The sequence below is a fragment of the Pseudomonas sp. P1_C12 genome, assembly GCF_056406435.1.
This window is the reverse complement of sequence record NZ_JBFUAE010000017.1, coordinates 55987-113657: the sequence shown is the minus strand read 5'-3', so window position 1 is coordinate 113657 and position 57671 is coordinate 55987. Positions and strand designations below refer to the sequence as shown.

The window sequence follows — 57671 nt, the reverse complement described above, 5'->3', positions numbered from 1 at the left end:
ATAGCGCACACAATAAAGCGCGTATCCTGCAGATCGATGACCAGAAGATTCGCGGTGACCTGAAGGCGGGTCGTGTGGTGGTTGTCGCCGGTTTCCAGGGCGTCGACGAGCACGGCAACATCACCACCCTCGGTCGTGGCGGTTCCGACACCACCGGCGTGGCGCTGGCGGCAGCCCTGAAGGCTGACGAATGCCAGATCTACACCGACGTCGACGGTGTCTACACCACCGACCCGCGTGTGGTGTCCGTGGCTCAGCGCCTGGACAAGATCACCTTCGAAGAGATGCTGGAAATGGCCAGCCTCGGTTCCAAGGTGTTGCAGATCCGCGCGGTCGAATTCGCCGGCAAGTACAACGTTCCGCTGCGCGTACTGCACAGCTTCAAGGAGGGTCCGGGCACCCTCATTACTATTGATGAAGAGGAAACCATGGAACAGCCGATCATTTCCGGTATCGCTTTCAACCGCGATGAAGCCAAGCTGACCATCCGTGGCGTGCCAGACATCCCGGGCGTTGCCTTCAAGATTCTCGGCCCGATCAGTGCCGCGAACATTGAAGTCGACATGATCGTGCAGAACGTCGCGCACGATAACACCACCGACTTCACCTTCACCGTGCACCGCAACGACTACCAGGCGGCGCAGGCCGTGCTGGAAAAAACCGCTGGCGAGCTGGGTGCCCGTGAAGTCGTGGGCGACACCAAGATCGCCAAGGTGTCGATCGTCGGCGTTGGCATGCGTTCTCACGCAGGCGTGGCCAGCCGCATGTTCGAATCCCTGGCCAAGGAAAGCATCAACATCCAGATGATCTCGACCTCGGAAATCAAAGTCTCCGTAGTGATCGAAGAGAAGTACCTGGAACTGGCTGTGCGCGCTCTGCACACGGCTTTCGAACTGGACGCACCGGCCCGCCAGGGCGAGTGATGCGTTTGCCAAAAGGCGCGGTCTGACCGCGCCTTTTGTTTTTTTGAATGGAGTGACCCCCGAGCCTGTTCTTTTGCTCGCGCTAGTCAATACTCAGGCATGTAGGGCTGCGACCGCTCCGGTTGTGGGTCGAGTGCCTTTTTTTTGCAGACTGTTGTCCCTGAAATGTAATGCGTGAGGAGAAAGGTATGCTGATTCTGACTCGTCGGTGCGCAGAAAGCCTGATTATCGGTGATGGCGAAATCACCGTGACCGTGCTCGGCGTCAAAGGAAATCAAGTGCGCATCGGTGTTAATGCCCCCAAAGAGGTGGCTGTTCACCGGGAGGAAATTTACCTGCGTATCAAGAAAGAGAAGGACGAAGAACCAAGCCATTAATTTTTATCGTTTTTTATGTTTGCAAACGGGGAAGAAGCTGGTTAATATACGCCCCGTGTTGCGGAGAGCTGGCCGAGTGGCCGAAGGCGCTCCCCTGCTAAGGGAGTACACCTCAAAAGGGTGTCGGGGGTTCGAATCCCCCGTTCTCCGCCATTATTTGCGTAGTACGTTGTAATCTGGCTTTTTCGGTAAGTTGTTGAAATTACTAAAAAAAGTGTTTGACATAGAGATTAGACGGCCTATAATGCGCGGCAACAAATGCACTCGTAGCTCAGCTGGATAGAGTACTCGGCTACGAACCGAGCGGTCACAGGTTCGAATCCTGTCGAGTGCACCATTTAAGAGTTAGTTGCAGTAATGCAAGTAACTTGGTTTCAACCAGTTGTGGTCTGGTCTAAAAACACAAAATGCACTCGTAGCTCAGCTGGATAGAGTACTCGGCTACGAACCGAGCGGTCACAGGTTCGAATCCTGTCGAGTGCACCATACAACAGAAAGCCCGCATTTAATGCGGGCTTTTTGCCGTCCGGGATTTGGCTTTTCCTTTCGTGCATCCCCTCTCGTCGAACTCCACCTGTGCACTGCGACCTCGCAGGGTGTCGTAACGGTAGCTCGTGGCTGAATTGCGAATACTGATCTTGTCCGGCTTGCCGAGGGCGCTTTCGACGTCTTGCTGGCTCATGCCAGCGACCACTCGCTGATTGATGATTGCTTCACGGCGCTCCCTGGCACTGATCAGGTTTCCGCACTTGTCCTGCGCCTGACCGACCACGGTCGGGTCTTTCCTTTGGATTTTCATTCCTGATGTTTCACGGGGTTCGGCTGGTGGCATAAGCGCCATCGTGCTGCCGGGTGTAAAGGCACGTACGTCCTGAAGTGAAACGCTTTCTCCCGTGGCACAACTCAGTGTGGTGAAGGTAATGCGCCCATTGGCCGCCTCGCAGCGCTGAACGGTGGTGGCGAGCGCCAGGGGTAGGGGGCTGAGCAGGCCGAGCAGTAATAAGAATTGTGCAACTGATGGCATCAGGCATCCTCCATGACGTTCCTTTTCAAGGGTAGCGGCTACAATTTTCGAGGGGGGTGTGTTTTCTTTTCGGAATGCGTCGTCGCATTTTTGTGGATCAGGACGATGCTCAGGTTTGTTGTGCAAGCGCTTGTTTCAGCCAAGATTTTTTAACGTTTAAAACCGTCAGGCGGTGTATCATTGCGCCCGTCAGCCCCGCCGGGGCTTGTGGAATATCTCCATGGACTTACCCAGTAGTTACTCAGTACCCCGTTTTACCAATCATGAATTGACTGATTGATCCTTCCGGCGTGCCCCGCTGCTGGGAGTGGAGTTCGCCTATGTCCGATGTTGAAGTAAAGAAAACGCAGGAAAGCTTGCAGGATCGCCTGGCTCAGGTGGTTGAGTTGCTGCAGCGCCAGCGCGTGGTAGAAGACCTGACTCACCGCCAGGAAGGCCCGCATCATGACCGGGTCGAGAACCTGGTCCACCGGCAGAATCTTGTCGAGTTGCAACGCAAGCTCGATGACCTGCACTCCGCCGACGTCGCCTACATCCTTGAAGCCTTGCCGCTGGACGATCGTCTGACGCTCTGGCAACTGGTCAAGGCCGATCGCGACGGCGACATCCTTCTTGAAGTATCCGATTCGGTCCGTGAATCGCTGATCGCCGACATGGACGATCACGAGCTCCTGGCAGCGGCCAAGGACATGGATGCCGACGAACTCGCTGACCTGGCCTCCGAGCTGCCGCGAGACGTCGTCCATGAGCTCATGGAGACCCTCGACCAGCAACAACGCGAGCGTGTGCGTTCGGCTCTGTCCTACGACGAGGAGCAGGTCGGTGCGCTGATGGACTTCGAGATGGTGACCATCCGCGAGGATGTCAGCCTCGAAGTGGTCTTGCGTTATCTGCGCCGTCTCAAGGAGTTGCCGGGCCATACCGACAAGCTGTTCGTGGTCGACTACGGCGGCGTCCTCAAGGGCGTGTTGCCGATCAAGCGTTTGCTGGTCAACGATCCGGACAAACAGGTTTCCGAGGTGATGGCCAGCGATCCGGTGAGCTTCCACCCGGATGAAGACGCCTACGATGCGGCCCAGGCCTTCGAGCGTTACGACTTGATCTCCGCGCCTGTGGTCGACAAGAACGGCAAGCTGATCGGCCGTCTGACCATCGATGAAATGGTCGACCTGATCCGTGAAGAGAGCGAAAGCGAAGTTCTCAACATGGCGGGTCTGCGTGAAGAAGAAGACATTTTTGCGTCGGTCTGGAAGTCCCTGCGTAACCGTTGGGCCTGGCTGGCGATCAACCTGATTACCGCGTTCGTGGCTTCTCGGGTCATCGGTTTGTTTGAAGGTTCGATCGAGAAGCTCGTGGCGCTTGCGGCTTTGATGCCGATCGTGGCGGGGATCGGTGGTAACTCGGGTAACCAGACCATCACCATGATTGTTCGGGCCATGGCGCTGGACCAGGTGAGCACCGGCAATACCTCGCGCCTGATGCGCAAGGAATTGGCCGTCGCGTTGATCAACGGCGTGATCTGGGGCGGGGTGATTGGTGTGGTTGCCTACCTGCTCTATGGCAGTTGGTCATTGGGCGTGGTGATGACCGCCGCGATGACGCTCAACCTGTTGCTGGCGGCGTTGATGGGGGTCTTGATTCCGATGACCCTGGCGAAGATGGGGCGTGATCCTGCAATGGGCGCCAGTGTGATGATTACTGCCGTGACCGACAGCGGCGGCTTTTTCATCTTCCTGGGGCTTGCGACAATCTTCCTGCTCTAAAGTCCGTTTCACTAAAACCCGCCGTCAGGCGGGTTTTTTGTGCCCGGATTTCAGGCAAAAAAAAGCCAGCGATCAGGCTGGCTTGAGCTTTCTGGCTGAATCAGGACGCGTCGGCGGCCATTTCAGCGTCATGAGCGATCAGCGAAACCAGGGCGTTCTGCTGTCGGTGGGAAAGTTGGCGGAAGCGCTGCAGCAGCTCGCGTTCGTGCAAGGAAAGCTCCGGGCTGTCCAGGCGCATGCTCAGCTCTTCTCCCAGTGCACCTTCCTGAATAAGACTCTGCTCGAGGCGCGCAATGATTTCGGAGTTCATGCTGCGATGATGATTGCGAGCCACCTCGGCAATGCGTTCACGCATTCCGTCTGGCAGACGTACGACGAACTTGTCAGCCGTACGGCTGGAATAAATTGCCTGTTTCAATGGGCGCATATATTTAACCGGTTAGTTCAGGGGAGCGGTTTCGGGATTGGCCGCAGGATGTCTGGTAGGACAAGCGCTCTGACCAAATGTTCAACCTGAATTGATAGAGGCGCGCATCATGCCCCAAACAAGCCAGATCCTTGGCGTCAATTCTGTGACAAATATTGAACTGTATAAAGGCTTTATGCCAGCACCAATTATCAGAAATGCTGACTGGTTTGAAAAGTTCGACCGGTTCGTATCGCTTAACACATTCTCCACCCGACGAAAGGTTTCTGACGGGCAGCAAAAGCGGACTCGATCCCTGTTCCTTGCCTTTTACAGAATAGTGGCAAATGGCCGATTTACTAGGGAGAGTCGTATGGAGGGGGGGAATTCAGGATGGATGGCAGGCCTTTGCGCCGGATCTGCCATACCTGGATTAACGCAGGACCGGATCAAACTTGATCTTGCGTCCGGCAATCAGTGCGAGCACGAACAGAGCGCTGAATACACCACAGACAATCAGGGGGAGGGTGACGACCATGTCCTGGGTCAATGACAGATGAAAAATGCCGCTCAACAAGGCGAGGATGAAGAAACTCGCGGCTGGTTTGGACATGCTGTGCTCCTGGTGAGGGTCATTCAAAATACCAAGCGTTCGGCAGGCGGAGCCGGTACCAGGATGGTTTCCTGGCTGACCTCCTGACTGACAAAGCCGTGCTGGCTGCTCATCACGGCCAACTGCGGCGCTTTCTGCAGTTGAAGGTAATGTGGCATTCGCTGGGCAACCTGCGTAGCACCGCCCTCGTGGGTAAAATGAAAACCCGGCAAACCGTCAGAGCGATTGAACTCGAGAGTAAAAGGGCGCTGTTCATGAGGCGGCCTCCGTTGTTCTGTGAGAACAGCTGAAGTAGCTCGCATGCCAGAGTCTATCGACAATTAAATTCTTTAAAAACAACGAATTAAGATATTTTTGCGAAAGCCGGGTCTTGCATTTTGCAATGATGGCTTTTTGCAGTAATGCAATTTGTACGGTAAACAAGTCCGCGCCTGGCCGAGGCGTCTGCCTACACTTAAAAAGCCCAACGGACGACATGACAAAAGCCGGCCCGGCCGTTAACATGCACGCCGTCCATCGCGCTGCGTTTTCGTCGCGGCCGACTTGTGTCCCAGTAGCTCAATTGGATAGAGCATCCCCCTCCTAAGGGGAAGGCTGGCAGTTCGAACCTGCCCTGGGACACCATATTTCGCAGCTCCCCCCGCCTGTTTCAACGCTTCATTTTCACGACCTGTAGATAAAGTTCGACAAATTCAGGTGCTTGGGATTTATCGAATCCATCAACTCTACCTTCGCGACTTTCCGTCTCCTCTCCCACGTAGTCTGAATCTCCCATTCCGTCTGGGAGTATCAGCCGATGTGCAGCCTGCGGCGCATGTTCATAGTTGTGACCAATAGATCAGAAAATGGTCCACGGTCGACCCCCGATGACTGGACCCGCTCAGGAGAAAGTCATGACTATGCGCAAGAAAACCTCATCGCCAACGAATGACCTGACCAATAACGCCGGTGACCATCCTTCACCCGTCAACCACGACTGGACTTTTACCTACATTCCGACCGTCACCACCAACCTTAAAGACTACGCCCCCGGCAGCACTGCCATCATCACGGCGAGCGGTTTCGCCGCCGGCAGCACAGTGACGCTCGAAGTGGACCATGCCATCGGTGCCGGCGCGGATAACGTGTGGGGCACATCCGACGATGTGCTCGATACCAACACCGGCGCGGGGCACGAGCCCTGGTCCGTGACCGACGGCGGCGCCGGCGATCTCGATGGCCAAGTCAACGGCAGCGTCACCACTTCCTGGTACGTGAATCCCGACGACTCGGCAGGCGCGACGTTTCTGCTCACCGCGAGCTCTGCGGGCGCCGACGGTGTGGTCGGCACCGGTGACGACGCCGTGGCGACAGCGTCCTTTACGGATAGTGTTTTGAGCGTCGTGGCGACCGGCGAGGACGTTACGCTGGACGAAACGGCCGGGTTGCAGAACGGCACGGCCACTCCAGGCCCTGTGGGAGACGCTGACGACAACGACATTCTGGTGGCGTCCCTGCCCTCGATCTTCTCCACCCGTTTGGCCGGACTTGGGGCAGGTACCGCCACGGGTGCGGCCTTGAGCGGCTATACCGGTGCCGTGGGCAACACCGGCAGCAATGCATTCACCATCACCGCTGACCCCGGAGCAAGCATTACTGATATCAGCTTCGTCGGCATCTCCGGCGCACCGCTCAATGGCGTGGACAGCGGGCTGTTTACCCTCGACGGCACCAGCATCCTTCTCTATACGGATACGAACAACAACATCGTCGTGGGCCGAGCCGGTAGCTCAAGCGGCGCGATCGTGTTCGCTGCCTATATTGAAGAAACCGGATCGCCGGTCACGGGTGGCAAGATCTGGACCGTGGAGTACCAACCGCTCAGGCATCCAGATAGTACGAACGCCGATGATTCGCTCAATCTGCTGAACAAGGTTTTCATCGGAGCCAGTCAGGACATGGAATTCAGTCTGGCCAATGCGCCCTCCGGTCAGAACCTCTTCCTGATGTTCACGAAGGCGACCCCGAACGTTGTCAATGACGCTGGTGTGTTGCGGATCACGGATCCCACGATCATCGCCACCGGCAAGGACCCCGCTGACCAGTCAAGCGGCGTCAATATAACGACTGGCGACACGATCAATACCAGCCAGGCGGGGGGGCCGACCACCTTCGGCACCAACAATCAGATGATTGTGGAGCAAGAGGGCATCCGCTTTTCGTTCGTCACGGGTGCCAGGCAGAATGTGACCATTCCCAACCTGGACCAGAACGAAGCCGATGTTGAATCCAACGTCGATTTTACCGGCGTCTTCAATGCGAAATCGGCCAGTTTCGACGTTGTGCAGCTGCAAAGCGGCAAGAGTGCCGTGGTAAGGGTCAGCGCATTCAGCACCGCTGCTGAGCCAGGCGTGAATTTCATCAATGGGTATGCGAATGATGCGTCGGTGTCCATCACCAATGTTCGCGTCTTCAACAGTACCGGGCAGGTGATCGAGAACTCAAACGGCTCGGTGAATGATCCGACCATCACCATCAGCTTTGCAGCAGGGGTTGCGACAATCACCGGCGTTAAAGCCGGCTACCAGATTGAATACACCACTACGTCGGACCACAACCGCGTGCTCGTCGAGAACGGGGCGGCCGTCACTGCCAAGGGCAATGAGCACGCCGATTTTGATATCGGTGGTTTCACGCTGGTCCAGGCCTCTATTTCGAAAGCCGAAATCGGCTCCAAGATCATCTTCGACGACGACGGGCCGAGCATCACCACCACCGGCACGGAGCCGACGCTGACGGTGGACGAGACGGTACTGGCGACCGACGCCACCCAGAGCTTTGCCGTCAACTTCAACTCGGCGTTTGGCGCCGATGGGGCTGGCACCCTGACCTATGCGCTGGGCGTGGTGGCCGGGGTTTCCGGGCTGACGGACACGGCCTCGGGCGAGGCGGTGAACCTGTCGCTCAACGGTGCAGTGGTGGAAGGGCGTACGGCCCTGACCAACCTGCTGGTGTTCACGGTCAGCGTGGCCGCCAATGGCAGCGTCACGCTTGACCAGATTCGGGCCGTGGTGCATCCCGACGCAACCAATCCCGATGATTCGACGGGTTTGACCTCGGACAACCTGATAACACTGACCGCGATCAAGACCGACGGGGACGGCGACAGTGCTCAGGCGACCCTGAACATCGGGCAGAACCTGGTGTTCAAGGACGACGGACCGAGCATCACCCCCACCGGCACGGAGCCGTCGCTGACGGTGGACGAGACGGTACTGGCAACCAACGACACCCAGAGCTTCGCCGCCAACTTCAACTCGGCGTTTGGCGCCGATGGTGCCGGCACGCTGACCTATGCGCTGGGCGTGGTGGCGGGAGCTTCCGGGCTGACGGACACCGCCTCGGGCGAGGCGGTGAACCTGTCGCTCAATGGCACCGTGGTCGAAGGGCGTACAGCCCTCACCAACCTGCTGGTGTTCACGGTCAGTGTCGCCGCCAATGGTGGCGTCACGCTCGACCAGATCCGCGCCGTGGTGCATCCCGACGCAACCAACCCTGATGATTCGAAGTCGTTGACCTCGGACAACCTGGTGACACTGACGGCGAGCATTACCGACAAGGAGGGCGACAGCGCCCAGGCGACGCTGAACATCGGGCAGAACCTGGTGTTCAAGGACGACGGACCGAGCATCACCACCACCGGCACGGAACCGACGCTGACGGTGGACGAAACGGTGCTGGCGACCAACGATACCCAGAGCTTTGCCGCCAACTTCAATTCGGCGTTTGGCGCCGATGGGGCTGGCACCCTGACCTATGCGTTGGGCGTGGTGGCGGGAGCTTCGGGGCTGACGGACACGGCCTCGGCCCAGGCGGTGAACCTGTCGCTCAATGGCTCCGTGGTCGAAGGCCGCACGGCCACGGGCAACCTGCTGGTGTTCACGGTCGGCGTCGCCGCCAATGGCAGCGTCACGCTCGACCAACTCCGGGCCGTGGTGCATTCCGACCCAACCAATCCGGATGATTCGAGGACGTTGACCTCGGACAACCTGGTGACGCTGACGGCGATCAAGACCGACGGTGACGGCGACAGTGCCCAGGCGACGCTGAACATCGGGCAGAACCTCGTGTTCAAGGACGACGGCCCTGCACTCAGTTTCGGCAACCTGATCGGGACCGGTAGCGTCCTTGCGCAATCCGGGTTCTGGAATATGGCGACGGGAGCCGACGGGCTGGGTGCGGCCGGTCTGGATATTTCGTTGGTCAATGACCAGTTCACCCTCGTCAGGCCAGATAACACGACCATGACCGGGACCGGCACGTTCCACGAGCTGGCGCCATCACCGGATGTCAATGGTGCGTACCAGTTCGCAGGAACGTTGACCGGTGATTTCGACAACAATGCCGCAACGGCGAATACCACCGTCGACTACACGTTGACCGCCTATGCCGATGGTCGTTATGCACTGGATCTGGTGCAGGGCTTCAGTTCGACGATCGTGCTCAGCAGTGCCGACGGCTCGCTCGCTGCCGGCGGCCCGGATTCGGTGCGCACATTGTTGATTCCGCAGACGAGTAACCCGTCTATTCCTTCGACATCCGAGGAGATTGTGTTCTTTTCCGCGAAGGCGCTTGCGTCGACTGCGGACATCCTGAGCGGCATCGGGCTCGGAGCGCCCGACCCCACCGAGGCCACGCTACAGACCAACCCCTTGCCGTCGTACATCGACCCGGCATCCATGAACGTCAGCACGTCCGGCATCGGCGTCGGCAATAACGTTTTCCAGGGAGATAACCTGGCGGCAATCAGCGCCGCCGATGAAAGTTTCGTCATTAATCCAGAGAGCTTGCTGAAGGGCATGAAGGTCTTCATCGACAACTCCGTGGCCGGTTACAACACGGCGACCGAGGATCTGTACTACAGGATCTACTACGCGGATGGCACGCATTCGAACCAAGTCGAGGTGAACACCCTGACGCCGGAGGCTGGCGGGCAGGTGTCCTTCCTCATCGAGAAGGAGGGTGCGTCACTGATCGACGCTGTTCAGCTGACGATGGGCCGGGGTGATATCAAGATCCCGGTGATCCAGTTCATTCAGCAGAGCGAGAATCTGGCCAGCGATGTCCAGTTGGCATTCAGCGCGACGCTGACGGACAAGGATGGGGACTCGGCGACGAGTACGTTTGCCGCCAACCTGTTCGCCAACGACCCGGCCAACGCACCCTTCGACTTCTCGCTGGTTGGCACGATCGGTAAGCAGGATGCGTTCAACATCGATCTGTCAGTCAATGAAAACCGGTACCAGGTCACCGGCTTCGATGCGGGCTCAGGTGTGCAAGACAAGCTGGTGCTCAACGGCGACCCGAACGCCGTTGTCCAATCGATCAACAACACCGGTGCAGACGGCGTCGTGACGGTTGCCGAGTCTGGCGGACAAGCAACGACCATCACCGTGGTCGGGGCCCATGTTCAGAGTACCGACATCTTTTTTGGCAGCGCCTGAGGCTTTGCGCGCGTGAACGGATGCGAGGGTGGCCTAGGAAACCACCCTCGCATTCTTTTTGCAGTTCTAATACTGATCCGCATGATCGCATCTGCCGTTAACTATCGAGCAGCACAAGGCTTAAAGAGCGCGACGGGTAGATACAGGTTAACGCGGCGGGGGATACCAGGAACGACATCAGCATTCCAGGCACCCTGTTCTGGGTCTTCGACAAAGATGGCGACACGGTGACGGCCTACCTCCTGAGGGTGAGGGGCAGACCGTCTTGTATTGACTTGAAGTTCAATCCAGTTCCACCCAGGTGGACTTGGGCGGTGCTTCGTTGTTGGTGAGCCCGTGTTTCAGCGCATACATCAGCAAGTCGATGCGGTTGATGAGATTAAGCTTTTGATAGATGTTGCTGAGGTGGTTGTGCACGGTGTGCTCGCTGATCCCCAGGCGCCCGGCGATGCTCACATATTTGGCGGACGGTTCGCCCACGATGGCGCGAATCAGTTCTCTCTCGCGCAGCGTCAACCGCGCCTGTTTCGCCCGCTCCAGATTGCATTTCAAGGGTATGTGCCCGGTCGCGGCATAGCTGGAAAGGCCGCCTGCCCAGGCTCTATCCATTGCGAAGTCGCTATGGTGGACCTTGAGGATGGCCTGGATAATCGATTCCGTCGGGTCTTCTGCCAGCACGATGCCGCGAGCGCCAGCCTCTATCGCCTGGGCAACGGGGACGACTTCGTACAGGCCCTTGAGCAGCAGCACTTTCATTTCGGCGTTACGGGTGAGTCCCGCGACGACTTCCAGAGGATTCAGCGCATCCGGAAAGAAACTGAAAAAAATGACATTGGGCCGCAACTGATCGGCAAGATCCAGCGCACCGGTATAGGTGGTGGCCTGTGCTGTCACTTCCATCTGGGGCATTCTGGCATTGATCAAGTCGTGAAGGCCCTTAAGCACGAGGGGGCGACAATCGATCAACATCACGCGAATGGGTTCTTTTTGGTCAGTCATGATCTTCCTGACCCCCTTGAAAAACCAGCGATGGCCTCCACCCGCTGGCCTTCCCGGGTCAGCAACTTGCTCACTGGGTCGGCGCGATTGAAGGACAGATTTGAACGCCGAGATGCCGTGATAGTGCCCGCCCAAGCATTGGCAACCAGCAGCCCTGGGGCCATTTCCATCAACAGCACTGACAGGGAGGGCGAACGTTTCCAAAAGGCAGGCAAAGCCCGAGAGAGAAGATAAATACGAATAATTATCAGTGTTTTGCGCATGATGATGTGCTCCCTCCCGCCTCTGAACTGATTCTAGGTCAGCCCGGAGCGCTGCCAGCCTGCCCGTCCGTCAGTCCTCGATACAAGCCCAGTGCGAATAGGCCTGACCGGTGTTCTCAAGGGAGGGGGTAACCCTCGAAAATCAAGGTATTAGGCTCGTCACAGGTGACTAGCGACCAAAGTCTGATTCTGATCAAAATCGTCAATTAATCGACGAGTGGCGTGCAGTTAGGAGTGCCAATTTCGACTTAGTCAATTTATCGGCGAAGTCCGCCTGGCCAGCCACCGGCATTTGCTGGTGTTCATGTATTGCTGGTGTTCATTGATCAGCACTTTTTTGTGCGTGATGTCTCGTTTTCAGTAACGCCTTCACATTTTCAGAGTGAGTGTTGGGGCAGGTTCTCAAGGGAATGCCATGGCTGGCCGATAACCCGGGCAGTCAGGGACTTGTTCGTCTCTTCCGGTCGGCATGGGGGCTCATTGTCTATGCGAAGGTGTTTGATAGCCTAGTGCCACCCGTTATCATCTGCGCGCCAAAACAAGGGCTGCGAAGTTGAGTCCGTCCGTGTATTTGCCTTTGGGTTCTTCTTCTTACATTGCCTGGAAATCTTCGATGCTGTCGTATCACCAAAAGCGTTTTTTGATCGTCGATGATTTCTCGGACTTTCGCAGTTCGGTCAGGTCGATGCTGCGCGAACTGGGCGTCAAGGAAGTGGACACTGCCGATACCGGCGAGCAGGCGCTGAAAATGTGCTCGCAGAAGCAATACGACTTCATCCTGCAGGACTTTCACCTGGGTGACGGCAAGAAAAACGGCCAACAGGTGCTCGAAGACCTGATGGAAGAAAAGCTGATCAGCCATGAAGCGGTGTTCGTCATGGTCACCGCCGAAACCAGCCAGGCCATGGTGCTCAGTGCGCTGGAGCACGAGCCCGATGCCTACCTGACCAAGCCGTTCAACCGATCCAGCCTGGCCCAGCGCCTGGAGCGCCTGGAGCAGCGCAAGACCCTGCTCAAGCCGATCCTGCAGGCCCTTGATCGCGGCAAGCCGATGGAAGTGCTCAACGCCTGCATCGCCCTGTGCAAGCAAGACATCCGCTATTCGCCACTGTGCCTGCGCTATCGCGCCGATGCCCTGCGCGACCTCAATCAGAACGAAGCGCTGGAGCGCCTGTACGACGGCATCATCGCCGACCGCCCATTGCCATGGGCGTTTGCCGGGTTGGGCAAGTTGCTGTTCAAGCGCGGTCAGGTCGCGCAGGCCAAAGGCATTTACGAAAAAGCCCTGAAAGTCTTCCCGATGATGCCGTCGCTGTATGACGGCATGGCGGACGTGCTGGTCGCCGAAGGCGATACCAAGGGTGCACAGCGTGTTCTGGAGGAAGCGATTCGCCTGTCGCCGCTGGCGGTTCGCCGCCAGGCGTTGCTGGGCAAGCTGGCGATGACCAACGAGGATTTCGACACGGCGGCCAAGGCCTATCGCCAGGCTGTGAGCCAGGGTGCGCAGTCACGGTTCAAGGATGCCGAAAGCAACCTTGGCCTGGCCCACGCCTTGATCAGCAAGGGCAGCGAAAGGGGCCTGGACACGCGGACCCGTCTGGAAATCAACACCACGTTGAGCGCCGTGGCCAAGGAAAACCCTTCCGATCCGGGCCTGCAAATCCGCGCGCGCCTGATGAAGGCCACCAGCCTGTTGCTCAACGATGCCGAGACGGCTGACAAGCTCACCGAGCAAGCCTTGTTGCGTCTGGATGGCATGGAGCAATTCATGAGCGCCGAAGCGGCGTTGCTGGTGGCCAAGCAGCTGAAGATGCTCGGGCAGACCGAGGCCGGTACCGCGATGCTGAAAAACTGCGTGGAAATCTACGGCGATGATCCTGTGGTCATGAAGGACATCGCCAAGCAGACCGACGACCCGAGCATCCTCAACTCCGGCAACGCCGCGGCGGAACTCAACCGTCAGGGCGTGCGCGTGTACAAGACCGGCAATCTGGTGGAGGCGCGAGCGGTGTTCCGCAAAGCCCTGGCGATGCAGCCGAAGAACATCAGTATCGCCCTGAACCTGGCGCAGTCGTTGTTGCACGGCACCGATACCGGCGTTCCTTCAGCGGAGCTGGAAGAATGCCGGACCTGCCTGAAAATGGTCGGCCTGATGCCCGACTCCGACGCGCGTTATCCGCGTTACCAGAAGCTGAAAAGCAAGGCGTTTGGCCAATGAACGACAACCAACAGGCACTGGATTTTTCCACGGTGATCGCCTCTACCGTGCACGATATGAAGAACTCGCTGGCCATGCTGATGCAGGCCCACAGCCACTGGCTGGCGCGATTGCCGGAGTCGGCGCGGCAGACGCCTGAGCAGGGCGTGATCGACTTCGAGTTCGCCCACCTCAACGGCATGCTGGTGCAGTTGCTGGGGCTGTACAAGCTCGGCGTCAACCAGATGCCGTTGCAGCCGGCCTACCATGAACTGGACGACTTCATCGAAGCGCAACTGGCTTGCCATCAGGAAGTGTTCGCCAGCCGCGGCATCATGGCCACCTATGAAGTGGACCCGCTGAGCCCGTTGGGTTTCTTCGACCGTGAGTTGATCGCGTCGGTATTGGCCAACTGCATCAACAATGCCATCCGCTTTGCACGGCATGCCGTTTTGATCAGCGTCAGCGACGAAGCCGGGCAACTGGTGTTGACCATCAATGACGATGGCCAGGGGTATCCGGCGCAGATGATCGAGCACCAGGCCGATTACGTGCAGGGCATCAATCAAAGCACCGGAAGCACCGGGTTGGGCCTGTACTTTGCCGGACGAATTGCCGCGTTGCATCAGCGCAACGGTGTCGGCGGACGCACCGAAATCGGCAATGGTGGTCCGTTGGGCGGTGGGGTGTTCCGCCTTTACCTGCCCTGACTGGCAGCATATTTATCGACGCTGCTTGAAATTCCGAACACGCGGAGCCTATTTTGTACGGTCGCCGTTCGCGGCTCGCACAATAACAAGGATTGCGTCATGACCACCGTTGGCCTGAGTTCACTCGCGCAGCGATTGACGGGCATTGATGAAGTTGAGTGTGTCACGCCGGATTTGAATGGCGTTCCACGGGGCAAAGTGATGACCTGCGAGGGGTTTCTCGACGGTCGACGATTGCAGATGGCGCGGGGCGTGCTGTTGCAATGCATCATGGGCGGATACCCGCCGGCGCGTTTTTACGGCAGCGATGATGGCGACCTGGCGCTGATCCCGGACCCAGCACAAATCCACCGCTTGCCCTGGAGCCATCCACCGCGGGGCTTCGCCATTTGCGACGCGAATGAACTGGGCACCACCACCAGCTCCAGCCTGTCGACCCGTGGTCAGCTCAAGGCCGTGATTGCCCGTTACGCGGCCCGCGGCCTGGCGCCCGTGGTGGCGACCGAGCTTGAGTTCTTCGTTTTTGCGCCTAACACCGACCCGACTCAGTCGTTCCAGCCACCGCTGGGGCTGGATGGTCGTCGCGAGGATGGTCAGTCGGCGTTCAGCGTCAGCTCCAACAATGGGCTGCGCCCCTTCTTCAATGAAGTCTACGAATGTATGGCTGCGTTGGGGCTGCCCCGCGATACGTTCATGCACGAAATGGGCGTCAGCCAGTTCGAGATCAATCTGCTGCATGGCGATCCATTGCTGCTGGCCGACCAGACGTTCCTGTTCAAGCACTTGCTCAAGGAAGTTGCCCTCAAGCACGGCCTGAGCGTGGTGTGCATGGCCAAGCCGCTGGCGCATACGCCGGGCAGTTCGATGCATATTCACCAGAGTGTCGTCGAGATCGATTCGGGGCGAAACGTGTTCAGTGACAAGGCGGGGCGGGAGACGGCAACCTTCCGTCACTTCATTGCCGGACAGCAAGTGTGCATGGCCGACTTCACTGCGTTGTTTGCGCCGAACGTGAACTCCTATCAGCGCTTGTGCCACCCTTACGCCTCACCGAATAATGCCTGCTGGTCCTATGACAACCGGGCAGCCGGCTTGCGCATACCGGCCAGTTTGCCGGTGGCCCGCCGGGTCGAGAACCGCTTGCCGGGCGCTGATGCCAATCCGTATCTGGCGATTGCCGCAAGCCTGGCGGCGGGGTTGCATGGCATCGAGGACGCGTTAGAGCCGAGCGCGCCGATCCAGGGTGAGTTCGAAGTGCCAGACAATCTTTCGTTGCCCTGTACCTTGCATGCGGCACTGGAGCGTCTGAAACGTAGCCAGTTGGCCAAGGAACTGTTCGGCGTGGAATTCATCGAAGGCTACATCGCTTCGAAGACCCTGGAGCTGAGCAGTTTCCATAATGAAATTACTCCCTGGGAACGGCGTGTTTTAGCAGCCCAGGCCTGACGATCCGTCGACATCCGGCTATCGTTTAGCGATAGCCGATTATCACTGCAAGGAGCCGCTCGGAACGCCGATGCGCCAAATCTGGAAATCCTTTCGAGCACTGTATTTCGCCTCGCTGATGATGTTGATCGGTTCAGGCCTGTTGAGTACTTACCTGGGCCTGCGCCTGGCGGCCGACCATGTCGACAGCCTGTGGGTCGGTGCGTTGATGGCCGCCAACTACTTCGGCCTGGTGCTGGGGGGCAAGATCGGTCACCGGTTGATTGCCCGGGTCGGGCATATCCGGGCCTACTCGGCCTGTGCCGGAATCGTCGGCGCGGCGGTGTTGGGTCATGGCCTGATCGACTGGCTGCCGGCCTGGCTGTTCCTGCGGGTGATCGTCGGCCTCGGCATGATGTGCCAGTACATGGTGATCGAGAGCTGGCTGAACGAACAGGCCGAAGCCAAGCAGCGCGGGTTGGTGTTCAGCGGTTACATGATCGCCTCTTACCTGGGCCTGGTGATGGGGCAACTGATTCTGGTCATGCACCCGGCGCTGGGGCTGGAACTGCTGATGCTGGTCGCCCTGTGTTTCGCCCTGTGCCTGGTGCCCGTGGCGCTGACCCGGCGGATCCACCCTGCACCCTTGCATCCGGCGCCCATGGAGCCACGGTTCTTTATCAAGCGTGTGCCGCAATCATTGAGTACGGTGCTGGGGGCAGGGCTGATCGTCGGTTCGTTCTACGGTCTGGCGCCGCTGTATGCCTCGCAGCAAGGATTGTCCACGGAGCAGGTCGGCCTGTTCATGGGTAGCTGTATTTTTGCCGGGTTGCTGGTGCAGTGGCCGTTGGGCTGGTTGTCCGACCGCTACGATCGGGCCGTGTTGATCCGCAGTTTCGCATTCAGCCTGGCCCTGGCTGCACTGCCGCTGGCGATCATGCCGCAGGTGCCGTTGGAGGTTCTGTTTATCGCCGGTTTTGTCTGTTCGCTGGTGCAGTTCTGCCTGTATCCGTTGGCGGTGGCGTTCTCCAATGACCATGTCGAAGGCGATCGCCGGGTATCCCTGACGGCAATGTTGCTGGTGACCTACGGCGTTGGCGCGAGTATCGGGCCGCTGGTGGCAGGCGTGCTGATGAAGCTGTTCGGCAGCCAGATGCTCTATGCCTTCTTCAGTTTCTTTGCGTTGGTGCTGGTATGGCGGATTCGCCCGAAAGCTGTGACCAACCTGCATCAGGTGGAAGATGCGCCGCTGCATCACGTGGCCATGCCGGACAACATGACGAGTTCACCGCTGGTGGCCTGCCTCGACCCGCGTGTTGATGAGCAGGTGGTGCAGGATCAGATGCAAAATCCGGTGAGTACCGGGTCAGAGCCTGAATCAGAACCTGAGGCTGATGTAACCGAGGATGAAACCGATCAGCCACCGCAAGACCCTGATACAGGGCGAGACCCGAACTTCAGCGAGGCCAGGCCTTAAATCAGGGCATAAAAAAACGGGCAGTCACCGCAAGGGACTGCCCGTTTTTGTAGGAGCTGGCTTGCCAGCGAAGACGTCCGTTGTATCGATGCAAGGTTAAAGGACGCCTTCGCCGGCAAGCCGGCTCCTACAGGGGCCGTGCTACATCAGAGATCGTCTTTGTCGAAGCGACGCGCTTCGCGTTGCAACTGGTAGACGAAGCGTTCGACCTGACGCTGCACCAGCCCGCTCATGTTATGGAAGCGAACGCCGGCGAAGGTGGTGGAGATTTTTTCTTCGAAGTGCAGATAACGCAACTCGACCGGCGCGGTCATCTTGCCAAAGGGCAGTTCGGCGCTGAAGCGGTCGTAAACCTGACCCAGTTGCAGGCTGCCAGTGATGTCACCATCGAAACGCAGTTTGCAGCCGGTAGCGGAAATATCCAGCAGCTTGCCGCTGATGGAGGCCTTGAGCTTTTCGCCGTCGAGGTTGACGTTGACCAGTTGTGCCAGCTTCAGTGCCGCACGGAACGCATTACGGCGCTGGTGGTACACCACTTCATCGGGCAGGGTGCCACGATAGCAGCGGCTGCCACCGGATTCGTCGATGTTCAATTGGCCGTTGCTTTCCCAGGCTATGCGTACGCCTTCGTGAAAGCCTTCGACCCTGAACGGCTCGCCCGCCAGCAGGTAGCGCTCGCCGTCACGGGGAATCATTTCGTCCAGGGCAATCATATTGCTGTCACGGTCCAGGTCCACCAGGTAGCTCTGGAAGCGCTGGCTGCGCTCGTGGAACGTAATGATCAGCGGGTCATGGCTTTCGAGCAGCTGGCGCAGGTTGCTGGAGATTTCCAAGGGCGTGGAGAGCACCTTGGGTGGCTGCGGAGCATCATCCACGGATAAGGCATTGGACACGGTTAATCAATCTCCAGACAAAATTTGACTACGGCAGGCTAGCAGTTTGCCAGTATGTTGCGCGTCTTGATAGAGCGGGGGCATTGACCGGTTCATGCCTGACTGAGCGGGCGCGGCTTGGCAAGCTTGGAGAATGTTCCGCTGGCATCGTAAAGCGCCGGGGTTTCACCGCCGGTGAGGATTTTCAGCTGGGTGGCCGTAGCGGCCTGCTGAGTGAGGATCGACTGGCCGTTGTTGGCGTTGATGGCCTGACACTGGGCCAGGAGATCGGTCAGCACGTCACTTTGCGCCAGCAACTGCTCGCCAATGCTCGACTGGCTGGCCAGTTGCTCCAGACCGCCACGGTTGGTCGGCAGGTTGAGGCTGGCGAGGACTTCACTGCGCTTGCGGCCATGCTGTTCGAGCAAAACGACCAATGCCTGTTTCTGCGCCAGGATGTCCTCGAGCAATGGCATGTCGCGGCCATGCAATGCGAGGGATTCGGTCTGCAGCAGTTCCAGCAGGTGTTGCGCTGGAGCAAAGTCGTCGGTGATCAGTTGCAGTAAATGAGTGTCGTGCATGGCTGGCCTTGGGTTTTAAGCGTCCAAAAGCCTGGCGCTGGCGGTGGCCTAGCGCTGGGCTTCGAAGTTGAGCAGTTTGTTGGCTACACGGTTGCTGTCGACTTTATAGCTGCCATCGGCAATCGCTGCTTTCAACTCGGCCACGCGGGCGTTGTCGACGGCGGGTTGATCGCGCAGCTTGTCAGTGACCTTCTGCAACTGTTGAGCCTCATCGCTGAGATGTACCGATTCCCCGCTTTTGACGGTACCGGCCTGTTCGGCCGCGGACTCCAGCGGCAAGGATTTGCCGGCTTCGGCGCTTTCCTTGCTGGCGCTGGTACGTGTACTGCCCGTAAGGGACGAGGAGCTGTTCAAACGGCTGAAATCGATGACCATGATAAAAAACCTCTGGGAATTTGGACGCTTGCCATGGTTTCGGCCATTCCCTGGAAAACTTTAGGCCCATTTATCAATGAACCTTGCGCGCGCCAGCGCTTACCGTGCCTGGAACACAGTCTAGGGAACAGCCGCGGCAAGTGCCACATTCCGATGAACTGAGCGCCTTACATGGACACTTCCACCTGCCCCGGCGCCATGACCTGCGCCTTGATGACCCTTTGGGAATTGAGGTTCTTCACCCGAATCTGTTCGCTCAGGCTGCCGTTTGACAGGGCTTCGCCCGGCATGCGCACGCTGAGTGTGCCGCTGCGGGCGGTAATCACCACCTGATCACCCTTGCGGATGACCTCGGCCTGTTCGATATGCACCAGGGTAATCACCTGGTCGGCGACCATTGGTCGGGTCAGTCGCTGCCCGATCGCCTGATCGAGAGAGGTCAGGTAGCCCTGGCTGATGAGGCTGATATCGCGCTCGCGCAGGACCACATCCCCAGGTTCGACAATGGCTGCGCGGCGCAGTGGCCGGGCGCTGGTCACGACATCGCGAAACAGGCGGACTTGAGCGGGTACGAAGACTGTCCAGGGGGAAGCGCCCTCGCAGCGGACCTTGACCGTAACCCGTCCCAACGGCTTGGGACTCTCAAGGGTTGCTGTCAATTCCTTGTCGCACATGGGCATGTGCATACGCGGATCGAGCGGGTTGACCTGGATCTCGTAGCGACCTTCCGTTTGTCTGGTAGCCAGATAGTCTTCTACGGTGAATTCAAGAAAGCCCTGAGTGACGCCGATAAGCATGTCAGGCAAGGTAACCGCGTCAGCAAGGGCAGGGCTGCCAGCGTTGAACAGGCAAACAGCCGCCAGCACGCCGAGCAATTTTCGGCAGGGTGTGGTCAGGCGTCGGAAAAATGTCGGTTCTGTGTTCATAACGATTAAAAAAGCAAGCGCCGTGCCGTTTAGTGATGAAGGCGCGTCGCAACAACACTTGGCGTTGGTGTAGGAGTCTGGGCATGGCTGGTGTAATGGATTCGGTAAACCAGCGCACGCAACTGGTGGGGCAGAATCGCCTTGAGCTGTTGTTGTTCCGTCTCGACGGCCAGCAGCTGTACGGGATCAACGTGTTCAAGGTTCGGGAGGTGCTGCAATGCCCCAAACTGACGCTGATGCCCAAGTCCAGTCCTGTCGTGTGCGGCGTGGCGAACATCCGGGGGGCGACCATTCCGATCCTTGATCTGGCAATGGCGACTGGCTCCGGTGCGTTGAAGGACAAGAACAATCCGTTCGTGATCATCACAGAGTACAACACCAAGACCCAGGGTTTCCTGGTTCGCTCGGTGGAACGCATCGTCAACATGAACTGGGAGGAGATCCATCCGCCGCCCAAGGGCACCGGGCGCGATCACTACCTGACGGCGGTGACGCGAGTCGACAATCAGTTGGTCGAAATCATCGACGTCGAGAAGGTGCTGGCGGAAGTGGCACCGACGCCGGAAGCGATTTCCGTGGGTGTGGTGGATGTCGAAACCCGGCACAAGGCGCTTTCGTTGCGAGTGCTGACGGTCGATGACTCGTCGGTGGCGCGCAAGCAGGTCACGCGTTGCCTGCAAACGGTCGGCGTCGAAGTGGTGGCGTTGAACGATGGTCGGCAAGCGCTGGATTACCTGCGCAAACTGGTCGGCGAGGGCAAAAAACCGGAAGAAGAGTTCCTGATGATGATCTCCGACATCGAGATGCCGGAGATGGACGGGTACACCCTGACGGCGGAAATCCGCAACGACCCGCGCATGCAAAAGCTTCATATCATCCTGCATACTTCGTTGTCGGGGGTATTCAATCAGGCGATGGTCAAGAAGGTCGGTGCCGATGACTTCCTGGCCAAGTTCCGTCCTGATGACCTGGCATCCCGGGTAGTCGACCGGATCAAAGCAGCAGATATCAGCTAGGGGTTCGCACCCCAGGCAGTCAACACGATTTAAGAGGCGGCATCATTGTCTACGGGTAATTTGGATTTCGAACAGTTCCGGGTATTCCTGGAAAAAGCCTGTGGCATTTTGCTCGGTGAAAACAAGCAGTACCTGGTCTCCAGCCGTCTCAACAAACTGATGGAACAGCAAGGCATCAAGTCTTTGGGTGAGCTGGTTCAGCGCATGCAGACGCAACCGCGCAGCGGTTTGCGCGAGCAGGTGGTGGATGCCATGACCACCAATGAAACCCTGTGGTTTCGAGACACCTACCCGTTTGAAGTCTTGAAGAACAAGGTACTGCCCGAAGCGATCAAGGCCAGTCCCGGCCAGCGCCTGCGCATCTGGTCGGCGGCATGCTCGTCGGGCCAGGAACCCTATTCGCTGTCGATGTCCATCGACGAGTTCGAGCGGGTCAACATGGGTCAGTTGAGGATGGGTGTGCAGATCGTTGCCACCGACCTGTCCGGCACCATGCTGAACAACTGCAAGACCGGTGAGTACGACAGCCTGGCCATCGGCCGCGGTCTGTCGCCCGAGCGTCTGCAGCGTTATTTCGACCCGAAAGGACCGGGACGCTGGGTGATCAAGGCGCCGATCAAGAGCCGCGTGGAATTCCGTTCCTTCAACCTGCTGGACAGCTACGCGAGTCTGGGCAAGTTCGACATCGTGTTCTGCCGCAACGTGTTGATCTACTTCTCCGCCGAGGTGAAGAAGGACATCCTGTTGCGCATCCACAGCACGTTGAAGCGGGGCGGTTACCTGTTCCTCGGTGCTTCCGAAGCGCTGAACGGCTTGCCGGATCATTACCAGATGGTCCAGTGCAGCCCGGGGATCATTTACCAGGCGAAGTGATGCAAAAGCGCCAGGCATAAAAACGGGAGCCCTTCGGGGCTCCTTTTTTATGCCTGGCGCTTTTGCATCACGTAGGAGCTGCCGAACGCGGCCCGAGCCTTCGGCAGCTCCTACAGGGGGGACGTGTTGCGTAGGACAAGCGGCAGAAAAGCGGCATGCGGCGGAAAACCGTTGCCGCTTTTCTGGCATTGCCGCGTTGCCATGGCCGGCAAAGCCCCGGTTTCCGGGCTTTTTTGAATTGGCATGGGGCTTGCTAAGTTGATCCTACGAAAAATCAGGTCACCCGAAGGTTTCCCGACATGAGCATCAGCTTCGATAAAGCGCTCGGTATCCACGAACAAGCCCTGGGCTTCCGCGCCCAGCGTGCCGAAGTCCTGGCCAACAACATCGCCAACGCCGATACCCCGAACTACAAGGCTCGGGACCTGGACTTCTCGAAAGTGCTCGCCGAGCAGAACGAAAAAACCAAAAGCGGCACCTTCGCCCTGAACATGACCAACAGCCGTCACATCGAGGCTGAAGGCCTGGGCAATGGCGACGAGTCGTTGCTGTATCGCACTCCGATGCAACCGTCGATCGACCAGAACACCGTGGACGCCCAGCTGGAACAGTCGAACTACGCGCAAAACGCGATCGGCTTCCAGGCCAGCTTCACCCTGCTCAACAGCAAATTCAAAGGGCTGGTATCAGCCCTGCGCGGAGAGTAAGCCATGTCTCTATCCAGTGTTTTCAACATTGCCGGTAGCGGCATGAGTGCGCAGACCACGCGTTTGAACACCGTCGCTTCGAACATCGCCAACGCCGAGACGGTTTCGTCGAGCATCGACCAGACCTACCGCGCGCGTCATCCAGTGTTCGCCACCATGTTCCAGGGCGGCCAGAGCGGCGGCAGCGACTCGCTGTTCCAGAACCAGGATGCCGCCGGTCAGGGCGTGCAGGTGCTGGGTGTGGTCGAAGACCAGAGCAACCTCGAGGCGCGCTACGAGCCGAACCATCCGGCGGCCGATGCCAAGGGCTACGTCTACTACCCGAACGTCAACGTGGTTGAAGAAATGGCCGACATGATTTCTGCGAGCCGTTCGTTCCAGACCAACGCCGAAATGATGAACACCGCCAAAACCATGATGCAGAAGGTCCTGACCCTCGGTCAGTGATAAGGGACGACTCAGATGAGTGTTACCGATTCCACCAGCGGTTTGAGCCTCAACGATATCCTGGCCAATTCCTCGATCAAGACCAGCGCCACGACTGACGGCCTCGCGTCGGCAACCGGCAGCGCCACGGGCAACAAGGCCCTGGGCAAGGATGCGTTCCTGCAGTTGCTGGTGACCCAGCTGAAAAACCAGAACCCGCTGGAGCCCCAGGACAACGGCGCGTTCGTGGCCCAGTTGGCGCAGTTCAGCAGCCTGGAAGGCATCACCACGCTCAACAACACCGTGAGCGGCCTGGCCAGCAACTACAACTCGTCCCAGGCCTTGCAGGCGTCGTCGCTGGTGGGCCGTTCGGTCATCGCGCCGGGCGACAAGGCTGTGGTCGATACCACCAAGAGCCTCAGTGGCACGGTGGTGGTTCCGTCTTCGGTGGTGTCCGCCACCCTGAAGATCACCGACGCCGACGGTAAGACCGTGCGCACCATCGACCTCGGTTCGCAGAAGGCCGGCAACGCCAGCTTCATCTGGGACGGCAAGAACGATGCGGGTGAGACGGTACCTGCGGGCACCTACACCTTCGGCGCCACGAGCACGATCGATGGCCAGTCCGTCGCGTTGATCACCAACCTGCCGGCGACCGTCAACAGCGTGACCATCAGCCAGACCGGCGGTGAGTTGATGCTCAATCTGGCCGGGCTGGGCAGCGTTGCCCTGTCCAAAGTACAAACCATTGGTATGTAGAGCCGACTAACACGGCACAAAGGAGTGGATGATGTCTTTCAATATCGGCCTTAGCGGTCTCTATGCAGCCAACAAACAACTGGACGTGACCGGCAACAACATCGCCAACGTCGCGACCACCGGTTTCAAATCGTCCCGTGCAGAATTCGAAGACGTGTACTCGGCGACCCGCCTGGGCACCGGCAGCAAGACCGTCGGCAACGGCGTGCGCCTGGCCAACGTTTCCCAGCAGTTCGGCCAGGGTGACGTAAGCAACACGGGTAACGTGCTCGACATGGGTATCCAGGGCAACGGTTTCTTTGTCCTGAGCAACAACGGTTCGCTGACCTACACCCGTGCCGGTACATTCAAGACCGACAAGGAAGGCTACGTCACCAACAGCGACGGTACGGCCCGCCTGCAAGGTTACGGTGTGGATGCCAACGGCAAGATCGTCAATGGCGTGCTGACCGACCTGCGCATCGACACCTCCAACCTGGCACCGAAATCCACCAGCACCGTGTCGTCGACGATCAACCTGAACTCCACCTCGGCGGTGATCGACCAGACGGTTGCGGCGAACAAGTTCGACCCGTCCAAGACCGAGACCTTTACCAAGTCGTTCAGTACCCCGATCTTCGATACTCAGGGTAACCAGCACACCATGGATCAATACATGGTCAAGACTGGAGCGAACACGTGGGACACCTACACGCTGATCGATGGCCGTAATCCGGATGGCAGTGATCCTACCGTTACCGCGCCGGTTGCTTCGACCATGTCGTTCGATTCCACCGGCAAACTGACCTCGGTCAGCACACCGGTGACGCCGCCAACCACGCCGCCGACTTCGGTGATCAGCAGTGACCTGAAAATCACCAACTGGACTCCGGGCAGTGTCACCAATGGCGTCTGGACAGCCAACGGCGCCGCAGCCGATCCGGCTGGATTGACCATCGCCATGGCCAACACCACCCAGTTCAACGCCGACACCGCGCGTTCGATTCCGGCGCAGAACGGTTACGCCACTGGCCAGATCACCAACCTGACCATCGACGGCAGCGGTGTGTTGCTGGCCAACTTCAGCAACAACCAGACCAAGCCGATCGGCCAGATCTCCCTGGCCAGCTTCACCAACGAACAAGGCCTGCAGCCGGTCGGCGGCACCAGCTGGAAGGAAACCTACGCGTCGGGCATCCCGGGCTACGATGCGCCGGAGACTGGCACCCTGGGTTCGATCGTTTCCAACTCCCTGGAAGAGTCCAACGTCAACCTGACCAACGAACTGGTCGACCTGATCAAGGCGCAGAGCAACTACCAGGCGAACGCCAAGACCATCTCCACCCAGAGCACCATCATGCAGACCATCATTCAGATGGCTTGATGCTGGATTGTGCTGTATGAAAAGCCCCTCGGAAGAGGGGCTTTTTTGTGGGTGGCAGATAAAGATCTTAAGGCAGACAAAAGAAAACCCCCGACAAGCCAGAGGCTCATCGGGGGTTTCAGATAAGCGCCTTTCAGCGCTTACCGGCTCAGCTTATTGGCAAGCTTCGCAATCCGGCTCGTCGATGGCGCAAGCCTTCGGCACTGGAGCAGGACCGGCAGGCGCTGCCAGGACCGAGTCGTCACCGTGGTTGCCGCCGCTGGAAACAGCGTTCAGCTTGCCGGTGTTGATGGTCGACTTCTCGGTGCTGGTCGCGGCCAGGGCACGGAGGTAGTAAGTGGTTTTCAGGCCACGGTACCAGGCCATGCGGTAGGTCACGTCCAGCTTCTTGCCCGAAGCGCCAGCGATGTACAGGTTCAGCGACTGAGCCTGGTCGATCCACTTCTGACGACGGCTTGCCGCGTCGACGATCCACTTGGTGTCAACTTCGAAGGCGGTCGCATAGAGCTCTTTGAGTTCTTGCGGGATGCGCTCGATCTGCTGCACCGAACCGTCGTAGTACTTCAGGTCGTTGATCATGACCGAGTCCCACAGACCGCGAGCCTTCAGGTCGCGAACCAGGTACGGGTTGATCACGGTGAATTCGCCCGACAGGTTCGATTTCACATACAGGTTCTGGTAGGTCGGTTCGATCGACTGCGAAACGCCAGTGATGTTGGCGATGGTCGCGGTCGGTGCGATGGCCATGATGTTGGAGTTACGAATGCCTTTCTGTACACGGGCGCGAACCGGTGCCCAGTCCAGGGATTCGTTCAGGTCGACATCGATGTACTTCTGGCCACGGGCCTCGATCAGGATCTGTTGCGAATCCAGCGGCAGGATGCCTTTGGACCACAGCGAACCCTGGAAGGTGTCGTAGGCGCCACGCTCATCGGCCAGGTCGCAGGACGCCTGGATCGCGTAGTAGCTGACCGCTTCCATCGACTTGTCGGCGAACTCGACGGCAGCATCGGAACCGTAAGGGATGTGCTGCAGGTACAGCGCGTCCTGGAAGCCCATGATGCCCAGGCCGACCGGACGGTGCTTGAAGTTGGAGTTCTGCGCTTGCGGCACCGAGTAGTAGTTGATGTCGATCACGTTATCGAGCATGCGCACGGCGGTGTTCACGGTGCGTTGCAGCTTGGCGGTGTCCAGCTTGCCGCCCACGATGTGGTTCGGCAGGTTGATCGAGCCCAGGTTGCAAACGGCGATCTCGTCCTTGTTGGTGTTCAAGGTGATCTCGGTGCACAGGTTCGAGCTGTGGACCACGCCGACGTGCTGCTGCGGGCTGCGCAGGTTGCACGGGTCCTTGAAGGTCAGCCACGGGTGGCCGGTTTCGAACAGCATGGACAGCATCTTGCGCCACAGGTCTTTGGCCTGGATGGTCTTGAACAGCTTGACCTTGCCCGGGTACTCGGTCAGGGCTTCGTAGTACTCGTAGCGCTCTTCGAAGGCCTTGCCGGTCAGGTCGTGCAGGTCCGGTACTTCGGACGGCGAGAACAGGGTCCACTTGCCGTCATCGAAGACGCGCTTCATGAACAGGTCCGGGATCCAGTTGGCGGTGTTCATGTCGTGGGTACGACGACGGTCATCACCGGTGTTCTTGCGCAGCTCGATGAACTCTTCGATGTCCATGTGCCAGGTTTCCAGGTAGGCACATACAGCGCCTTTGCGCTTGCCGCCCTGGTTAACCGCTACGGCGGTGTCGTTCACTACTTTCAGGAACGGCACGACGCCCTGGGACTTGCCGTTGGTGCCCTTGATGTACGAACCCAGCGCACGCACCGGTGTCCAGTCGTTGCCCAGGCCGCCAGCGAATTTCGACAGCATGGCGTTGTCGTGGATCGCGTGGTAGATGCCCGACAGGTCATCCGGCACGGTGGTCAGGTAGCAGCTCGACAGCTGTGGACGCAGGGTACCGGCGTTGAACAGGGTCGGAGTCGAAGCCATGTAGTCGAAGGACGACAGCAGGTTGTAGAACTCGATCGCGCGGTCTTCTTTGTGCTTCTCTTCGATTGCCAGGCCCATGGCCACACGCATGAAGAAGATCTGCGGCAGTTCGAAACGCACGCCATCCTTGTGGATGAAGTAACGGTCGTACAGGGTCTGCAGGCCCAGGTAGGTGAATTGCTGGTCGCGCTCGTGATTGATCGCCTTGCCCAGTTTTTCCAGGTCGAAGGTGGCCAGCACAGGGTTCAGCAGTTCGAACTCGATACCTTTGGCGATGTAGGCCGGCAGCGCCTTGGCGTACAGGTCGACCATTTCGTGGTGGGTGGCGCTTTCGGCGACGCCGAGGAAACCCAGGCCTTCGCCGCGCAGGGTGTCCATCAGCAGGCGCGCGGTCACGAACGAGTAGTTCGGCTCGCGTTCAACCAGGGTACGGGCGGTCATCACCAGGGCGGTGTTGACGTCGTTCAGGGCCACGCCGTCGTACAGGTTCTTCAGGGTTTCGCGCTGGATCAGGTCGCCGTCGACTTCTTCCAGGCCTTCGCACGCTTCGGTGACGATGGTGTTCAGGCGGCCCATGTCCAGTGGCGCCAGGCTGCCGTCGGCACGGGTGATGCGGATCGACGGGTGAGCGTTGACCGCTTCCTCGGCCGGTGCGTGGGCAGCGCGTTCTTTCGAACGACCGTCACGGTAGATCACGTAGTCGCGAGCGACTTTCTGCTCGCCGGCACGCATCAGGGCCAGTTCGACCTGGTCCTGGATTTCTTCGATGTGGATGGTGCCGCCCGATGGCATGCGACGCTTGAAGGTCGCGGTGACCTGTTCGGTCAGGCGGGCAACAGTGTCGTGGATTCGCGACGAGGCAGCAGCGGTGCCGCCTTCAACTGCGAGGAACGCTTTGGTGATGGCGACGGTGATTTTGTCATCGGTGTAGGGAACGACAGTGCCGTTACGCTTGATCACGCGCAGTTGGCCAGGCGCGGTGGCGGACAGATCCGAATTCGAATCAGCGGCCTGCGGCAAGGTGCCCTGCGGGTTCTCGCGAGTTGTGTCGGTTTGCATGGGGGAGTGTCTCCACATTCTCTATGTTTGTTTGGGCACCATCACGGTGCCCACCGTTCCGTCCTGAAGCACTACAACCGGCGAGCGCCGGGCATAACGACTTCGGGACAGTAGGAAGGGGGCTTTATCGAGCGCCGCTTCCATGCCGAAGTCTTTGGTCTCACGCCTTGGGCCTGAAACCTTGGTCCATTGCAGGTGACAGTTGGGACTGCAACACCCGTACCGTTTTCACCACTCGGGGCCGAAATACAGTAGCCATCCGCATGCGCGGTTTGGTCTTTCGAAAATACGTTTGGTTCAACCGGACAGAGGCAGTAAAAGCGCTTGAAACTGGTGTCTGGTTTGTGTTTGGTTTTTCGCGCAAAACCCTATATCTAGGGTTTTTTTAGCGCCGGGCTACAAGATAATGCGTTTTAGGGGGGGATTGCAACGTACTACCTGTGGATAAACCTGTGCGTAAATTGTGTGTGAAAGAGGGAACCGGCGTGTAGGCCGCGACACTGCTGGACCGGACCTTTTTTCAGGGATTTTCTACGATCGAAAACGCTCGATCGGATTTTTAAGGGCGCGAACCCTATCACAAAAAACCGCTTCGTCCGAACGCATTTACCTGCTTGTGTTCTCGACGGGCGGCGTTTATACAATCGGCCCAGCGTGTATACATATTTGTCCCCCCGAATCATTACAAAAAAGACGGGCGGATCCTTCCTTATTGGTGTTTTTGGCAAGCAGAGGTCACCCGTGGAGCAAGAAGCCTGGCAGGTATTGATTGTGGAGGACGACCAGCGACTGGCTGAACTGACCCGCGATTACCTGGAAGCCAATGGCCTGCGTGTATCGATCGAAGGCGATGGTGCACTCGCTGCGAACCGCATCATCAAGGAACAACCGGACCTGGTGATCCTCGACCTGATGCTCCCCGGCGAAGATGGCCTGAGCATTTGCCGCAAGGTCCGCGCCCGCTATGACGGCCCGATCCTGATGCTCACCGCCCGCACCGATGACACTGACCAGATTCTCGGCCTGGACCTGGGGGCTGACGACTACGTGTGCAAACCGGTACGCCCGCGTCTGTTGCTGGCGCGCATCCAGGCCCTGCTGCGTCGCAGTGAAGCACCCGAAGCCGCCCCGGAAAAACAGCGGCGTCTACAGTTCGGCCCGCTGATCGTCGACAACGCCTTGCGCGAAGCCTGGTTGCAGGGCAACGGCATCGAGCTGACGAGCGCCGAATTCGACTTGCTCTGGCTGTTGGTGGCCAATGCCGGGCGCATCCTCTCCCGGGAGGAGATCTTCACTGCGCTGCGGGGCATCGGCTATGACGGTCAGGACCGCTCCATCGATGTGCGCATCTCGCGCATCCGCCCGAAGATCGGCGATGACCCGGAGCATCCACGGCTGATCAAGACCGTGCGCAGCAAAGGTTATCTGTTCGTTCCCGAGGCTTGCGTAGACCAGACCCTGTGAACTCGATCTTCCTGCGTATCTATGGCGGCATGTGCGCAGCGCTGATTCTGGTGGCGGTGCTCGGTGTGCTGGCGTTGCACCTGCTCAATCAGGTGCGCAGCGAGCAATACCGCGAGCGTCTGGCCCACGGCACATTCACGCTGATGGCCGACAACCTGCAACCGATGAACCAGACCGAGCGCCACCGGGCCTTGCTGGTGTGGGAGCGGCTGCTGGGGATTCCGCTGGCGCTGAAAACCTTTGCCGGGACCGACCTCGACCTGGCCCAGCGCACCCGTGTGTTGCGTGGCCAGGCATTGGTGGAACAGACCGGGCCGCACGCGGCGAAGGTATACAAGCTGGTGAGCGACAAGGAACAGTTGATGCTCACCGGGGAAGTGCAGCAGATCAGCGAGCAACTGGCCCGGGCGACCATCTACCTGTTGACCGATGAACTGGTGCGCACCCCGGTAGCCGATCAGCCCTTGCGCCTGGCGCAATTAAAGGAAAGCAAGGGCTTCGGCTTCGACCTGCGCCTGGTCACGGTTGACGAGGCGGACATGGACGAAGACCAGCGCCGCCGGGTGTCCGAGGGCGACACTGTGATGGCGTTGGGCAAAGGCGGCGATTCGATCCGGGTATTTGCTGGCATGGTCGGCACGCCGTGGGTCCTGGAAATCGGCCCGTTGTATCAGATGAATCCTTATCCGCCGGAATGGCTGGTGCTGATTGCCGCGCTGGGTCTGACGCTGATCGGTTTGATCGTCTATCTGCTGGTGCGTCAGCTGGAGCGACGCTTGCGTGGCCTCGAGGCCGCCGCCACGCGCATCGCCAAGGGCAGTCTGGAAACCCGCGTGCCGGCGCGCGGTGCGGATTCTGTGGGGCGGTTGGCGGCGGCGTTCAACGGCATGGCCGAGCACTTGCAGCAGTTGCTGGCGATCCAGCGCGAACTGGTGCGCGCGGTGTCCCACGAATTGCGCACGCCGGTGGCCCGCCTGCGCTTTGGCCTGGAGATGATCGGTTCGGCCACCACGCCGCAAGCCCTGGAAAAATACTGCCAGGGCATGGACCACGACATCGAGGATCTCGACCGGTTGGTGGACGAGATGCTGACCTACGCGCGGCTCGAACAGGGTTCGCCGGCGCTGAACTTTCAGCGGATCGATCTGGATGCCTTGGTCAATCAGGTGATCGAAGAGCTGGCGCCATTGCGTGCCGATGTCACGGTGCAGCGAGGGTTGTGCCTGTCGGCGGCCGATAACGACGACGCCTGGGTCGAGGCCGAACCGCGTTATCTGCACCGGGCGATCCAGAACCTGGTGAGCAACGCCATGCGCCATGCGCAATCACGGGTGACTATCAGTTATCAGGTGGGGCAGCAGCGATGCCGGGTGGATATCGAGGATGACGGGCCGGGTGTGCCGGAGTCGGCGTGGGAGAAGATCTTCACGCCGTTCCTGCGACTCGACGACAGCCGCACCCGGGCGTCTGGAGGCCATGGGTTAGGCCTGTCCATTGTGCGACGCATCATCCATTGGCATGGCGGGCGGGCATTGATTGGCAAGAGCAAGAGCCTGGGCGGGGCGTGCTTCAGCTTGAGCTGGCCACGCAATCAGGAGAAGCGTTGAGCCTTGTGTTGTCTGATAGGACCCCATCGCGAGCAGGCTCGCTCCCACAGGGATTTGTGGTGAGACATAGATCCAATGTGGGAGCGAGCCTGCTCGCGAAGGGGCCCGAATGTGCGCCCAAAAAACTCAGGCCTTGATGCTGACCAGACTCAACAACTGCCCATCCTTGACCCCGAACTGCGCATCCAGCTCGGTGCCGTTGCGCCATTCGCTGGACAAATCAGTAAGCAATCGCAACCGCACCTCACCCGACTCACGCCATTCCAGCACTTCGGCGTGTTCGAAGTAAAAACGTTGCTGAACGATCGGATAGAGCGCCTTGAACAGGCTTTCCTTGACCGAGAACGTAAGGGTGACCAGCAACGCCCGTTGATCGTGATCACCGGCCGCCATGCGCTGTAGCTCCGGCGGGTTGAGGATTTCCCCGGCCAGGCGTTCGGCCCGTTCGGCATTGAGCAGGTTTTCCAGATCCATGCCCAGGCCGCGCCAATGGCTTTTGTTCGCCACGATCGCCGCGGCCCGGCCAGTGCTGTGGGTGATCGAGCCAGTGATATGAGCAGGCCAGACCGGTGCCCGGTCTTCACCGATGGCCGGAATGAAGCTCAAACCTTCGAGCCGCTGTAACGCAGCCCGGGCACACACCCGCCCGGCGAGAAACTCTGCCTGTCGTTTGGCGACCGAGCGCTGGATGCTCGCCGGCGCTTCGACAGCGCTGCGCTGAAAGTCATCGCTGGCCAGTCGGACGCTATCGAAGTGAGTGCTCAACAGGACCGTATCGGGCAGCACAAACGGCAGCGGCCAATGGTCATCGAGTGGCGTGCAGCAGACGGGCAGGGCGGGGGCTGAATTCATGGGGGGCATTTTGCCGGGTTGCCTTGGGACTGGGTAGTGCAAAGCTTCAGATCGGTGTTGCTGCCTTCGCGAGCAGGCTCGCACACAGTGGATTTGTGTCGCTGCACAATTCCTGTGGGAGCGAGCCTGCTCGCGAAGCGGTCTACCGGCTCAGCTGAAGATCTTCTTGAAAAACGCCTGCATGTCCGCCCAGGATTTTTCATCCGCGGCCTTGTTGTAGCCGATGTCCGGCCCGCCATGATCGCCATGGCTTAACCGGTCGGCATCCGGGTTGGTGAAGCCGTGCCTGGCGCCGTCGAGGCTGACGAATTTGTAGTCGGCGCCGGCCTTGTCCATCTCGTTCTTGAAAGCCGTGATGTTTTCCGGGGTGACGATGCTGTCCAGCGACCCGTGTTCCACAAGGATCTTCGCCTTGACGCTGCCTGGCGTTGCCGGCGTGTTGGTCGCCAAGGCGCCATGGAAACTCACCACGCCTGCCAATGGCACGCCCTGTCTTGCGGCGTTGAGCACCACGCCACCACCGAAGCAGTAGCCGATGGCGGCGATTTTATGCGGATCGGTTTGCGGTTGTTTTTTCAGCAGGTCGAGCCCGGCCTGAAACCTCGCGCTCGACACGGCACTGTCTTTTGCCACGGCTTGCATGAACGCCATGGCGTCTTTGGGGTGCTCGGTATTTTTGCCATCACCGTACATGTCAATGGCCAGGGCGCTGTAGCCCAGGCTGGCGAGATCCCGGGCGCGGCGCTTGGCGTACTCGTTCAGGCCCCAGAACTCATGCACCACCACGACCCCGGGGCGCGGGCCCTTGATCGCATCGTCATAGGCGTAATAGCCGATCATTTTCGTGCCGTCGGCACTTTGGTAGGGGATTTCCCGGGTCTGGATGGCGGCCTGGCTGAGCCCGCACAAGGCCAGTAGGAGGACGGCGAAGAACATGCGCATGGTCGAAACTCCTGTTGAAACGTGTCGAAACATTCGGGAAAGGGCGGTTCAGCCCAGGTTCAGAGTGCGTTCAGGGGGAGTTCAGGACCCGCTGCGTAACCTTGCCCCGTACCCAAAAAACAAACGGCACATGAGGTAACTCCCTAATGACTGCATTCAAAAAACTGCTTCTGGCAATCACGGTTCTGGGCGCAAGCTCCGCAGCCTTCGCGTCCGACGACAACTTCGCCAGCCTTACTCTTGGACAGACCAGCGACAAGGTCAAAAAGTCCCACGCCCTGAACGACAACCTCAATCACCCGAACGCCGATGGCGTGATCGGCAAGGACACCACCTGGGGTGTTCGTCTGGGCCAGCAAAATACCAAGGGCCGCTACTACGCCACATACGACAATGTATCGGGCTCGCACAACGGCATTAAACTGCGTCAGGAAAACCTCCTGGGCAGCTACGATCTGTTTTACCCGGTGGGCGGCAGCACCAGGCTGTTCGGTGGTGCCACGGCCGGCCTGACCAAAATGACTCAGGAATCGCCAGGCTTCAGCCGCGACAGCAATATTGGCTACGCCATCGGTGGTCAGGCGGGTGTGTTGCAACAGGTTTCGCAGAACACCTCGGTTGAACTGGGTTACCGTTACCTGCGCAGCAACGCCAGCACTGAGATGAGCGAGCGCGGTGGCAACAAGCAGGGTTCGCTGGACCTGACCAGCAGCGCCCAGACTTACCTGTCCGCCAACTACGCTTTCTAACAAGGGCATGCGCCAACGCGAAGACTGTAGGAGCGAGCTTGCTCGCGAAAGCGGTGTGTCAGGCAACATCAATGTTGACTGTGCCACCGTCTTCGCGAGCAAGCTCGCTCCTACAGTGACCGTTGCCATGTTAGCTATTGAGGTGAGACGTTGTGCTTTTGGAGATGTTGATTTGCCCGGGAGAGCGTTATGAAACTGCTGGTCGTCGAAGATGAAGCGCTGCTGCGTCATCACCTGAAAACCCGCCTGACGGAAAGCGGCCACGTGGTCGAGTCGGTGGCTAACGCCGAGGAGGCGCTGTACCAGACCGCGCAGTTCAACTTTGACCTGGCGGTGATCGACCTCGGACTGCCGGGCATGAGCGGGCTCGACCTGATCCGCCAGTTGCGCTCAAGCGGCAAAACCTTCCCGATACTGATCCTCACCGCGCGCGGCAACTGGCAGGACAAGGTCGAAGGCCTGGCCGCCGGCGCCGACGATTACGTGGTCAAGCCGTTTCAGTTCGAAGAACTGGAGGCCCGCCTGAATGCCTTGTTGCGCCGCTCCAGCGGATTCACCCAGTCGACCATCGTTGCTGGCCCGTTGCTGCTGGACCTGAACCGCAAGCAGGCGTCCCTCGACGAACAGCCGCTGGCACTGACCGCGTATGAGTACCGCATCCTCGAATACCTGATGCGCCATCACCAGCAAGTGGTGCCCAAGGACCGCTTGATGGAACAGCTCTACCCGGATGACGACGAGCGCGATCCGAATGTGATCGAGGTGCTGGTCGGCCGTCTGCGCCGCAAACTGGAGGGGCCGGGCGGGTTCAAACCGATCGACACCGTGCGCGGCCTGGGCTACCTGTTCAATGAGCGTTGCACTTGATCCGTTCGCTGCGCATTCGCTTGATGCTCGCTGCCACGCTGTTGGCGGTGTTGTTCATGTTGGCGCTGCTGCCGGCGATGCAAGGTGCCTTCAGCCTGGCGTTGCAGGACTCCATCGAGCAGCGTCTGGCTTCGGACGTGACCACGCTGATCTCTGCCGCACGGGTGGAGAACAACAGTCTGCAGATGCCGGCGCAATTGCCTGACGAACGCTTCAACCTCACCGACAGCCGGCTGCTTGGCTACATCTATGACCGTGAAGGGCATCTGGTCTGGCGTTCGAAGGCGACCCAGGAAGAACGCATCAATTACAAGCCGCGCTACGACGGGCGTGGCAACGAGTTTGCGCGGATCCGCGAAGCCAATGGCCAGGAGTTCTTCGTCTACGACGTCGAGGTCAAGTTGCTCGGCGGTAAAAGTGCAGCCTTCAGCATCGTGGCGCTGCAGCCGGTTCGCGAGTACGAACTGACCCTCGAAGGCTTGCGGGAAAATCTTTATCTGGGTTTTGGCGCGGCACTGCTGGTGCTGCTGGCGTTGCTGTGGGTCGGACTGACCTGGGGCTTGCAGGCATTGCGGCGCTTGAGCCAGGAACTGGACCAGATCGAAGGTGGCACCCGCGAAAGCCTCAGTGAGGAACATCCCCGTGAATTGTTGCGCCTGACCGGTTCTCTCAACCGTTTGCTGCACAGTGAACGTGAGCAGCGCAGTCGCTACCGTGATTCCCTCGATGACCTGGCCCATAGCCTGAAAACGCCGCTGGCGGTGTTGCAAGGCGTCAGTGAAGACCTGGCCCAGCGTCCTGAGGATCGCGATCAGGCCTGGGTGTTGCAAACCCAGATCGAACGCATGAGCCAGCAGATCAGCTACCAATTGCAGCGCGCCAGCCTGCGTAAAAGCGGTCTGGTACGTCATCAGGTGCGCTTGCACCCGGTACTGAAAAGCCTGTGCGACACACTGGACAAGGTCTATCGCGACAAGCGGGTGCACGTCGCGTTCGATTTGCCCGACCCGTGTTACGTACCGATCGAGCAAGGCGCTCTATTGGAGATGATGGGCAATTTGCTGGAAAACGCCTATCGCCTGTGCCTGGGCGAAATACGCATCAGCGTGCGTGAAACTCTCAGCGGCACCGAGTTGTGTGTCGAGGACGACGGCCCCGGCGTACCACAAAATCAGCGCGCACGGATTCTCGAGCGAGGAGAGCGCCTGGATCGCCAGCACCCGGGGCAGGGCATCGGCCTGGCGGTGGTCAAGGACATCATCGAGAGCTACAGCGCCAAGCTGACCTTGGGTGATTCACCGATGGGCGGTGCGGCGTTCCGGATTCTTTTTCCGGTGGTTTGACCTGAGGTTTGATAGTGTTCTTTCGAGCCTCTTCGCGGGCTTGCCCGCGAAGAGGCCAGTGAAGACACCAAAAAATTCAGCCTTGAACCTCAGTGTTCCTGCGCCCGATAAGCCCCCGGTGTCAGCCCCGTCCACTTCTTGAACGCCCGGTGAAACGCCGACGGTTCGGAAAACCCCAGCTGCTCGGCGATCTGTTGCAACGACAGGTCAGCGCGGCTCAGGTGATAAATCGCGATGTCCCGGCGCAACTGGTCCTTCAATTCCTGAAAGCTCGAACCCTCTTCCCGCAAATGCCGGCGCAAGGTCTGCGGGCTGATGTGCAGGTGGGCGGCCACGGCTTCCAGGTCGGGCCAGCGTGAACTGTCGCGACTGAGCAAGCGCCGCAGGCGGCTGCTCAAACTGTCGCCGTCATCCGGACGCGAGAGCAGGTCGGCGGGGGAGCGTTCGAGGAAATGCTTGAGGGTGCGTTCGTCCTGCAACAGCGGCATGGCCAGGTAGCGGCTGTGAAACAACAGGCTGCTCTGTGGCCTGGAAAACTCAAGCGGACAGGAAAACAACAGGTCGTACTCGGCGCCGTGTTCGGGCCGGGGGTAGCTGAACGAGGCCTGTTCCAGGCGAATACGCTGGCCGATCAGCCAGCTGCCGAAACGGTGCCAGATCACCAGCAGGCTTTCGCTGAGGAAATGGTCCGGGTCCCAGAGTTGCGAATCGTCCAGGCTCAGGCGCACCCATTCATCTTCTCGGCTCAGGGTCAAACGCGGAGCCCCGGGGAATAGGCTATAAAACAATAAGCCGCGATTGAGTGCCTTATCCAGATTGCGACAGTGAATCACGGCATGGCACATCATCGCGAAGCTGCCCGGCCTGCTTGGGGCTTGCCCGAACCCCAGGTACTCGTCGTCCAGCGCCAGCCATAACGCCTGGATCAGTTGGGTGAATTGCTCAGGCGCGATGCGTGCCCGGGGCTCGTCCAGCAACTCGGGGCTGATCCCCAGTTGTTGTAGCACGCCGCAATAGTCGTAGCCGTGCCGACGCGCACCACCAAGGGCAGCGCGGGCGAAATGACTGGCGATGGTGCGTTCGCGCATGGCAGCAGATCTGACCGTTGATCGACGGATGTTAGCTGCGCACCGTGGGCATGAACAGGGCGGATATCCGCCAAATAGCAGGACGACTTTTAATTGAAGGGCGGAAATCCGCCACATGTTTGTAACCGTTCGGTGACAGGGATTCGCTGCAACCCCAGAGATCAACAGGCTTGCAGGGATTTTACGGAAGGTGGCACGGGCCTTGCGATACAACGTGCAGATGCCTGCCGTTGCGCAGCTCGAAAAAACAAATCCCTCCAGTGCAGGAGGGTTCGCAATTGCGGTGTTGCGGGCAACAGATGGATGTTGTCACCGGGCACCCTTGAGGAACTTTGCAATGACGACTCGTCAGCCACTGTACAAATCCCTGTATTTCCAGGTGATCGTTGCAATTGTCATCGGTATTTTGCTCGGTCACTTCTATCCGCAGCTCGGTGTGGCGGTAAAGCCGCTGGGTGACGGGTTCATCAAACTGATCAAAATGATCATCGCCCCGATCATCTTCTGCACCGTCGTCAGCGGTATCGCCGGCATGCAGGACATGAAAGCGGTCGGCAAGACTGGCGGTTACGCACTCCTTTACTTTGAAATCGTTTCGACCATCGCTTTGCTGGTGGGTCTGGTCGTGGTCAACGTCGTGCAGCCAGGCGCTGGCATGCACATCGACGTAAGCACCCTGGATGCCTCCAAAGTCGCTACCTACGTAGCGGCTGGTGCTGATCAAAGTGTCATCGGCTTCCTCCTCAACGTGATCCCGGCCACCATCGTTGGCGCATTCGCCACGGGCGACATCCTGCAAGTGCTGATGTTCTCGGTGATCTTCGGTTTCGCCCTGCATCGCCTGGGTGCCTACGGCAAGCCGCTGCTGGACTTCATCGATCGCTTCGCCCATGTGATGTTCAACATCATCAACATGATCATGAAGCTCGCGCCGATCGGTGCCTTCGGTGCCATGGCGTTCACCATCGGTGCCTACGGTGTCGGCTCGCTGGTGCAACTGGGTCAACTGATGGCCTGCTTCTACATCACTTGCCTGCTGTTCATCCTGATCGTGCTGGGCTCCATCGCTCGCATGCATGGCTTCAGCGTGCTGAAGATGATCCGCTACATCCGTGAAGAACTGCTGATCGTGCTCGGTACTTCTTCTTCGGAATCGGTGCTGCCACGCATGCTGGTCAAGATGGAGCGTCTGGGCGCGAAGAAATCCGTGGTAGGCCTGGTGATCCCGACCGGCTACTCGTTCAACCTCGACGGTACCGCGATCTACCTGACCATGGCGGCCGTGTTCATTGCCCAGGCAACTGACACCCACATGGACATCACGCACCAGATCACCCTGCTGGTGGTGTTGTTGCTGTCCTCCAAAGGCGCCGCCGGTGTGACCGGTTCGGGTTTCATCGTACTGGCTGCGACCCTGTCCGCCGTGGGCCACCTGCCGGTTGCCGGCCTGGCGCTGATCCTCGGCATCGACCGCTTCATGTCTGAAGCCCGAGCCCTGACCAACCTGATCGGCAACGCCGTTGCCACTATCGTCGTGGCCAAGTGGGTCAAGGAACTGGACACCGACGTGCTGCAAGCCGAGCTGGCTTCGGGCGGTCGCGGCATTGCCGACGAGCCTAAAGATGATGTTCTGGGCCACGTCGAAGGGGCAACCCCGACGAACGCCAAGTAAGCCTTGTTGTAATGAAAAACCCGCTTCGGCGGGTTTTTTCATGCCCGGCGATTGAGCGTAACGGTCACTGCGCGTGGCGTATAAGGTGATTGCTGCAAAGCAATCGGCTGCCTAGGCTGTGGGCATCGTTAAGGGAGAACGCTCATGCTCGGTCCACTGGCATCACTCAAGGTTCTGGATTTCTCGACACTGCTGCCGGGGCCGTTCGCCTCGTTGCTGCTGGCGGACATGGGCGCCGAGGTGCTGCGCATCGAATCACCGACGCGCATGGATCTGCTGCGAGTGTTGCCACCCCATGATCAAGGCGTGTCAGCCAGTCATGCCTACCTCAACCGCAACAAACGCAGCCTCGCCCTGGACCTCAAACAGCCTGAGGCCCTTGAGGTGATCAGGTCGTTGCTACAGGACTACGACATTGTGCTCGAGCAGTTTCGCCCGGGTGTCATGGAACGTCTGGGCCTGGGCTACGAAGCCCTGAAGGCGATCAATCCCAAATTGATTTATGTGTCGATCACCGGCTACGGCCAGACCGGCCCCTACAAGGACCGCGCCGGCCATGACATCAACTACCTGGCCCTGTCCGGGCTGGCGAGTTACACAGGTCGTGCCGACAGTGGGCCGCTGCCGTTGGGCATGCAGGTGGCGGATGTCGCCGGTGGTTCGCTGCACGGGGTGATTGGCTTGCTGGCGGCGGTCATTGCCCGGCAGCAAACCGGTCAGGGCCAGCACCTGGATGTCAGCATGACCGACTGCTCGTTCAGCCTGAATGCGCTGGCAGGTGCCGGGTACCTGGCCTGTGGCGTCGAGCCGGGGCCGGAAGACCAGGTGCTCAATGGCGGCAGCTTCTACGATTACTACCAATCCCGGGATGGGCGCTGGCTGTCGGTGGGCAGCCTGGAACCGGCATTCATGAAACAGTTGTGCGCGGCGTTGGGGCTTGAGGAACTGGCCGGCCTCGGCCTGTCTGCGGCGCACCAGCAACAGCTTAAAGCCGCGCTGAAGGTCGAATTCGAAAAGTATGACTTTGCCGAGTTGCGCGCGCTTTTCGCGGAGCTGGATGCTTGTGTCGAGCCGGTGTTGAGCCTGGGGGAGGCGCTGAGTCATCCGCAGTTGCAGGCGCGGGAGTTGGTGACCGATGTGCCCCGTGGCGATGGCTCGACCCAGGCACAGATGGCTTGTCCGCTAAAGTTTTCGCAAGGTTTGCCTGAGCCCCGGCATATTGGCGCGGCGTTGGGGCAGCATACGGATCAGGTGTTGGGGGAGTTGGGGTTCAGTGCTGAGCGGATTGCAGAATTGCGGTTTGCCAAGGTGATTCTCTAGCTTCTGCTCCGGCCTCTTCGCGGGCAAGCCCGCTTGTGTCTAGATCCAGGAATAGACTTCGAGGTGAGAGAGGTTAATGGCAAGCTGTGAGTCCGCGGTGAGGCCAGTACAGCCACCACACATCCCGCTACTCGACCCGCATTTCCCCACTGAACACCAGGGTATTGCGGCACCGCCGGCACAAATACCGCCGACCTTGCCGAACCAGGCTGTGGCGCTGGGCGGAAAACGGGAAGTCGCTGTCGGCGCACGGGCATTTGTAGATGTAGCGGGTCACGCGGCGGCGTTTGACGTCATAGGTGTGGCAGCGGTTGGGCGGCAGTTCGTACACGCCGCGCATGATCAATTGCCACTCTTCGCCATGGGGCTGAATGCGGTCGCCGAACAACTGATGGGCGATCAGGTGCGCGACCTCATGGGCCACGGTCTGCTTGAGGAAGTCTTCGGTGTTTTCCCGGTACAACTGCGGATTGAAGCGCAGCAGGTTCTCGTGCAGATGCGCGACACCGGCTTTTTGCCCGCGCAGCTTGAGGCTCACCACGGGGCGTTTGAAAGGTCGTTTGAAAAAGGATTCGGCTTGTTGGAAACAGTCTTCGACGCGGGTATTGAGTTGCTCGGGCATGCTCGATGGATCTCCAGAGACGTCGAGTATGCCGCAACCCTCGGGCCTTGCGAATCGCCAAGGTGCCGAATGGTCGTATGCCTGCTCGTTGCTGAAGAATGAAAAGGCCGCCTTGCGGCGGCCTGTGTCGGTCGTTTCTGATTATCAGTGATGAGCGGCTAACTGGTATAGACCGGCCCCACGCCGAGTCCCCAGACAATCACGGTGAACGCCATGATGGCGACCAGCACCACCAGGCCTACGGCGAGCACCGAACTTGAAAACAGGAAGCCCTCGTCAGATGGAATGTTCATGAATGTCGGCAAGCCCACGTACAGCAAGTACACCGTGTAGCAGATGGCGGCGGTGCCGACGATCATCCCCAGCCACAAGTGCGGGTACAAGGCGGCGAGACCGCCGATGAACAGCGGTGTAGCGGTGTAGGTTGCAAACGCAATGCAGCGGGCCAGGCTTGGGTTGGCGTCATAGGTGCGGGCCATCCAGTGAATGAATGCGCCCATTACCGCGACACCGCCGAGCATCGCCAGGTACGACATGATCGTCATCCATATCGCGCTTTCTACGGTCAGCATTACGGGAGGTCGATTGCCGATGACCCAGCCGACCTGTGTGGTGCCAATAAAGGCAGACACGGCGGGGATCGCCGCCAGGATCAGCGTATGGGTCAGGTACATGTGGCTGATGCTTTCCTCCTGGTCGCCACGGATTTCTTTCCATTCTTGGTCAGGGTGGGTGAAGAGCCCCACTACGTGATGGATCATGCCAGTCACTCCTCTTGTCTTTACCGTCGCCCCCCAGTGGAGCGCCTACGGGCCAATGCGGCCAAGCAAGTCACAGGTCTGAAATTCGTATACGACCTTATGTCGCAGTATAGGGAGGAGTTTCCCCAGAGGGAGTAGGGGCTTTAGAGCAAATCGCGCTGTAAACCCGGTTGTTAATCGCCGTCGGGTCTGTGCCGAACAGCCCTTTTGGCGAGGCACTTCGCCCCTGAGGGGTTTTTGCGTAAAATGCCGGCCTTTCGTCACACCTCACGGATTTCGCGTCATGGGCACTCTCACGGTCAACCAGAACAAACTGCAAAAGCGCCTTCGCCGACAGGCCGGTGAGGCGGTTGCCGATTTCAACATGATTGAAGACGGCGACAAGGTCATGGTCTGCCTGTCCGGTGGCAAGGACAGCTACACCATGCTCGACGTGCTGATGCACTTGCAGAAGGTCGCGCCGATCAAGTTCGAGATCGTGGCCGTGAACATGGACCAGAAGCAGCCGGGATTCCCGGAGCACGTGCTGCCGGCCTACCTCAAAGAACTGGGTATCGAGTACCACATCGTCGAGAAAGACACTTACTCGGTGGTCAAGGAGCTGATCCCGGAAGGCAAGACCACCTGCTCGCTGTGCTCGCGTCTGCGTCGCGGAACGCTCTACACCTTCGCCGACGAAATCGGCGCGACCAAGATGGCCCTCGGTCACCACCGCGACGACATCGTCGAAACGTTCTTCCTGAACATGTTCTTCAACGGTTCGCTCAAGGCCATGCCACCGAAGTTGCGCGCTGACGATGGCCGTAACGTGGTGATCCGCCCGCTGGCCTACTGCAACGAAAAAGACATCCAGGCCTACTCGGACTTCAAGCAATTCCCGATCATCCCGTGCAACCTCTGTGGCTCCCAGGAAAACCTGCAGCGTCAGGTGGTCAAGGAAATGCTGCTGGACTGGGAGCGCAAGACCCCGGGCCGTACCGAGAGCATTTTCCGCAGCCTGCAGAACGTGATCCCGTCGCAACTGGCGGACCGCAACCTGTTCGACTTCACCAGCCTCAAGATCGACGAAAGCGCGGCTTCGCGATTCGTCAATGTGGTCAATCTCTAGTCAAGAACTGTAGGAGTGAGCCTGCTCGCGATCGCGTAGTGTCAGTCGACATCAATGTTGAATGACTAACCGCGATCGCGAGCAGGCTCACTCCTACATTTGTTTATTGTTTCAACCTCCAGGAGAGGGCATGCGCGACTACAAGTGGCTGAACGAGTACTGCTTGAACCGTTTCGGTTCAGCGGCTGAACTGGAAGCCCACCTGCCCGTTCCCAAGACTCCCGCGCAACTGCGCAAGATCAGCGACGATCGCTACCTCTCGATGATGGCGCTACGGGTATTTCGCGCCGGGCTAAAGCACAGCCTGGTGGATGCCAAGTGGCCGGCCTTCGAAGAAGTGTTCTTCAAGTTCGACCCGGAGAAAGTCGTGCTGATGAGCGCCGAACACCTGGAGCGGCTGATGCAGGACACGCGGATCATCCGTCACCTGGGCAAGCTCAAGAGTGTGCCGCGCAATGCGCAGTTCATACTGGATGTGGCCCATGAAAAGGGCAGCTTCGGCGCGCTGATCGCCGATTGGCCGGTGACCGATATCGTCGGGCTCTGGACCTTTCTGAAAAAACGCGGACATCAGTTGGGCGGTCTGTCTGCCCCGCGCTTCTTGCGGATGATCGGCAAGGACACCTTTGTACCGAGCTATGACGTGGTGGCGGCGCTGAATGCGCAGGACATCATCGACAAGGTGCCGAGCAGCCTGCGCGACCTGGCATTGGTGCAGGACGTGTTCAACCAGTGGCATGAAGAAAGTGGCGGGCGGCCGATGAGCCAGATTTCGATGATGCTGGCTTATACCGTCAATCATTGAGGGTTTGGGGGGCCCCAAAAGATCGCAGCCTTCGGCAGCTCCTACAGGGGAATGTGTAAGCCTGTAGGAGCTGCCGAAGGCTGCGATCTTTTCTGTCAGGCGACGGAAACTTCGTCCTCGCCAGCCAACTTGCGATTCAACTGATACCGCCAGCGCACATACAACAACGCTGAACAGAACACCGCCAGGCTCGCACCCATCTCCAGCAAACCGAAGATTTGCCGGTTCGGGTCATAGGCAGCCAACGCGCCCTTGATGAAATACAGGTTCACCACAAAGCACATCCACGAATGCCCGCGAGGGCTGCCGACGATCATCCCCGGTGCCAGGATCAGCAACGGCACCAGCTCGATCAACAGAATCACCCATGGCCGGGCGCCGTGCAGGTCGGCGACCAACAGGTAGTAGATGCACAGCAATCCCACCAAGCCGAAAAAGCACAGCAGACTGATGACACGCATCGCCTTGACGCGTGGCTCGAGCCATTCGAGGGCGGGAAGAATCTTCGGCTTTTTTGCCACCTCAGCTCTCCAGTTTCTGTGCAGTCTTCGCCAGGCGCATGCCCAGCGCGCGGCACAGCGCCACTTCATGGGTATCCAGACCGCTTTTGCCGTCGGCACCGGCGTGGTGGCTGGCGCCGTAAGGCGTGCCGCCGCCCTGGGTTTCCAGCAGTGCCGACTCGCTGTACGGCAGGCCGGTGATCAGCATGCCGTGGTGCAGCAACGGCAGCATCATCGACAGCAGGGTGGTTTCCTGGCCACCGTGCAGGCTCGCCGTGGAGGTGAATACACCCGCCGGTTTGCCCACCAGCGCACCGGTCAGCCACAGGTTGCTGGTGCCGTCGAGAAAGTACTTGAGCGGCGCCGCCATGTTACCGAAGCGGGTCGGGCTGCCGAGTGCCAGGCCGGCGCAGTTCTTCAGGTCGTCGAGGCTGGCGTACAGCGCACCTTCGTCGGGAATCTCCGGCGAAACGGCTTTGCACTCGCTGGAAATCGCCGGCACCGTGCGCAGGCGGGCCTCAAGCCCGGCCTGTTCTACACCGCGGGCGATCTGCCGGGCCATTTCGTTGGTCGAGCCGCTGCGGCTGTAGTACAGAACCAGAATGTACGGTGCACTCATGGCAACAGTTCCAGGATCTGCTCCGGTGGGCGGCCGATGATGGCTTTGTCGCCGACTTCGAGAATCGGTCGCTCCATCAGTTTCGGGTGGGCGGCGATAGCGGCGATCAATTGCGCTTCGCTCAGGCTGTTGTCGGCCAGGTCGAGGGTTTTGTACTCGTCCTCGCCGGTGCGCAGCAAATGCCGGGCGCTGATCCCGAGTTTGCCCAGCAGGCTCTGGATTTGCGCGGCGTCCAGCGGAGTGTCCAGGTAACGGACCACGGTAGGCGTCAGGCCACGGGCTTCAAGCAGTTCGAGCGCACCGCGGGATTTCGAGCAGCGCGGGTTGTGATAAAGCGTCAGATCGGTCATGAGCGGGTCGCATCTTGCGTAAGGTGGCGGCTATTCTAACTGTGCAGCGCGCAATCCAGAACCGTGAGAGGCGATGGGTCGCAGGCGCATTCAATTTTTGACAAGGAACACGACATGACAAGGCGACTGGCAGCGGCATTGGCGATCATCGGGGCGTTGATGCTGGGGGGCTGCGGGAATGACTATGGCATCGACCAGGACGGCCACAAGATCGCCGCCGACCGACTGGACGGCAAATGGCTGGTACTTAACTACTGGGCAGAATGGTGCGGGCCTTGCCGTACCGAGATCCCGGAGTTGAATGCCTTGGCCGAGCAGCTCAAGGACAAGAAAATTGGTGTGTTCGGGGTCAACTTCGACAACGTCCAGGGGCAAGAGCTGAAGGGCGCGAGCGAGAAGCTGGGAATCAGGTTCACCGTGCTGGCGCTGGACCCTACCGAGCTGTTCGAGCTGCCGCGCAGCGAGGTGTTGCCGGTGACGTACATTATCGATAACAAGGGCAAGGTGCGTGAGCAGTTGATGGGGGAACAGACGGCGGCGGGGGTGATGGCGAAGCTTGAGGCATTGCAGGCGAAGAATTGAGTTGTTCTTGAGAGAAAAGATCGCAGCCTGCGGCAGCTCCTACAGGGTGTACGACAATCCATGTAGGAGCTGCCGCAGGCTGCGATCTTTTAGGGGATCAACCCTCCTCAAGCCACCAACGCAGCGGCTTGCCTTCGGCTGGCCAGAAGCGCATCTGCTCGATCGGGGAGACGTCCCAGCGCTGGACGTTTTCCAGGGCCTGGAGGAAGCGTTTTTCCTGTTCCATCAGCGCCGGCGCGCACAGTTTGCGGGTGCTGCCGATTTTGCCGAAGGTCAGTTTGTCGCCATCGAGGGTGTACGGCGCGAACCAGTGATTGCAGCCACCATTGCCGTAAGCCCGGCCGTCTTCAGCGAGGGTGATGGTCAGGTGGCTGTAGTCCATCAACGGCCGTTCGCCGATCCATTCCAGAATGTAGCTGCGGTTTTGTTGCAACTGCACCGGCTCGGCGGCGCAGCCCAGCAGGCTGGCACCGGCCATCGCGCTCAGAGCGAGGCGTTTCATCACGCAGGCTCCTGGCATTTCGGGCACAGGTGTTTCTCGCCAACGGTGGTCCAGCCCAGCTCGGCAATCCGCGCAGTGGCGGCAGGCTTTTCGGCCTTGTTGCCCAGCTTGGCATCGACGGCGAACTCGAAGCTCAGCTCTTTGGCGCAGCTGTCACAGTTCACTTGCCAGGTATGAATCGCCAGTTCGCCGAATACCGGGCCACTGGCCACCGCGACCCATTGACCGGGCGGGTTGATCAGGTGGCGAACCGTTTCGACTGTCAGGCGCATGGACAAGTCCTTGGCACCCTTGAGGGTCACGACCAGCACGTCGTTGTTGCGAATCGAGCCACCGTTGCCGGTGACCTGATAGCGCCCTGGCACCAGGGCGCGGCATTCGGTGAGGGTGTGTTGCGGGTTCATCAGGCTGTAGCGGAAATCGTGTTCGACCATGGGTCCTCCAAATATGCGCGATATGCTATCACGGGCTTGGACACCGCATCGCGCAGGCAGATGACCTTCGATCCGTTTCAGTCTCCCGTCACCTGGTTTTCCGGGGTGCCCGCCGTCCAGGCTGCAATGTTGCGCAACGTGGTGGCGGCTATCGCGTCCAGCGCTTCGCGGGTCAGAAAGGCCTGGTGTGCGGTGACGATCACGTTAGGGAAGGTCAGCAACCGGGCCAGTACATCGTCTTGCAGCGGCAGGTCGGAGCGGTCCTCGAAGAACAACTGCGCCTCTTCCTCATACACATCCAGCCCCAGGTAACCCAGGCGACCGTCTTTCAGGGCATCGATCAGCGCCGGGGTGTCCACCAGGCCGCCACGTCCGGTATTGATCAGCATTGCGCCCGGTTGCATGTGCGCCAGGGATTGGCGGTTGATCAAGTGCTTGCTCTGCTCGTTGAGCGGGCAGTGCAGGCTGATGATCTGCGATTCGGCCAGCAGCTGCGGCAGGCTCAAGTAGCGCGCGCCGAGGGCTTCGACCTGCGGGTTGGGGTAGGGGTCACAGGCCAGTAACTGGCAGCCAAATCCGCTCATGATTTTGGCGAAGGTGGCACCGATCTGACCGGTGCCGACCACGCCGACGGTCTTGCCCACCAGGTCGAAACCCGTCAGCCCCTGCAGTCTGAAATCCCCTTCGCGAGTGCGGTTGTAGGCGCGGGGCAAGCGGCGGTTGAGTGCGAGGATCAGCGCCACTGCATGTTCGGCCACCGCGTGGGGCGAATAGGCCGGGACGCGCACGATGGCCAGTCCCAGACGTTTTGCCGTCGGCAAGTCGACATGGTTGTAACCGGCCGAGCGCAGGGCGATCAGGCGAGTGCCACCGGCGGCCAGGCGTTCGAGTACCGCCGCGCCGAGGTCATCATTGATGAACGCACAGACCGCTTCATACCCCTGGGCCAGCGCCACTGTGTCGAGGCTCAGGCGCGCAGGTTGAAATTGCAGCTCGATGCCGACCGGTTGTTCGGCAGCTAGAAAACTGTCGCGGTCGTAGTTCTGGCTGCTGAAAAAAATCGTACGCATGATGTCCTCTCTGTCCCGTTTCTGTAGGAGCTGGCTTGCCTGCGAAGAGGATCTCAAACCCTGTGCTGTCTCTGAGGCCACCTTCGCTGGCAAGCCAGCTCCTACAGGGTTTGCGCTGAGCTTACGCTGATGTTTGATTGACGCAGTTGCGCTGCATCAAGCATTCATGCGCGCCTGGGCCGCCAGGCGATTGATCGCCCGGTCGAGTTCCTCCAGTGCCACGCCGGCATTCGGGTCCTGTTGCTTGAGCAGGGTTTCGCTGCGTTGGCAGGCCGCACGCAATTGCGGTACGCCGCAGTAACGCGTCGCGCCATGCAGGCGATGGACGCGTTCGATCAGGGCGTTGTGGTCGTTGCTTTGCTGTGCGAGGCGGATGGCTTCGCGGTCAGCCTCCAGGGACGCCAGCAGCATCGCCAGCATGTCCGCCGCCAGATCAGCCTTGCCGGCGGCCAGGCGCAATCCTTCGTCGTGGTCGAGTACCAACAGGTCGTGGGCGCCAGCATGCCCATCGCCGGAGCGTTCCGGGCTGTGATTGCGCAGCGCCAGGCCGCTCCATTTCAGCACCACCTGCGCCAATTGCCGTTCGCTGATCGGTTTGGTCAGGTAGTCGTCCATGCCGCTTTGCAGCATCGCGCGTTTTTCGTTGGCCATGGCATGGGCGGTGAGGGCCACGATCGGCAGCGGCGTGCAATGGCGTTCGCTTTCCCATTGGCGGATCGCCTCGGTGCTCTGGCGGCCGTCCATGCCGGGCATCTGCACGTCCATCAACACCAGATCGAATGTCTCGTTCTGCACCGCCTTGATGGCGGCAAAACCGCTTTCCACCGCGAGCACATTGGCGCCCATGTCTTCGAGCAGGGTCTGCACCAGCATCAGGTTGGCCGGATTGTCGTCGACGCAAAGCACCTTCGGTGCACGGCTGGACAACGGTTCGCCCGGCTCGCGGCGCATCGGGCGCGGGTTGACCAGATCAGACAGGGAGCGTCGCAACTTGCGGGTACAGGCCGGTTTCGCCTGGAGCTGGCTGTGGGGGTTGGGCACGGAAAGATGGAACAGCGTCTGTTCCGTGGTCGGGCACAGCACCAGCACTTTGCAGCCAAGATGCTCGAGGTCCCAGATGTGCTGGTTGAGGCGTTCCGGCGGCATGTCGTTGCTGGTGATGCCGAGCACTGCAAGTTCGATCGCCTGATCGGTCTGGTGGGCGGCGGTGACGCCATTGGTCAGGCTTTCCAGGGTGTTGAACGGTGTGGTGTTGAGGCCGCAGTCTTCCAGTTGATGCTGCAACGCCTGCCGGGCCAGTTCGTGGTTTTCCAGCACCGCCACCCGGCGCCCGAGCAGCGGCGCGGCGGGCAGGTCTTCGGCATCGTCACGGGTTTTCGGCAGGCTCAGGCTGATCCAGAATTCCGACCCTTCCCCCGGCGTGCTGTCGACGCCGATCTCGCCGCCCATCTGTTCGATCAGGCGTTTGGAAATCACCAGGCCCAGGCCAGTGCCGCCCGGTTGCCGCGATAGCGAGTTGTCAGCCTGACTGAAGGCCTGGAACAGGGCGCGTACGTCCTGGCTCGACAGGCCGATGCCGGTGTCCTGAATGCTGATGCGCAGCTGCACGGTGTCTTCGTGTTCTTCTTCGAGCATGGCGCGGGCGACGACGGTGCCTTCGCGGGTGAACTTGATCGCATTGCTCACCAGGTTCGTCAGGATCTGCTTGAGCCGCAACGGGTCGCCTACCAGTGACAGCGGCGTGTCCCGATACACCAGGCTCACCAGTTCCAGCTGCTTGGCGTGGGCGGCCGGGGCGAGGATGGTCAAGGTGTCCTGGAGCAGGTCGCGCAGGTTGAACGGAATATGGTCGAGCACCAGCTTGCCAGCTTCGATTTTCGAGAAGTCGAGAATCTCGTTGATGATGCCCAGCAGGCTGTCGGCGGATTTTTCGATGGTGCCCAGGTAGTCGAGCTGGCGTGGGGTGAGCTCGCTTTTTTGCAACAGGTGGGTGAAGCCGAGAATGCCATTGAGCGGCGTACGGATTTCATGGCTCATGTTGGCCAGGAATTCGGACTTGATCCGGCTCGCTTCCAGGGCCTCCTTGCGCGCCAGATCCAGCTCGATGTTCTGGATCTCGATGGTTTCCAGGTTCTGGCGCACGTCTTCGGTGGCCTGGTCGATGCTGTGCTGCAATTCTTCCTGGGCATTTTGCAGGGTGCCGGCCATGCGGTTGATGCCGGAAGCCAGTTCATCCAGTTCCTGGCTGCCGAGGGGCGGCAAGCGGGTCTCCAGGTGGCCGTCCTTGAGTTGGGCCACGGCCTGCTTGATCTGGCTCAACGGCCGATTGATCGTGCGGCCCATGCGCAGGGCCAGCAGCGCCGCACCGATCAGTCCCGTAGCGATCAACATCAAGCTGGCGAACAGGCTGCGGTAACCGCGCAACAGCATGTTGTTATGGGACAGTTCGAGCTCGACCCAGCCAAGCAGGCGGTCTGCTTCTTCGGGAATCACGTCTCCGGCCAGATTGCGGTGTTTGCCGAATACCGGCAGCAGATAGCGGGTCGCATCGCTGCCGCTGTGGCGCAGCATTTGCGTGCCACTGCCAGAGGGCGTCTGATTGAGCATGGTCGGGCCGGCGTGGGCCAGCAACGTGCGGTCGGGAGCCAGGAAGGTCACTGCCCGTACATCGGTTTGCTCCAGGGCCTGGGTGGCGATGCGTTCGAGCAGTTCGTTGTCCTGATGGCCCATGGCTGGCGCCGTCAGTGGAGCCAACTGCTCGGCGATCATTTCGCCGCGCTGCATGAGTTGGGTTTGCAGGTCAGCCTGTTGCATCCAGGTAAAATACCCCCCCAGCACCAACGCCATCAGGCTGGTTGGCAACAGGGTCAGCAACAGCACGCGGCCTTTGATTCCCAGTTTCTTGAGCACGCATCTCTCCTGCATCCCGCTATTTATAGACCCGTACATGCATCCGCCATGCACCACTTGCGCAGTGTAGCGATTTGCTCGCGGGCAATCTTCGTAAAAATGGTGCAGTCATTCGTCGGCCCGGGCGACTCTTTGGCGATACGGACAAACCGTGGGTTGCCCCTGGCGAGGCAATCTTGAATAATCGCTCAACTGAGAATTGTTTGCAGATAGTCATGACTCCCATCACTGCTGGCCTCCCCCGAATCCTGTCCATCGAAGACGACCTTGTGCTCGGCGCCTACGTTCACGAGCACCTGGACCGCAGCGGCTTCCAGGTGACCTGGTGCCAGAACGGCCAGGAAGGCCTGGACATTGCCCGCCGGCAGCCTTTCGACGTGGTGTTGATGGATATCCTGCTGCCGGGCATGGACGGCCTGGCGGTACTGACTCAATTGCGCCAGAGTCATTCCACCCCGGTGTTGCTGATGTCGGCCCTCGGTGCCGAGGCCGATCGCATCAGCGGCTTTCGCCTGGGGGCCGACGATTACCTGCCAAAGCCCTTCAGCATGGTGGAGTTGCGGGTGCGCATCGAAGCCATTCTGCGGCGGGTGGCACTCGACCGCCGACCCGCACCCGCAGTGCCAGCCCCGTCGATGGACAGCCTGCGTTTCGACGATGAAAGCTTCGAGGTGTTTTATGGCGAACAGGCTGGCGGCCTGACCCGCAGCGAGTATCGGCTGCTGGAGACGCTGCACCGCAGCGTCGACGAAGTATTGAGCAAAGCCTTCCTCTATCAACAGGTGCTGCAACGCGGTTATGCGGCCCATGACCGCAGCCTGGACATGCACATCAGCCAGATCCGCCGCAAGCTCAAGGCCATTGGCTACACCGAGCGCGAAGTGCGTACGGTATGGGGCAAGGGTTACATCCTGAGCGCCGCCGATGAAATGTAACGTGCCGGGCAGGCACTCGCTGTTCTGGAAACTGGCTTGTCTATTGGTCGCTTTCTGTCTGCTGATGATCTGGTTGAGTTGGTCATGGGGGCGTTACATGGAGGAGCGAAACCAGTTCCTCTCCGATGAGGCCCGCGGCAGCCTGTCCGGTTATGCCGCCGAAGCCGAGCAGGCGTGGAAGCAGCGCCAGAGCGCCGGTGTCGATGACTGGCTGCAAGGCATGGGTCAGCGGGAAAAAGGCTGGGTCGGTGTCATCGGTGGTGATTTGCAGTCCTTGAGCAACCAATCGCTGACGGACAAGGAAGTCGAACGCCTGACTTTTTTGCGCGGCCTCGATTGGCCCATTCACAAGAAAGGCCGGCCGTGGATACGCATACCGTTTCCCGGCGACCCGTCCACTGGCAGCCTGGTGATCGAACTGCCCGAACGCTTTTTGCCTGGGCAATACCGGGTGTTCTGGCGGGTGATCACCAACGGCGTGATTCCGGGGTTGTTCACTTTGCTGCTGTGCGTCGGGCTCTACCGTTTGCTGGTAGTGCCGCTCAATCACTTGCGTGAGCAGGCCAATGCCTGGCGTGCTGACCAACTGAATGTGCGCCTATCGAGCCGCACCACCAATCGTTCCGATGAATTGGGTGAGCTGGGGCGGGCGTTCGATCACATGTCCGAGCGCCTGCAAAGCACTGTGGCCTTGCAGCAGCAACTGTTGCGCGACCTGTCCCACGAATTGCGCACGCCTTTGAGCCGCCTGCGGGTGGCCAGTGAAAGCGAGCAGGGGCTGGAGCCATTGCGCGAACGTATCGGTCGTGAGGTCGATGGCATGCAGCGCCTGGTGGAAGACACGCTGCAACTGGCATGGCTGGACACCGAGCGCACCCGGTTGCCCGACGAGGCGATTCAGATCCAGGCCCTGTGGGAAATGCTCACGGAAAACGCCTGCTATGAAAGTGGCTGGCCCGATACGCAGTTGCAATGCACGGTGGATGCATCCTGCTGGGTTCGCGGTCATCTCAATACCCTGGCCCAAGCGTTGGAAAACATTCTGCGCAATGCCATTCGTCATTCGCCGACGGGAGGCATCGTCCAATTGGGCGGACGGCGTGATGGCGATTTCTGGCACCTGTGGCTGGAGGATCAGGGTGGTGGAGTGGCGCAAGCGGATCTGGAGCGGATCTTCCTGCCGTTCACCCGGCTCGACGGTTCGCGGCCGGGGGATGGTGGGTTTGGGTTGGGGTTGAGCATTGCCCGGAATGCGGTGCAGCGTCAGGGTGGACAGCTGTGGGCGCAGAACACCGGGACCGGGTTGCGCTTGAATATGCGTCTGTTGGCGGATGATGGTGGTGCCCGTGACGACGCCATCGCGAGCAGGCTCGCTCCCACATTGACTGTGTTTCAACCGAAAAATATGTGATCACCTCAGTCCCCTGTAGGAGCGGGCTTGCCCGCGATGAGGCCCTCATGTTCACCGCAAAATATCTGCTTATTCCCATAAACCATAAGCACCACACTTTGCGTGATATGGCCTGCGAACGTTTGCCGGTATGATAGTCGCCCCCGCAGTCTGGATTGCGAATACGCCATGACCTTGCAGTACCCAACCATCGCCGATTGCGTCGGCAACACTCCGCTGGTCCGTTTGCAGCGCCTGCCCGGCGCCACCAGCAATACCCTATTGCTCAAGCTCGAAGGGAACAACCCGGCGGGTTCGGTCAAGGACCGTCCGGCGCTGTCGATGATCACCCGCGCCGAACTGCGCGGGCAGATCCACGCCGGCGATACACTGATCGAAGCGACCTCGGGCAACACCGGGATCGCCCTGGCCATGGCCGCTGCGATCAAGGGTTACAAGATGATCCTGATCATGCCGGACAACTCCAGCGCCGAACGCAAGGCAGCCATGACCGCCTATGGCGCCGAGCTGATCCTGGTCAGCCAGGAGGAGGGCATGGAAGGTGCCCGCGACCTCGCCCAGCGCATGGAAGCCGAAGGTCGCGGCAAGGTACTGGATCAGTTCGCCAACGGTGATAACCCCGAGGCGCACTACACCACCACTGGCCCGGAAATCTGGCGTCAGACCCAGGGCACCATCACCCATTTCGTCAGCTCCATGGGCACCACCGGGACCATCATGGGCGTGTCGCGCTACTTGAAAGAGCAGAACGACAACGTGCAGATCATCGGCCTGCAACCAATGGAAGGTTCGGCGATCCCGGGTATCCGTCGCTGGCCTCAGGAATACCTGCCGAAGATCTATCAGGCTGATCGCGTGGACCGGATCGTCGACATGGCCCAAAGCGAAGCCGAAGACGTGACCCGTCGCCTGGCCCGTGAAGAAGGCATTTTCTGTGGCGTGTCCTCGGGCGGCGCCGTGGCGGCAATGCTGCGCCTGTCCAGAGAAGTTGAAAATGCGGTGATCGTCGCGATCATCTGCGACCGCGGCGACCGTTACTTGTCGACCGGCATTTTCGACGCGCCCAACTGATGGCCAAACATGAAAGAGGCCTGCGCTTCCAGCCTACCGGCGGCAGCAAGGCCCCGCAAATCCCGACCGGCAAAAAACAGCGCCTGACCATCGAGCGCCTGGCCAATGACGGTCGCGGCATCGCGTTTTTCGAAGGCCGTACCTGGTTCGTCATCGGTGCGTTGGCCGGCGAAGAAATCGAGGCTCGCGTACTCGGTGCCCACGGTAAAGTGGTCGAGGCGCGGACCGAGCGGGTGTTCAACGCCAGCGAGTTGCGCCGCCCGGCACCGTGCGCCCATGCCGGCCGTTGCGGCGGCTGCAGCGTGCAGCATCTGCCCCACAACGAACAACTCGCCCTGAAACAGCGCATGCTCGCCGAGCAATTGTCCAAGGTCGCCGGTGTCGCGCCCGAGGAGTGGGCCGAACCATTGACCGGTCCGGAATTCGGCTACCGTCGTCGCGCCCGTGTGGCGGTGCGCTGGGACATGAAGGCGAAGAAACTCGAAGTCGGGTTCCGCGCCGCCGGCAGCCAGGACATCGTTGGCATCGATGATTGCCCGGTGCTGGTACAGCCCTTGCAACCAATCATGACCCGCCTGCCCCAGATGCTGCGACGCTTGAGCAAACCTCAGGCACTCGGGCATGTGGAGTTGTTCAGCGGCTCGACGTTGGCGATTTTGCTGCGGCACATGGCGCCGTTGTCCGACGCCGACCTGACGATCCTCAAGGATTTCTGCGCGTTCCACGAAGCCCAGTTGTGGCTGCATGGCGACGGTGAACCGCAGCCGGTCGAGGCCGATCAGTCGTTGGGTTATCGTCTTGAACAGTGGGGTCTGGAGCTGGCATACCGTCCCGGGGATTTCATCCAGGTCAACGCCGCAGTCAACGAAGCGATGGTCGCCCAGGCGCTGGACTGGTTGAAGCCGACAGCGGATGAGCGCGTACTCGATCTGTTCTGTGGTCTGGGCAACTTTGCCTTGCCACTGGCCAAGGCCGCTCGCGAAGTGGTGGCGGTCGAAGGTGTGCAGGTGATGGTCGATCGGGCAGCGGCGAATGCGGCTAGCAATAATCTGCATAACGCGAAGTTTTTTCAGGCCGATTTATCCCAGCCTTTGACGGACGCCGAATGGGCCGCCGAAGGCTTTTGTGCGGTACTCTTGGACCCACCGCGTGACGGTGCTTTCGAGGTTGTTCGCAAGCTCAAGACCCTGGGCGCCGAACGGTTGGTGTACGTGTCGTGCAACCCGGCCACTCTGGCGCGTGACACGGTCGAATTGATCAAGCAGGGCTACCGGTTAAAACGTGCCGGGATTCTCGATATGTTTCCTCAAACGGCACATGTCGAGGCCATGGCGTTATTTGAAGCGAGCTAGGATGCTCGTCTGGTCCGACTGGCCCGCCCGTGCAGCCGCGCACCCAGCCCGATGTGGGCGCACGGGCAACGAAGGTCAGCGATTTGACGCATTGAATCTGCGTCGTAGGGAAGGTAAGCAAGATGGTACAGGTGAGAGCACACCAGCCGATCAACACCGACGGCAGTATCAATCTCGAGGCTTGGCTCGATCACGCGGTGAGTGTCGATCTGGCACTGGATCGCGAAGCCTTGAAAGAGGCCTGCGAGTACGCTCGCGAGGCCGAACAACAAGCCAATGCGGCACAGAATCTGTGGTCGGAAGGGAACTCCACGTTCCGTACCGGCCTTGAGATCGCCGAGATTCTCGCCGATCTCAAACTCGATCAGGACTCACTGGTCGCCGCGGTCCTGTACCGGGGCGTGCGCGAAGCCCAGATCCCGTTGCCGGCAGTCAGCCAGCGCTTCGGCCCGGTGGTGGCCAAACTCATCGACGGCGTGCAACGCATGGCGGCGATCAGCGACAGCCTGAGTCCGCGCAAATCCATGGTGATGGGCACCCAGGGCCAGGTGGAAAACCTGCGCAAGATGCTGGTGGCCATGGTCGACGACGTTCGCGTCGCCCTGATCAAACTGGCCGAGCGTACATGCGCCATCCGTGCGGTGAAGACCGCCGACGACGAAAAACGCAACCGCGTCGCCCGTGAAGTCTTCGACATCTACGCGCCACTGGCCCATCGCCTGGGTATCGGTCACATCAAGTGGGAACTGGAGGACTTGTCCTTCCGTTACCTGGAGCCGGACCAGTACAAGCAGATCGCCAAGTTGCTCCACGAGCGGCGACTCGATCGCGAGCGCTTCATCAGCGACGTGATGAGCCAGCTGAAAAACGAATTGCAGGCCACCGGCGTCGATGCCGACATCAGCGGCCGGGCCAAACACATCTATTCGATCTGGCGCAAAATGCAGCGCAAGGGTCTGGAGTTCAGCCAGATCTACGACGTTCGAGCCGTTCGCGTGCTGGTGCCGGAAATGCGCGATTGCTACACCGCGCTCGGCATCGTCCATACCCTTTGGCGGCACATTCCGAAAGAGTTCGACGACTACATCGCCAACCCCAAGGAAAACGGCTATCGCTCGCTGCACACAGCGGTGATCGGGCCCGAGGGCAAGGTGCTGGAAGTGCAGATCCGCACCCATGCGATGCACGAAGAAGCCGAACTCGGTGTGTGCGCGCACTGGCGCTACAAGGGCACCGACGTCAAGTCCGGCTCCAATCACTACGAAGAGAAAATCTCCTGGCTGCGCCAGGTACTCGAATGGCACGAAGAGCTGGGCGACATCGGCGGCCTGGCGGAACAGCTGCGGGTCGATATCGAGCCCGACCGGGTTTACATCTTTACCCCGGACGGTCACGCCATCGATTTGCCGAAGGGTGCGACGCCGCTGGACTTCGCCTACCGTGTACACACCGAAATCGGTCACAACTGCCGTGGCGCCAAGATCAACGGGCGCATCGTGCCGCTCAATTACAGCCTGCAAACCGGTGAACAGGTCGAGATCATCACCAGCAAGCACGGCACCCCGAGCCGCGACTGGCTGAACCCGAACCTGGGTTACGTCACCACATCGCGGGCGCGGGCGAAGATCGTTCACTGGTTCAAGTTGCAGGCCCGTGACCAGAACGTCGCGGCCGGTAAAACGCTGCTTGAGCGCGAGCTCAATCGCCTCGGTCTGCCCGCGGTGGATTTCGACAAGCTGGCCGACAAGGCCAACATGAAAACCGCCGAAGACCTGTTCGCCGCCCTCGGCGCCGGGGATCTGCGCCTGGCGCAACTGGTCAACCTGGCGCAGCAACTGGTCGAGCCGGAGCGTGGCAACGAGCAGCTGGAACTGATTCCACGCAAGGCCACCGGCTACAAGCCGGGCAAGCGCGGCGATATCCAGATCCAGGGTGTCGGCAACCTGATGACCCAGATGGCCGGCTGCTGCCAGCCGTTGCCGGGCGATGCAATCGTCGGTTACATCACCGTGGGTCGCGGCGTGAGCATTCACCGCCAGGACTGCGCCTCGGTGCTGCAGCTGGCCGGGCGCGAGCCCGAGCGAATTATCCAGGTCAGCTGGGGGCCGGTGCCGGTGCTCACCTATCCG

General features: G+C 59.8%; 51 protein-coding genes, 4 tRNA genes and 1 pseudogene (2 of these 56 only partly in view). 33 read left to right on the top strand and 23 right to left on the bottom strand.

The features are described from left to right. From AC1D19_RS24800 to AC1D19_RS24780, 5 genes are all read left to right on the top strand, one after another. A protein-coding gene (locus AC1D19_RS24800) for an aspartate kinase (RefSeq protein ID WP_007971040.1) crosses the window boundary here: on the top strand, positions 1-923 show its 3' portion. 319 nt of this gene lie to the left of the window's left edge; 923 of the gene's 1242 nt are visible here — the last part of the coding sequence; its start codon lies beyond the left edge, outside the window; its stop codon occupies positions 921-923. Positions 924-1111: 188 nt separating this feature from the next. Beyond that, a complete protein-coding gene (gene csrA / locus AC1D19_RS24795) occupies positions 1112-1300 on the top strand; it encodes a carbon storage regulator CsrA (RefSeq protein ID WP_002554426.1) in 189 nt (62 codons plus the stop codon). Positions 1301-1362: 62 nt separating this feature from the next. Then, positions 1363-1453: transfer RNA gene (locus AC1D19_RS24790), tRNA-Ser, on the top strand. Between the two features lie 107 nt (positions 1454-1560). Further along, a tRNA-Arg gene (locus tag AC1D19_RS24785) sits at positions 1561-1637 on the top strand. Positions 1638-1709: 72 nt separating this feature from the next. Continuing rightward, positions 1710-1786 (top strand) — tRNA-Arg (locus tag AC1D19_RS24780). A 19-nt stretch (positions 1787-1805) separates the two neighbouring features. Here the strand turns inward: AC1D19_RS24780 and AC1D19_RS24775 are convergent. Further along, positions 1806-2324 (bottom strand): cell envelope protein SmpA, encoded by a 519-nt coding sequence (locus AC1D19_RS24775; protein WP_477764840.1) that lies wholly within the window; start codon positions 2322-2324, stop codon positions 1806-1808. A gap of 320 nt (positions 2325-2644) precedes the next feature. Between AC1D19_RS24775 and mgtE the strand changes: the two genes are divergently transcribed. Continuing rightward, positions 2645-4087 carry a magnesium transporter gene (gene mgtE / locus AC1D19_RS24770; protein WP_477752848.1) on the top strand — a complete coding sequence of 481 codons (1443 nt, stop codon included), beginning with the start codon at positions 2645-2647 and terminating at the stop codon, positions 4085-4087. 100 nt (positions 4088-4187) lie between these two features. Here mgtE and AC1D19_RS24765 read toward each other — a convergent pair whose 3' ends face one another. From AC1D19_RS24765 to AC1D19_RS24755, 3 genes and pseudogenes are all read right to left on the bottom strand, one after another. After that, positions 4188-4514, bottom strand: coding sequence for an Arc family DNA-binding protein (locus AC1D19_RS24765; RefSeq protein ID WP_003178899.1), 327 nt, complete (start codon positions 4512-4514; stop codon positions 4188-4190). Positions 4515-4926: 412 nt separating this feature from the next. Continuing rightward, positions 4927-5106 carry a PA3371 family protein gene (locus AC1D19_RS24760; RefSeq protein WP_477764834.1) on the bottom strand — a complete coding sequence of 60 codons (180 nt, stop codon included), beginning with the start codon at positions 5104-5106 and terminating at the stop codon, positions 4927-4929. A gap of 23 nt (positions 5107-5129) precedes the next feature. Continuing rightward, positions 5130-5362: pseudogene (locus AC1D19_RS24755) on the bottom strand (hypothetical protein). 291 nt (positions 5363-5653) lie between these two features. On the opposite strand from AC1D19_RS24755, the gene AC1D19_RS24750 reads away from it, so the two are divergent. Both AC1D19_RS24750 and AC1D19_RS24745 read left to right on the top strand, forming a co-directional pair. Then, positions 5654-5730 (top strand) — tRNA-Arg (locus AC1D19_RS24750). Between the two features lie 269 nt (positions 5731-5999). Next, positions 6000-10589, top strand: coding sequence for a DUF5801 repeats-in-toxin domain-containing protein (locus tag AC1D19_RS24745; RefSeq protein ID WP_477764833.1), 4590 nt, complete (start codon positions 6000-6002; stop codon positions 10587-10589). 282 nt (positions 10590-10871) lie between these two features. On the opposite strand, the gene AC1D19_RS24740 is transcribed toward AC1D19_RS24745, so the two are convergent. Together AC1D19_RS24740 and AC1D19_RS24735 are read right to left on the bottom strand one after the other, a co-directional pair. Then, positions 10872-11588, bottom strand: a complete 717-nt coding sequence (locus tag AC1D19_RS24740) for a response regulator transcription factor (protein ID WP_477764832.1) — start codon at positions 11586-11588, stop codon at positions 10872-10874. Next, positions 11585-11851, bottom strand: coding sequence for a hypothetical protein (locus tag AC1D19_RS24735; protein WP_477764831.1), 267 nt, complete (start codon positions 11849-11851; stop codon positions 11585-11587). The genes AC1D19_RS24740 and AC1D19_RS24735 overlap by 4 nt, the downstream gene beginning before the upstream one ends. A gap of 613 nt (positions 11852-12464) precedes the next feature. Here AC1D19_RS24735 and AC1D19_RS24730 point away from each other — a divergent pair. The 4 genes from AC1D19_RS24730 to AC1D19_RS24715 all read left to right on the top strand — a co-directional run bounded on the left by AC1D19_RS24730 (position 12465) and on the right by AC1D19_RS24715 (position 17660). Then, on the top strand, positions 12465-14069 hold the full coding sequence (locus AC1D19_RS24730; protein ID WP_477764830.1) for a response regulator: 1605 nt from the start codon (positions 12465-12467) through the stop codon (positions 14067-14069). Continuing rightward, complete coding sequence (locus tag AC1D19_RS24725; protein WP_477764829.1) at positions 14066-14758, top strand: sensor histidine kinase; 693 nt, start codon at positions 14066-14068, stop codon at positions 14756-14758. Before AC1D19_RS24730 ends, AC1D19_RS24725 begins: the two co-directional genes overlap by 4 nt. Before the next feature lie 201 nt (positions 14759-14959). Further along, complete coding sequence (locus tag AC1D19_RS24720) at positions 14960-16204, top strand: glutamine synthetase family protein (protein ID WP_477764839.1); 1245 nt, start codon at positions 14960-14962, stop codon at positions 16202-16204. 70 nt (positions 16205-16274) lie between these two features. Continuing rightward, on the top strand, positions 16275-17660 hold the full coding sequence (locus AC1D19_RS24715; protein WP_477752844.1) for an MFS transporter: 1386 nt from the start codon (positions 16275-16277) through the stop codon (positions 17658-17660). A 146-nt stretch (positions 17661-17806) separates the two neighbouring features. On the opposite strand, the gene AC1D19_RS24710 is transcribed toward AC1D19_RS24715, so the two are convergent. The 4 genes from AC1D19_RS24710 to flgA all read right to left on the bottom strand — a co-directional run bounded on the left by AC1D19_RS24710 (position 17807) and on the right by flgA (position 20414). After that, positions 17807-18553: a flagellar brake protein gene (locus tag AC1D19_RS24710; protein WP_477752843.1), complete on the bottom strand. Its 747-nt coding sequence runs from the start codon at positions 18551-18553 to the stop codon at positions 17807-17809. Between the two features lie 92 nt (positions 18554-18645). Beyond that, on the bottom strand, positions 18646-19113 hold the full coding sequence (locus tag AC1D19_RS24705; RefSeq protein WP_477764828.1) for a flagella synthesis protein FlgN: 468 nt from the start codon (positions 19111-19113) through the stop codon (positions 18646-18648). Positions 19114-19161: 48 nt separating this feature from the next. Beyond that, positions 19162-19488, bottom strand: a complete 327-nt coding sequence (flgM, locus tag AC1D19_RS24700; protein ID WP_477764827.1) for a flagellar biosynthesis anti-sigma factor FlgM — start codon at positions 19486-19488, stop codon at positions 19162-19164. Between the two features lie 167 nt (positions 19489-19655). Next, positions 19656-20414, bottom strand: a complete 759-nt coding sequence (gene flgA, locus AC1D19_RS24695; RefSeq protein WP_477764826.1) for a flagellar basal body P-ring formation chaperone FlgA — start codon at positions 20412-20414, stop codon at positions 19656-19658. An 83-nt stretch (positions 20415-20497) separates the two neighbouring features. On the opposite strand from flgA, the gene AC1D19_RS24690 reads away from it, so the two are divergent. From AC1D19_RS24690 to flgE, 6 genes are all read left to right on the top strand, one after another. Then, on the top strand, positions 20498-21430 hold the full coding sequence (locus AC1D19_RS24690) for a chemotaxis protein CheV (protein ID WP_477764825.1): 933 nt from the start codon (positions 20498-20500) through the stop codon (positions 21428-21430). A gap of 45 nt (positions 21431-21475) precedes the next feature. Then, positions 21476-22303 carry a protein-glutamate O-methyltransferase CheR gene (gene cheR / locus AC1D19_RS24685; RefSeq protein WP_414875210.1) on the top strand — a complete coding sequence of 276 codons (828 nt, stop codon included), beginning with the start codon at positions 21476-21478 and terminating at the stop codon, positions 22301-22303. Positions 22304-22602: 299 nt separating this feature from the next. Further along, positions 22603-23010: a flagellar basal body rod protein FlgB gene (gene flgB / locus AC1D19_RS24680; RefSeq protein WP_103397733.1), complete on the top strand. Its 408-nt coding sequence runs from the start codon at positions 22603-22605 to the stop codon at positions 23008-23010. A 3-nt stretch (positions 23011-23013) separates the two neighbouring features. Then, the gene (gene flgC, locus AC1D19_RS24675) at positions 23014-23457 is read left to right on the top strand and encodes a flagellar basal body rod protein FlgC (RefSeq protein ID WP_007937507.1); all 444 of its coding nucleotides are present in this window, start codon (positions 23014-23016) and stop codon (positions 23455-23457) included. A 15-nt stretch (positions 23458-23472) separates the two neighbouring features. Then, a complete protein-coding gene (flgD, locus tag AC1D19_RS24670) occupies positions 23473-24195 on the top strand; it encodes a flagellar hook assembly protein FlgD (protein ID WP_477764824.1) in 723 nt (240 codons plus the stop codon). Positions 24196-24226: 31 nt separating this feature from the next. Beyond that, complete coding sequence (flgE, locus tag AC1D19_RS24665) at positions 24227-25558, top strand: flagellar hook protein FlgE (protein ID WP_477764823.1); 1332 nt, start codon at positions 24227-24229, stop codon at positions 25556-25558. A gap of 153 nt (positions 25559-25711) precedes the next feature. Here the strand turns inward: flgE and AC1D19_RS24660 are convergent, their stop codons facing one another. Continuing rightward, the gene (locus AC1D19_RS24660) at positions 25712-28606 is read right to left on the bottom strand and encodes a ribonucleoside-diphosphate reductase subunit alpha (protein WP_477764822.1); all 2895 of its coding nucleotides are present in this window, start codon (positions 28604-28606) and stop codon (positions 25712-25714) included. Positions 28607-29347: 741 nt separating this feature from the next. On the opposite strand from AC1D19_RS24660, the gene AC1D19_RS24655 reads away from it, so the two are divergent. Beyond that, positions 29348-30070 carry a response regulator gene (locus AC1D19_RS24655; RefSeq protein ID WP_477752835.1) on the top strand — a complete coding sequence of 241 codons (723 nt, stop codon included), beginning with the start codon at positions 29348-29350 and terminating at the stop codon, positions 30068-30070. Next, positions 30067-31677, top strand: coding sequence for an ATP-binding protein (locus AC1D19_RS24650; RefSeq protein ID WP_477764821.1), 1611 nt, complete (start codon positions 30067-30069; stop codon positions 31675-31677). Before AC1D19_RS24655 ends, AC1D19_RS24650 begins: the two co-directional genes overlap by 4 nt. A gap of 126 nt (positions 31678-31803) precedes the next feature. Here the strand turns inward: AC1D19_RS24650 and AC1D19_RS24645 are convergent, their stop codons facing one another. Continuing rightward, positions 31804-32529 (bottom strand): 4'-phosphopantetheinyl transferase family protein, encoded by a 726-nt coding sequence (locus AC1D19_RS24645; RefSeq protein WP_477764820.1) that lies wholly within the window; start codon positions 32527-32529, stop codon positions 31804-31806. Positions 32530-32679: 150 nt separating this feature from the next. Further along, a complete protein-coding gene (locus tag AC1D19_RS24640) occupies positions 32680-33471 on the bottom strand; it encodes a dienelactone hydrolase family protein (RefSeq protein WP_477764819.1) in 792 nt (263 codons plus the stop codon). Positions 33472-33617: 146 nt separating this feature from the next. On the opposite strand from AC1D19_RS24640, the gene AC1D19_RS24635 reads away from it, so the two are divergent. The 3 genes from AC1D19_RS24635 (at position 33618) to AC1D19_RS24625 (ending at position 36430) form a co-directional block, all read left to right on the top strand. After that, the gene (locus AC1D19_RS24635; RefSeq protein ID WP_477752831.1) at positions 33618-34220 is read left to right on the top strand and encodes a hypothetical protein; all 603 of its coding nucleotides are present in this window, start codon (positions 33618-33620) and stop codon (positions 34218-34220) included. A 189-nt stretch (positions 34221-34409) separates the two neighbouring features. Then, entirely contained in the window at positions 34410-35087 is a 678-nt protein-coding gene (locus AC1D19_RS24630) for a response regulator transcription factor (protein WP_108215270.1), read from the top strand. Beyond that, positions 35084-36430, top strand: coding sequence for an ATP-binding protein (locus AC1D19_RS24625; RefSeq protein ID WP_477764818.1), 1347 nt, complete (start codon positions 35084-35086; stop codon positions 36428-36430). The genes AC1D19_RS24630 and AC1D19_RS24625 overlap by 4 nt, the downstream gene beginning before the upstream one ends. A gap of 89 nt (positions 36431-36519) precedes the next feature. On the opposite strand, the gene AC1D19_RS24620 is transcribed toward AC1D19_RS24625, so the two are convergent. Next, entirely contained in the window at positions 36520-37518 is a 999-nt protein-coding gene (locus AC1D19_RS24620) for an AraC family transcriptional regulator (protein WP_477752829.1), read from the bottom strand. Positions 37519-37855: 337 nt separating this feature from the next. Between AC1D19_RS24620 and AC1D19_RS24615 the strand changes: the two genes are divergently transcribed. Together AC1D19_RS24615 and AC1D19_RS24610 are read left to right on the top strand one after the other, a co-directional pair. Then, positions 37856-39190 carry a dicarboxylate/amino acid:cation symporter gene (locus AC1D19_RS24615; RefSeq protein ID WP_477764817.1) on the top strand — a complete coding sequence of 445 codons (1335 nt, stop codon included), beginning with the start codon at positions 37856-37858 and terminating at the stop codon, positions 39188-39190. A gap of 144 nt (positions 39191-39334) precedes the next feature. Further along, entirely contained in the window at positions 39335-40510 is a 1176-nt protein-coding gene (locus tag AC1D19_RS24610; protein ID WP_477764816.1) for a CaiB/BaiF CoA transferase family protein, read from the top strand. Positions 40511-40637: 127 nt separating this feature from the next. On the opposite strand, the gene AC1D19_RS24605 is transcribed toward AC1D19_RS24610, so the two are convergent. Continuing rightward, entirely contained in the window at positions 40638-41132 is a 495-nt protein-coding gene (locus AC1D19_RS24605) for a SprT family zinc-dependent metalloprotease (RefSeq protein ID WP_218427337.1), read from the bottom strand. A 158-nt stretch (positions 41133-41290) separates the two neighbouring features. After that, on the bottom strand, positions 41291-41893 hold the full coding sequence (locus AC1D19_RS24600) for a Yip1 family protein (RefSeq protein WP_008051494.1): 603 nt from the start codon (positions 41891-41893) through the stop codon (positions 41291-41293). Positions 41894-42176: 283 nt separating this feature from the next. Here AC1D19_RS24600 and ttcA point away from each other — a divergent pair, with 283 nt between their 5' ends. Together ttcA and AC1D19_RS24590 are read left to right on the top strand one after the other, a co-directional pair. Further along, the gene (gene ttcA, locus AC1D19_RS24595; RefSeq protein WP_223456101.1) at positions 42177-43001 is read left to right on the top strand and encodes a tRNA 2-thiocytidine(32) synthetase TtcA; all 825 of its coding nucleotides are present in this window, start codon (positions 42177-42179) and stop codon (positions 42999-43001) included. Between the two features lie 130 nt (positions 43002-43131). Beyond that, on the top strand, positions 43132-43806 hold the full coding sequence (locus tag AC1D19_RS24590) for a DNA-3-methyladenine glycosylase I (protein WP_223456102.1): 675 nt from the start codon (positions 43132-43134) through the stop codon (positions 43804-43806). 95 nt (positions 43807-43901) lie between these two features. On the opposite strand, the gene AC1D19_RS24585 is transcribed toward AC1D19_RS24590, so the two are convergent. Genes AC1D19_RS24585 through arsC form a run of 3 tightly spaced genes read right to left on the bottom strand, consistent with a single transcriptional unit; the run spans position 43902 to position 45275 of the window. Beyond that, on the bottom strand, positions 43902-44327 hold the full coding sequence (locus AC1D19_RS24585; protein WP_477764815.1) for a DUF2069 domain-containing protein: 426 nt from the start codon (positions 44325-44327) through the stop codon (positions 43902-43904). A gap of 1 nt (position 44328) precedes the next feature. Next, complete coding sequence (wrbA, locus tag AC1D19_RS24580) at positions 44329-44925, bottom strand: NAD(P)H:quinone oxidoreductase (RefSeq protein ID WP_477764814.1); 597 nt, start codon at positions 44923-44925, stop codon at positions 44329-44331. Then, the gene (gene arsC / locus AC1D19_RS24575; RefSeq protein ID WP_477754810.1) at positions 44922-45275 is read right to left on the bottom strand and encodes an arsenate reductase (glutaredoxin); all 354 of its coding nucleotides are present in this window, start codon (positions 45273-45275) and stop codon (positions 44922-44924) included. The genes wrbA and arsC overlap by 4 nt, the downstream gene beginning before the upstream one ends. A gap of 114 nt (positions 45276-45389) precedes the next feature. Here arsC and AC1D19_RS24570 point away from each other — a divergent pair, with 114 nt between their 5' ends. Continuing rightward, positions 45390-45857, top strand: coding sequence for a TlpA disulfide reductase family protein (locus AC1D19_RS24570; RefSeq protein ID WP_477754811.1), 468 nt, complete (start codon positions 45390-45392; stop codon positions 45855-45857). 97 nt (positions 45858-45954) lie between these two features. Here AC1D19_RS24570 and AC1D19_RS24565 read toward each other — a convergent pair whose 3' ends face one another. The 4 genes from AC1D19_RS24565 to AC1D19_RS24550 all read right to left on the bottom strand — a co-directional run bounded on the left by AC1D19_RS24565 (position 45955) and on the right by AC1D19_RS24550 (position 50773). Beyond that, entirely contained in the window at positions 45955-46359 is a 405-nt protein-coding gene (locus AC1D19_RS24565) for an META domain-containing protein (protein ID WP_477754812.1), read from the bottom strand. Next, positions 46359-46793: a hypothetical protein gene (locus AC1D19_RS24560; RefSeq protein WP_007988765.1), complete on the bottom strand. Its 435-nt coding sequence runs from the start codon at positions 46791-46793 to the stop codon at positions 46359-46361. Before AC1D19_RS24560 ends, AC1D19_RS24565 begins: the two co-directional genes overlap by 1 nt. Positions 46794-46870: 77 nt before the next feature. After that, on the bottom strand, positions 46871-47863 hold the full coding sequence (locus AC1D19_RS24555) for a 2-hydroxyacid dehydrogenase (RefSeq protein ID WP_477754813.1): 993 nt from the start codon (positions 47861-47863) through the stop codon (positions 46871-46873). 156 nt (positions 47864-48019) lie between these two features. Then, a complete protein-coding gene (locus AC1D19_RS24550) occupies positions 48020-50773 on the bottom strand; it encodes a response regulator (protein WP_477754814.1) in 2754 nt (917 codons plus the stop codon). A 215-nt stretch (positions 50774-50988) separates the two neighbouring features. Between AC1D19_RS24550 and AC1D19_RS24545 the strand changes: the two genes are divergently transcribed. From AC1D19_RS24545 to relA, 5 genes are all read left to right on the top strand, one after another. After that, on the top strand, positions 50989-51708 hold the full coding sequence (locus AC1D19_RS24545) for a response regulator transcription factor (RefSeq protein WP_477754815.1): 720 nt from the start codon (positions 50989-50991) through the stop codon (positions 51706-51708). Continuing rightward, entirely contained in the window at positions 51698-53119 is a 1422-nt protein-coding gene (locus AC1D19_RS24540) for a histidine kinase sensor domain-containing protein (RefSeq protein WP_477764813.1), read from the top strand. The genes AC1D19_RS24545 and AC1D19_RS24540 overlap by 11 nt, the downstream gene beginning before the upstream one ends. A 168-nt stretch (positions 53120-53287) precedes the next feature. Next, positions 53288-54190: a cysteine synthase CysM gene (gene cysM, locus AC1D19_RS24535; protein WP_477764812.1), complete on the top strand. Its 903-nt coding sequence runs from the start codon at positions 53288-53290 to the stop codon at positions 54188-54190. Then, positions 54190-55542, top strand: a complete 1353-nt coding sequence (gene rlmD / locus AC1D19_RS24530; RefSeq protein WP_477754818.1) for a 23S rRNA (uracil(1939)-C(5))-methyltransferase RlmD — start codon at positions 54190-54192, stop codon at positions 55540-55542. Before cysM ends, rlmD begins: the two co-directional genes overlap by 1 nt. 122 nt (positions 55543-55664) lie before the next feature. Then, positions 55665-57671: the 5' portion of a GTP diphosphokinase gene (gene relA / locus AC1D19_RS24525; protein WP_477760160.1), read on the top strand. The gene runs 237 nt beyond the window's last position; 2007 of the gene's 2244 nt are visible here — the first part of the coding sequence; the start codon lies at positions 55665-55667; its stop codon lies beyond the right edge, outside the window.

Coding starts and splice junctions, on each gene's coding strand:
- cysM (WP_477764812.1), top strand. CDS start 53,288: ATGACCTTGCAGTACCCAACCATCGCCGATTGCGTCGGCAACACTCCG.
- AC1D19_RS24720 (WP_477764839.1), top strand. CDS start 14,960: ATGACCTGCGAGGGGTTTCTCGACGGTCGACGATTGCAGATGGCGCGG.
- AC1D19_RS24630 (WP_108215270.1), top strand. CDS start 34,410: ATGAAACTGCTGGTCGTCGAAGATGAAGCGCTGCTGCGTCATCACCTG.
- ttcA (WP_223456101.1), top strand. CDS start 42,177: ATGGGCACTCTCACGGTCAACCAGAACAAACTGCAAAAGCGCCTTCGC.
- AC1D19_RS24690 (WP_477764825.1), top strand. CDS start 20,498: ATGGCTGGTGTAATGGATTCGGTAAACCAGCGCACGCAACTGGTGGGG.
- wrbA (WP_477764814.1), bottom strand. CDS start 44,925: ATGAGTGCACCGTACATTCTGGTTCTGTACTACAGCCGCAGCGGCTCG.
- AC1D19_RS24570 (WP_477754811.1), top strand. CDS start 45,390: ATGACAAGGCGACTGGCAGCGGCATTGGCGATCATCGGGGCGTTGATG.
- rlmD (WP_477754818.1), top strand. CDS start 54,190: ATGGCCAAACATGAAAGAGGCCTGCGCTTCCAGCCTACCGGCGGCAGC.
- AC1D19_RS24760 (WP_477764834.1), bottom strand. CDS start 5,106: ATGTCCAAACCAGCCGCGAGTTTCTTCATCCTCGCCTTGTTGAGCGGC.
- AC1D19_RS24565 (WP_477754812.1), bottom strand. CDS start 46,359: ATGAAACGCCTCGCTCTGAGCGCGATGGCCGGTGCCAGCCTGCTGGGC.
- AC1D19_RS24615 (WP_477764817.1), top strand. CDS start 37,856: ATGACGACTCGTCAGCCACTGTACAAATCCCTGTATTTCCAGGTGATC.
- AC1D19_RS24610 (WP_477764816.1), top strand. CDS start 39,335: ATGCTCGGTCCACTGGCATCACTCAAGGTTCTGGATTTCTCGACACTG.
- AC1D19_RS24560 (WP_007988765.1), bottom strand. CDS start 46,793: ATGGTCGAACACGATTTCCGCTACAGCCTGATGAACCCGCAACACACC.
- AC1D19_RS24765 (WP_003178899.1), bottom strand. CDS start 4,514: ATGCGCCCATTGAAACAGGCAATTTATTCCAGCCGTACGGCTGACAAG.
- AC1D19_RS24735 (WP_477764831.1), bottom strand. CDS start 11,851: ATGCGCAAAACACTGATAATTATTCGTATTTATCTTCTCTCTCGGGCT.
- AC1D19_RS24555 (WP_477754813.1), bottom strand. CDS start 47,863: ATGCGTACGATTTTTTTCAGCAGCCAGAACTACGACCGCGACAGTTTT.
- AC1D19_RS24775 (WP_477764840.1), bottom strand. CDS start 2,324: ATGCCATCAGTTGCACAATTCTTATTACTGCTCGGCCTGCTCAGCCCC.
- arsC (WP_477754810.1), bottom strand. CDS start 45,275: ATGACCGATCTGACGCTTTATCACAACCCGCGCTGCTCGAAATCCCGC.
- AC1D19_RS24725 (WP_477764829.1), top strand. CDS start 14,066: ATGAACGACAACCAACAGGCACTGGATTTTTCCACGGTGATCGCCTCT.
- flgE (WP_477764823.1), top strand. CDS start 24,227: ATGTCTTTCAATATCGGCCTTAGCGGTCTCTATGCAGCCAACAAACAA.
- AC1D19_RS24640 (WP_477764819.1), bottom strand. CDS start 33,471: ATGCGCATGTTCTTCGCCGTCCTCCTACTGGCCTTGTGCGGGCTCAGC.
- AC1D19_RS24540 (WP_477764813.1), top strand. CDS start 51,698: ATGAAATGTAACGTGCCGGGCAGGCACTCGCTGTTCTGGAAACTGGCT.
- AC1D19_RS24715 (WP_477752844.1), top strand. CDS start 16,275: ATGCGCCAAATCTGGAAATCCTTTCGAGCACTGTATTTCGCCTCGCTG.
- AC1D19_RS24620 (WP_477752829.1), bottom strand. CDS start 37,518: ATGCGCGAACGCACCATCGCCAGTCATTTCGCCCGCGCTGCCCTTGGT.
- csrA (WP_002554426.1), top strand. CDS start 1,112: ATGCTGATTCTGACTCGTCGGTGCGCAGAAAGCCTGATTATCGGTGAT.
- flgC (WP_007937507.1), top strand. CDS start 23,014: ATGTCTCTATCCAGTGTTTTCAACATTGCCGGTAGCGGCATGAGTGCG.
- flgD (WP_477764824.1), top strand. CDS start 23,473: ATGAGTGTTACCGATTCCACCAGCGGTTTGAGCCTCAACGATATCCTG.
- flgB (WP_103397733.1), top strand. CDS start 22,603: ATGAGCATCAGCTTCGATAAAGCGCTCGGTATCCACGAACAAGCCCTG.
- AC1D19_RS24645 (WP_477764820.1), bottom strand. CDS start 32,529: ATGAATTCAGCCCCCGCCCTGCCCGTCTGCTGCACGCCACTCGATGAC.
- AC1D19_RS24590 (WP_223456102.1), top strand. CDS start 43,132: ATGCGCGACTACAAGTGGCTGAACGAGTACTGCTTGAACCGTTTCGGT.
- AC1D19_RS24635 (WP_477752831.1), top strand. CDS start 33,618: ATGACTGCATTCAAAAAACTGCTTCTGGCAATCACGGTTCTGGGCGCA.
- flgA (WP_477764826.1), bottom strand. CDS start 20,414: ATGAACACAGAACCGACATTTTTCCGACGCCTGACCACACCCTGCCGA.
- AC1D19_RS24660 (WP_477764822.1), bottom strand. CDS start 28,606: ATGCAAACCGACACAACTCGCGAGAACCCGCAGGGCACCTTGCCGCAG.
- AC1D19_RS24740 (WP_477764832.1), bottom strand. CDS start 11,588: ATGACTGACCAAAAAGAACCCATTCGCGTGATGTTGATCGATTGTCGC.
- AC1D19_RS24600 (WP_008051494.1), bottom strand. CDS start 41,893: ATGATCCATCACGTAGTGGGGCTCTTCACCCACCCTGACCAAGAATGG.
- flgM (WP_477764827.1), bottom strand. CDS start 19,488: ATGGTCATCGATTTCAGCCGTTTGAACAGCTCCTCGTCCCTTACGGGC.
- AC1D19_RS24605 (WP_218427337.1), bottom strand. CDS start 41,132: ATGCCCGAGCAACTCAATACCCGCGTCGAAGACTGTTTCCAACAAGCC.
- mgtE (WP_477752848.1), top strand. CDS start 2,645: ATGTCCGATGTTGAAGTAAAGAAAACGCAGGAAAGCTTGCAGGATCGC.
- AC1D19_RS24745 (WP_477764833.1), top strand. CDS start 6,000: ATGACTATGCGCAAGAAAACCTCATCGCCAACGAATGACCTGACCAAT.
- AC1D19_RS24705 (WP_477764828.1), bottom strand. CDS start 19,113: ATGCACGACACTCATTTACTGCAACTGATCACCGACGACTTTGCTCCA.
- AC1D19_RS24730 (WP_477764830.1), top strand. CDS start 12,465: ATGCTGTCGTATCACCAAAAGCGTTTTTTGATCGTCGATGATTTCTCG.
- AC1D19_RS24545 (WP_477754815.1), top strand. CDS start 50,989: ATGACTCCCATCACTGCTGGCCTCCCCCGAATCCTGTCCATCGAAGAC.